A 55,838-nucleotide genomic window follows, 5' to 3' on the forward strand; every position below is an offset into this window, starting at 1 on the left:
TACTGGGGGGTTTTGCTTTTGTGGCGGCGAAACGTCTGCTTTCAAGAAATCGGACTAGCGATGGAAATGGCGACAAATTGTCGCGATGGAGATAGCGGAGATAGCCAGATCATTCGCAATGGAAAAGGGCCGGCAAATGCCGGCCCTTTTCCATTGCGTAATCGCCACTGACCATTGTCAGCGGCGATAGCATCTCAGTTACCGCACCGTGCCGACAATACGCACAAACTTCTGCGTGTCGTCCGCAGTGGTGGATCGGATTTCGACAGTACGCTGGTCACCCGCCAGGCCGAATGCCGGGAATACGGCGGTGCTGCAGGGCGTCAGCGCGCTGGACCCCGAATTGGTGGCACTGACCGTATCGCTGCGAGCGGACCGTGCGACCGGCAATCCCTGAATCAGCACGCGCTCCGGCAGCGGCACCGCGCTCTGCAGGGAGCCAAACGCCAGCGCGCGGTCGACCGTCTCCGCGTTCTGGGTCCAGCTGATCCGCGTGCCGGACTGCGCCGCAGTCTTGCTGCCCCCCGTGGTGACAAAGTCCAGGCTGCCTGCATCGATGCTGTTCCAGGTCTGCCGCGCCAGTACCGATGGCGTTAGCACGCTGCCCGACGAAGTCACGTAGAACGTATCGTCCGCCGCTGCCAGGCTGGTCTTGTAGCTGGTGTCGACGTTACGGTTCCACACCTCGAACTTGTAGCGGCCATGGGCAGGAAGGCTCTCGATGGCGGAGTCCGACAGCGCTGCGGACAGGTAAGTGTTGCCGCCGCTGGACAGCTCACTCCACTTCACTGCCTGGCTGCTATCGATCGCCGTGGCCGCCAAGACCACGGTGCTGCTCGATTGCCCGCTGTTGTTGATGGTCTGGTTGGGCAACACAGGATCGTCTGTGGCGTAGGTCAGCGATCCGGCCAGATTCTGAATCACCAGGTTGTTGAAGCTGCCGCAAACGCGCGAGCGGGACAGGATGACGCCCGCGTTCGGCAATCCCGGACCCGTGACCCGTACCAGTTGCACATTCACGCCCAAACCCCGGGCGGGGTTGAGCAGCAAGCGCAGCGAACTCTCATAACGCGATACGATGCCCTGCGCGGATTGCGGATTCAACTCGGTGACCTTGCTGATTCGCCGCGTGACCGCTGCTTCGTACTTGCGTTGGTTGCCCGTCAACTGCCAGCCGCCTGGCGCGCGATTGGTGACAACGCGAGTCAGGTGATCGGTGGATTTGTCGGTACGAACGAAGGGCAGGCGCACCAGTGCGGTTGCTTGGTTCTGGGTGTTGGTCGAGTTGAACAGGACAACCGGCGCCTCGAATCTTGCGCCCTTCATGTCGCTCGCAGCCAGCAGCGCGAACAGGTCGTCGCGAGCGGTGTAGCTGTTGTTCAGGTAATCGCTCGAGAATGCCGTGCTGCAAGCGCCAAGCACGCTGGCGCCATCTGCGCGCGCGGCGGGATCCAGCGCAAAACAGGCCTGAAGGGCAGCACGGATGCCTTCGAACGTTGCCGCGTTGGTCTTGACTTCGGGCTTGGGCAACGCGGACGGAGGCGATGCCAGCGAGTCCGGCGTCAGGAGGACTTCGTGCGCGGCATTGTTGTCGGTGATCACGGCGCCAGTGCTGGTCAGCTTTGCACCGCTCGTGGTCAGCGTGACCCGGATGACATCGAGGACGCTATCGGCGCCTTCACCCTGTTTGCTCAGGGGCGTGGAAATCGGGTCAAAGGCAGTCGGGTCCAGTCCTGCATCGCTCGTGACATTGGCCAGTACGGAGCGCAGCAAGCCGACGATCTGCTGTACCTGGGCGCTGCTTGCCTTGCTGCCAAGCACCGATGCCTTCGTCAGGTCCAGGGGGTTGCCACCAACCAGTAGCGCTGCCACGGCGGTCGTCAGCGGCGTCACGTTGACGGTGGCGGAGCCATTGGCCGGCTTGGTCGCCAGCACCGAGACATAGGTCAGCTGGTCGCCCCCGCTACTGCCAGTGGCGACAACCGCAAACGGTGCACGGAAAGCCGAGACATCGAATTCAAAATGGCCATTGCTATCCGCCGCGTTGCTGCCCACGACTTTTCCGTCAGCGTCATAGACGGTCACCAGGGCATTGGCCATGAAGGCGCCGCTGGCTGCTGTGCCTTGCAGCGTCGACTTGGCAGCCTGGCTAGCCGGGGTCGCCGCCGTGCTGCCGTCTCCACCCCCGCCACACGCGCTCAGTACGGCAAGCGTGATCGCTGCAACTGCGGGCGTTAGCAGAATGCGGCGATGCATTCCGGACCTGAATTCCCCTTTAATACGCATTGGATTTCCTTTTCATTATTATTTGTGGATGCAGCGGGTTTTCGAGTCCCTGACCACGCTGCGCACGCAGGTTACAGGAAGAGACGCTGACAGCACCTCCCCCGGCGGTGGGGGTTATTCAACAATTTTGCAAAAAATGACAATTGGCACTTCGTGTCCGGGGTACACCGGCGCTGATGTGAATGAAAAGCCTTGCGCGTGCTAGGATCCAGCGAGATTTCGACGAGCAGCATGCAGGGGAGCCAGGACACAGATGGAAAGCGGCATCACAGAGTACAAAGGGTATGTAGTCCACGTCTTCTGCAAGACGATCAAGGACGGTTTGCACATCGCGTCATGCGCGATCTGGGAGGACGGTGCGGTAGTGCAGGATTCCAGGTCCATCGGCCGCAATCACGCCACGCCGGCGGACGCGAAAACCGCGGCTTACGAGTGGGCCAAGCAGTGGATAGATGGAAATAGCTGAGTGGCGCAAAAAAGCGGCTGCGTGTGCTCGCGAGCGGATATGGAGCAGCAGCCGTCCCATCCCGAAAAGGATGGGCACTAGCACTTTTCAGTTCTTTTTGTATTAGGACTATCCAGATGCCGCCAATCCGCGTATATTCTCTTTCGCGGGGTGGAGCAGTTGGCAGCTCGTCGGGCTCATAACCCGAAGGTCGCAGGTTCAAGTCCTGCCCCCGCAACCAAATTTCGAAAGCCCGTCCGGTTCATGCCGCACGGGCTTTTTGCTTTGTAGTGCTCACATTTGAGCGCTAGGCGAAGTCAGCCGGCGGGTCATCGGGCATGTGCCTCTCCGGTAAGTGACTCAAAGAACCCCGGCTGCCGGCAATGCGCAGGAGGGGGCCAACTCTGCCTGCCGCCAATGGCGATGGCGATGGCGATGGCAATGGCAATGGCAATGGCAATGGCAATGGCAATGGCGACGGCGGGTGCACCTGGTGTCCGGAATGGACAAAGCCGCACGCCATAACGGCGTGCGGCTTTGCATTGCCAACCGTCGTCCCGACCGGCTGGCGCTAAGACTTCAACAGATCACCAGATCACCAGTTTGAGTCACTCTTGGGAGGACCAAGGGACTCTTCCTTGCGCGTTGCTGCCTTCTTCTTGGGCTTGGCATCGGCCGCCGGCGGCGCAGGCGGAATTTCCGCGCGCAACTGCAAGGAGCCTGCGGGGATATCGTCGAGCTTTACCTTGACGTCTTGCAGATGCCCGTACGACAAGGAGGGCGTGACCCGGTCCACCACCACCGTGCAGCACTCCTGCTCGGTACGTCCGAGCGAGCGGCCGGTCTGCGGATCGCGCAGCTCGTTGCCCAGCATGACGACCTGATAGGCCGTGCCGCTGCTCACCGATTGGCCACCCTGGCTCAGCACCACGTTGTGGCCATCGCGCGAAGCCACGCTGACCGGGTAGAGGCGCACCAGGATATCGGCCACCACCTTGGAGACGACGGCGCCTTCCATGGCATCCACGCGCTCGCCTGCCGCGCGTCCGGCGTCACCCTTGGCCGTATTGCTGAACAGGACTTCGCTGGTGGTCACGTTGACGAACTTCTGCGAGACCGACCAGTGCCCTGGCGCGCTGCCTTCGCCATCGGCATTGGCGCGACGGCCAGGCTCGAAAGCGTTGACGCGGCCAAACCAGATCAGGTCCGCGCCGAGCCCCTGGCCGACCTTGGCGAACTGGTCCGCCGACGTCTGGCCGTTCGAGATGCGATCCATTTCGTCACCGAGCTCCGGCGCGAAATCGCGCTCCAGCACGGTAAAGCGGCCGCTCTGGATCAGTGCGTCCATGATGCGCTGGCGCAGTTCGGCGGCGATGCGCACGGCGTCGCCACCGGCACGGCTGTCCACGCGCAGCGGGGCGATGGCGATGCGCAGCTTGCCCTGGTCCGCCGGCGCCTTGTACTTGGCCACGTTGGCTTCGATGGTGGCCTTGATCATGCGCTCGGTCTGGCCGGGCTCGCTGATCTCGATCACCTTGAAGTCGCTGATCGCGCCACGGCTGCTCTGGCTTACCAGCTCGGCGAAACCGGCCGAGCTCAGCGTGAGCGGATCGCGTCCCACCGCCAGGCCCAGCACCGACTTGAACTGCGTCGACGACTGCTCGATGGTCATGCCATTGACCTGCATGACGGCCTGGCGCAGTGCCTGGTCGATAGCTTCGGCTGGTGTATGGCCGAGCCCGGTGGTGGTGACCCGCACCTTCTCGACCTGGCCCACGTCGGGCGCGCCACTGCCGCTTGCCGCCGGCGCGGAAGCGCCCGCGGCCGCTGGCGGCGGCTCAGCGTCGCGGCCTTTGCAACCAGCTACCGACACCGTCAATGCGATGCCGCAGACGGCCAGCGCACGGTGCCATTTCATGGGGAGTGTTCCGCTCTCGTTCACGATGGCAGCAGGCTTAGAACTTGGCCGAGAGTGCCGCGGTGGCATCCTTCGGCACAGGAATTTCGTTGCTCTTCGCGTACGCGGTAGCGGCCTGCAGCGTGCTGCCCAGGCGGGTCACGTGGCCGGGGGCTTCGCTGGCGATGTAGGTGCCGGTCGACAGCTTGTTGGTCAGCGTCATCTTTTCCATCACCGAGGCGCTGGTGAGCTGCGACTGTGCGGCATCCTTGAAGGCGATCAGGCTGGGGCGCAGGCCCACATAGCGCAGCACGCCCAGGCCAAGATGCTTCATGCCTTCCGCGTACGATTGCTTGCCGGCGGCGTCGATCTTGGTGTTCGAGTCTTTCAGCTTGGCCTCGATGGCGGCGGAGGCTTCGCTCTGCAGCTTGTCGGAGTCTTCCAGGTTGCCCTTGGTGGCGCCGTCGGTCAGCGCGTCAGCCGTCGCCTTTGCCTTGGCCGACAGCTCCTTCAGGCCAACGGCGTCCGCCAGGTAGGACTGGGCCACCAGCACTTCGCGGCCAGCTGCCACGTAGGCCTTGGACAACTGATCTTGCGCGCCGCTTGCATCGGCGGTGGCGCCGCTGCTCGACGCGGACGAACCACCGGTCAGGCTGCCCAGCGAGGGCAGGGCATGGGCTTGGCCAGCGGCCAGCAGGGACAGTGCAGCGATCGAGATGACTTTCTTCAACATGTGCGTTCTCCAGGTAAAGCGAAGGGTTAGAGAGGCCGGCCGCACGGTACGGTGACGCGTGCTGGCGCCGGCCTGGGGAGCAATCAGCGGACCTTGGCGTTGTTCAGTTGCGCGGCCAGTTCGCGCGCGGCCGAATCCGCAGCGCGCTTGAGCGCGTTGGTCTGCGCCACGCTGGCGTCCGGGCCGGTGCCGGCGTACTGGACCGGGCCGACCGACGACACCGTGCGCGGGAAACGCGTGGTCACGTCAAGCAGCTTGGCCGTCACCGTCACGTACACGCGGGTCAGGCCAGTGACCGGGTCGCTGTCCTGCATGCCGATGTCGAGCGTGCCGAGCGCCAGGTAGGGGACCTGGGCGGTCTGCAGGCCCAGCACGGCTTCGCGCATGGTGGCGGGCTGCAGGTCGTTGCCGCTCTTGTAGTCGTTTTCCAGCGCGCTGATGCGCAGGTGGCCACCCGAGGAGGGTTCGACATAGGCGGCTTCCACCACCTGGAAGCCCGACTGGGCGAACACGCCGGTGAATACCGAGTTCAGGTTGCCCGACGGCACCAGGCGCCAGCTCACGTCATCGGCCTTGCGGGTACGGCTGCCGCCGGTCTCGACGGAAACGGAGGCATTGGCCGAATAGCTGTTGCGGGTCGACTTCTCATTGACGTTTTCCTTCACGTCCGCGCGCTTGTAGACGCGCGTATCGAAGGACTTGACCGAGTCCTGCTGGCGCGCCACGAACAGGAACGTCAACGGGGATTTCTGCGCGTCCGAGGCCGTCGCCACTGCCGCGCCGCCCTTGACCGCGTTGCGCAGCTTGGCCACGTTGATGTCAACGCGGACCACCACCGAATACTGGCTGGCGTCCTTCTTGTCTTCCTCGCTGATGATGGTCGCGCCCAGCACGAACTTGTCGAGGTTGGCCGCGACCTTGTCGCGGATGCTGTCGAAGTTCTCGGCTTGCGACTCACCGCTCTCGGCGTAGTAACGCTCAATGGCGTTGACCTGGGCAGTCTTGAACGCGCGGTCCTTGTCCTCGGCGCTGGCCTTGCTCGAGAACACCGAGCTGTCGTATTTCACGTTTGCCATGCCCTTGGACGACACCACTTGTGCCGACGCCAGGCTGCACGCGAACAAAAACAGCCAACAGAGCTGACGGATTACTTGCATGACTTGACCACTCCTCTTGTGACATCTACTTGTTTACTGACGTTATCGCCCGACGAGGCCGCGGCCAGCCAGTCGCTGTCCTGGCCGCCCAGCGAACTGGACAGCTTGGTGAACAGGCCACGCAGGGAATCCGCGTAGGCCGGGAAATCGTCGATCTCTGACTGCGTGACGGGGACGGCTTTCACTTCGCCATTCTTGAAATCCGCGTCGAGGTACTGCTTGCCGGACATCGGCTCGCCCAGCTTGACGTGGCTGTACACCGCATAGATGTAGCTGGTGCCGGCCGCCGAGCTGCCGTACTCGACCCGCTTGAAGCCCTTCAGGTCCACCTGGATGGTGTAGTCGGGCTCGGGCAACTTGAGGTTGAAGACCTCGCCGTCGGCGAAGCGCATCGCCATGGCATTGCCAATCGCATAGCCCTTGGTGAACGGCAGGATAGGTACGCCTGCCTTATCCAGCAGGGCTTCCCCGAACATGTCGGCAAGCCAGCCTTCGGCCACGCCAGAACCGGACTTGAGGCCCTCGGGCAACTGGGCCAACGCCTCCGGCGCTACATTGACTTGCGACACCTGCAGGTAGCGGGTGCCCGACGACGGCAGTTTTGCGCCAGACAGGACCTGGGCGTAGCGATCGAACAGGCCCGGCTTGTCGCCGCCGAGCAGCAGGCGCTTGACGCGGTCACGCTTCTCGCGCTCGCTGGGCTGATGATCGAGCACGTCAAGGTAAGTCACATTGATCGGGTAGGCCCGCAGCACCGTCATGGCCTTGAAGTCAAAGACCAGGGCTTGGCCGCGCACGTTGGCCAGCACTTTGTAAAGTCGGCCGAAGCGCTCGGAAGAGATGGTCTCGCTGGTCACCACCAGTGCGGTGGCCAGGGCCTGGTCGCTGTTCTTCAGGCTGGCCATGCCGTCGCTGGACAGCGCGAAATTGGCCGGCGGGCGCGCGGCCAGGGAACGGCTGATGGCCTTGTTCGGTGCGCTGCCGGACGCCGTCAGCTCGGCCTCGACCTGTCGCGTGACCGGGAAGCGAGCCGCAATCTGCTGCGCGTCGCCGGCATAGGCAAAAAAGCCGGCAAAGGCGACGCTGTCGGCGGCGGCTGCCTGGGTTGCCGCGAGGGCGGTAAACAGCAAAACGACAAGTCGGAAAGCTTGCATGGGCAGAATCAAAAATGAAGGGGGTTCAGCGAGAGATTCAAGGTGCCGCGCATTCAAGCCAACGCGCCGGCCTTTGAAAAATGGCGGGTATTCGGAAATTTCTTAGGACTCACGCGCTCGCAAGGCCGCGATTCTACTGTAGAAAAACAGCAAAAATGACTTTAGTGCTTTTTTTTAGAAAAATTGAGAATTGCCTGATTGACTTCCACATGCCTTTAATGGCAGCAGATGCTGGGATTGGCAATTGGACGGCGGTGGAGGGCCGCCTCTCGTCAGTTCGCGGTGCCCGCGTCAGCCTTCGCCCGGCTGGATATTCAGCAAGCCTATGCCGGCTTGCGTGAGGAAGGGCGAAAACAGGCTCATGACCTGCGACGCGCCCCAGTTGATGTGTTCGCGCTTGATGGCATCGATGCCATGGCGGGATCGCAGGTAGTCGATCCAGTAGGTCGAGACGATCCACGTGTTGACGACCAACTGGTCAAGCTGCTCGGGTGTGGCGCGCAGCAATCCGGCCGCTTCCATGGCGCCGAACACACGACGGACATGGTGCTGTCCGTCATCGGCCAGCGCTTCGGTGCGCAGCCTCAGGGTTGGCGCAAGGCTGCGGATGGACGCCGCGTCGCGGTAGAAGAAGCGCCACTCCCACATCAGGTTGAACCAGCCGCTCAGATAGCCAGCGAATCGGCTTGGCGCATCGCCGTGCGCCAGATCGGCGACGGCGGTGCCGCGCAGCGCCCGCTCGAATTCATCGAACAAGGCTTCGAGGATCTGTTCCTTGCGGTGAAAGTGGTAGTAGAGATTCCCTTCCTGGATACCCACGGCGGAAGCGATCTCGGCGGTGGTCACGACGACCGGCCCGCGCTCGTTGAACAGGCTCAGGCAAGCGTCCAGGATGCGCTCGCGTGTTTTGGGGCGCCGGGCTGGCGCGCCTTGGGCCGTCATGGTCGGTAACTCCCGGCAAGTTCCGTTATCTGCATGTCTGCGCGGCGGATAGTTAGGGGTAAGCCCTAGTTCGGGCAATCCTGGTTGATTAATTAGGGTGAACACCCTAGTCTAGTCTGAAGACAGCACGGATGCACCGTGAGAATTCGACGCAGCGAGCGCCGGCCCGGTTCGGTCAACAGGAGACAATCGATGCTATCAGGCAATGCGGACCACCCGCACCCCCAGGTTCACGCAGGCGCGGCGGCAGGGCGCCAGGATGCCCATGCAGCAAGCGAGGCAGCCGCGCAGCACGTCGACGTGCTGGTGGTCGGGGCGGGGCTTTCCGGTATCTGCGCTGGCTACCACCTGCAAACCAGTTGCCCGGGCAAGACCTACGCCATCCTGGAAGGGCGCGACGCAATCGGCGGCACGTGGGATCTGTTTCGCTACCCCGGCGTGCGGTCGGACTCCGATATGTACACGCTCGGCTTCAGCTTCCGCCCATGGCGCAGCGAAAAATCGATTGCCGATGGTGACTCGATCCTTGAATACATTCGTGGCACGGCGAAGGAATTCGGCATTGAGCGGCACATCCGATTCGGCCATCGCGTCTCGCGCGCCTCGTGGTCGTCCGAGACCGCGCGGTGGACGGTCGATGCCACGGTTGGCCCGCAAGGCACGCCTGCCCGCTTCACCTGCAGCTTCCTCTACTTGTGCAGCGGCTACTACGATTATGCGGACGGCTATATGCCCGGATGGCCGGGCATGGAACGCTTCAGCGGCCGCGTGGTGCACCCGCAGCACCGGCCACGGCCGTCACGCTGTTGCCGGCGATGGCCGAGCGGGCGGCCCACGTGACCATGCTGCAGCGTTCGCCAACCTACATCGTGGCACGTCCGTCCAGCGATGCGGTCTCCGCGTGGTTGCAGCGGCGGCTGCCGGCGTCCATGGCGCATCGCGTCACGCGCTGGAAGAATGTGCTGCTGGGCATGTACTTCTACAATCTCTCGCGCAAGAAGCCGGAGCTGGTCAAGAGCAACATCCTCAAGGGCGTGCGCGCGCAACTCGGCCCGGATTACGATATCGACAAGCATTTCACGCCGTCATACAAGCCATGGGACCAGCGGCTCTGCCTTGTGCCGGACTCGGATCTGTTCAAGTCCATCCGCTCAGGCAAGGCTTCGGTCGTCACCGACCAGATCGAGTCGTTCACCGAGACCGGCCTGCTGCTGCGCTCCGGCGAGCGGCTCGATGCGGACGTCATCGTGACGGCCACCGGGCTGCAGTTGAAGGTGGCGGGTGGGATGAAGATCGAGGTGGACGGCACGCCGATGAACCCGGCGCAGGCATTCATGTACAAGGGCATGATGTATAGCGACATGCCGAACCTGGCGGTTGCCATGGGCTATGTCAATGCCTCCTGGACACTGAAGGCTGAGCTTTCCTCGACCTACGTGTGCCGCCTGATCAACCATATGGACGCGAAGGGCCATGCCTGGTGCGCGCCGCGCCGCACGGATCCGGCATCCGATGAGGCGCCTTCGCTCTCGCTGAGTTCCGGCTATGTCCAGCGGGCCAGCAACATCTTGCCCAAGCAGGGGTCCAAGCGGCCATGGAAGGTCCACCAGAATTACCTGTTCGACCTGATGGCCCTGAAGTTCGGCAAGGTGGAAGACAGCGAGATGGCGTTCGGCCGTGCGGGCACGGCTGCCCCGGCCAATGGCTAGCGGATAATGCTTGAACGTCAGGGTTCAATTTCAAGGTTGAAGGACCATACGCAATGACTATATTGATTGCCTGCATCGCCGTGGGCGCCGTCGTTCTGCTTGGGTTGGCGGCATTCACCGCCCTGATTGCGCGCAAGGTGGAAAAGGCGCTCCCGCCCGGGGGGAAGTTCATCGAGATCGATGGGGCGCGGCTCCATTACATCGACAAGGGCGAGGGGCCGGTCATCGTGATGGTGCACGGGCTCGGCGGGCAGACCGGCAATTTTTCCTACGCCTTGCTGGGCAAGCTGACCAGCCAGTTCCGGGTGATCCTGGTCGACCGGCCCGGCTCGGGCCATTCGACCAGGCCATCGACGATGTCGGCGCGCCTGAGCGTGCAGAGCACGGTGGTGGCCAAGTTCATCCGTGCGCTCGGCCTGCAGAATCCGCTGTTGGTCGGACACTCGCTGGGTGGCGCGGTTGCCCTGGGCGTTGCGCTCGATCATCCCGATGCGGTCGGCGGGCTGGCGCTGATCGCGCCGCTGACGCATCCGGTGCAAGGCGTGCCGCCAATGTTCCGCGCGCTGTCGATTTCCTCGGCCACGATGCGCCGCCTGATCGCTTGGACGTGGGCGATTCCCCGCTCTATCCTGCGTGGCAAGGCCATGGTCGAACTGGTCTTCAGCCCGGACCGGCCGCCGCAGGATTTCGGCACGGCGGGGGGCGGGCTGCTCAGCCTCAGGCCGCGCAGCTTCTTTGCCACATCGACCGATTTGGCCAGCGTGGAGGAGGACCTGCCCGCCATGGCGCAGCGCTATGCATCGCTGGCCTTGCCGATCAGCATCCTCTACGGGACCGCGGATGCCGTGCTTGACTGGCAAGCCCACGGCAAGGCGATGAAGGACAAGCTGCCGGCGCTGGAGCTCGAACTTGTCCCTGGCGGCCATATGCTGCCGATCACGATTCCCGACCAGACCGCGGCCTGGCTCACGGCGGCTGCCGCGCGGCTCTGACGCGGTGCGCGCCAGCCGCCGCGCTGTGGGCTAGGCGTCAATGGTGAAGCCGATCTCCTTGATGAACTCGCCCCAGCGCCGGTAGTCCGCCTTGACCTGCGCGGCGAAGACGGGTGGCGTGATGGCTTGCGGCGGCAACACGCCGACCGCGGCCAGCCGCTTGTGATAGCCCGGATCGGTGAGCACCTTCTGGATTGCCGCCGAGACCGCGCCAACCACATCGGTCGGCATGGCCTTGGGGCCAAACAGCGCGAAGTAGCCGCTCAATTGCTCCATGCCCGGAAACCCCAGTTCGCGGAAAGCGGGGACGCCTGGCGCCATGTCCGAGCGTTCCGGCGTGGTGATGGCCAGGGCCTTGGTCTTGCCGGACTGATAGAGCGGCACCGCCGTGGTCAGCCCGTCGATCATCAGCGGCACCACGCCGCCCACCAGGTCTTGCGTGGCAGGCGCCGAGCCCTTGTACAGCACCGGCTCGAGCCGGCTTCCAGACAGCTTGTTCAGCAGCAGCGGGCCAAAGTGCGACGACGTGCCCGGGCCATACGAGGCCGAATGGAGCGGCGACTTCGCGCTCCTGGAGTACGCGATCATCTCAGCCAGCGTGGAGAAGGGCGCGTTCTTGGTGGCGACCAGCAAGACGGGCGCCCTTGCGGCTTCGGCCAGCGCGGTCAGGTCAGTTAGCGGGTCGTAGGGCACCTTGTTGATATGGGCGCCCGAGGTGGCCGAGGAGCCAAGCGTCATCAGCAGCGTGTGACCGTCCGGCTTGGCGCGGATCACGTCGAGCGTCGCGGGAATCGTCGCGCCGCCCGGCTTGTTCTCGACCACGACCGATTGGCCAAGTTGCTTGCCGAGGAAGTCCGCGAACAGCCGCGCGACCACATCGGTGCCGCCGCCCGCGGGGTAGGCTACGACCAGGCGCAGCGGGCGGCTTGGCCAGCTATCGGCACGGGCAGGGGCTGAGCCGAGCGCGGCGGCGGCAACCGCGGCGGTAAGGAAATGACGACGATCCATGCGTTTGTCTCCTGGCGATGATGAGCACTCAGGTGCTCTTTAATACGCAAGGAAGATACTCATGGAAGAGGGGCTGGTGATGGAATCGGGCGATACCCTTCCCATGACGGCATGCATGGGCGCATTCGTGCGAGTCAGCCGCTGGCCGAATCGCGCGGAATCGATCATGCTACGATCCTGCCTCTGAATCAAAGCGAGCTAACGATGTCGACTGCCTTCCTGATACTCAATCCGGCCCCGTCCGAAGATGGCGAGCAAATCGGCTTTTCCATTGTGGCGAACGGTGTGGACAGCAGCGGCTTTGTGTCGCGCTCGGCGCTGGACGAACTGGCCCAGGGCCAGATTGGCAGCCATCTGGATATTTTCGAGCGCAATCTCGACCGCATCCAGGAAGCAGCCTTGCAGAAGTGGTCTGCGGACCCGTCTCTGGACCCCGTCATGCTGGGGGACCACGATTTCTGAGAGGGGGATGTGGCCAACAGTTCGCGCTACGCCTGCGAGAACGTGCGTACCAGCTTGGTCTTCAAGGGCCAGGGGCGCGCCGCGAGAATCCAGATGCACAGCAGCGGCCCGATGAACGGCAGCAGCGCCAGGTAGGCGTAGTGCGCACTAAAATGTGCCGCCTTGAAAACCTTCCTGAATGGGAAGAACCACAAGGCTTCGAATAATAGAAATCCGAGTAGATACAGCGTCATGGTCAGCTTCCTGTGCGGCTCGACTGGCGAGGCGTATGCCCCGCGCAGCCGCATTGTAGAGCCCATTCGCTTGCTCACAATCCCGCCACTTTGGGGGAATCTTGCCGGTGCGGCGTCCATACGCGGGTCGCAATTCCGTGTGCCGCCCAGTCCTCCGTGCCCCCTTTGAGGCGGCTTGACCGGTTTAGCGCAGCGCGCGCTGCGCCACGGCGACCAAAGCCACGCCTATGCATCCCATCGCCAGCAGCGCGAACAGATTGCTCACCGCAATCAGCTGCGCCTGCTGGTCGATCAGCGCGGACCAGCGCACCAGCGTGGCGGCGTCGAAACCCTCGGGCAGGTCGAACGGCGTAATCCGCGCAACCAGCTGCGTGCGTGCCATGGCCTCGCCATACTGGAGCCATAGGCTTGCCACGCCCGTGCCGCCGGCGGTTGCGATCTGGCGCACGATGTTCTTGAACTGATAGGCGTGGGCAAAATCCTCGACGCTGAATTCGGCATAGGTCAGCCCCGCCACCAGCGCCAGGATAAAGGGCGTGGTCAGGCTCTGCAGGGTCAGGGCCGGCAGCAGGACGGCCATGGAGACGCCCGGCATCATCCGCTCGCTCAGCAGCCAGGCCGCGCCGGCAAACATGACGTACCCCAGGGCGATGTAGCGGCGCTGCCCCGTCAGCCGGGTGCCGGCATACGTAAAGGCGCACAGGCCCGTGAAGCCGATCAGCCCCGTGATGGTGAGTACCTTGCCGGTGGTCTGGAAGGTAAAGCCCAGCCCGGACTGCAGCGTGGTGGGTACCACATAGCCCCATAACCCATTGAGGAAGTAATACAAGGTATAGAAGCCCAGCCCGACCAGGTAGCGGCGGCCCAGCAGCAGCTTGGGGTTGAGCCAGGGATCGGGGTGGCGATGCTGGTGGACGAAGACGCTAGCGACAAGCACCAGCCCGACGATGGGGGTGATCGCCACCGACGGCGAGTTCGCCAGCTCATAGAAGCGCAGGTCGCCCAGGCCGTGCAGCAGCACCAGCGCCCCCGTGCCCAGCAAGATCACGGTCACCCAATCCATGCCGCCAACGTCCACCTCCCACGGTGCCAGCGAGGCCGCGAGCCGGCGTGGGTAGGAGACCAGCACCAGCAGTATTGCCGCGCCCGACATCGCGGCCTGCACCACGAAGATCATCCGCCAGCTCGCGTCTTCCACCAGCACCGCGGTGATCCATGGCGCCAGCGCCGCCAGGCCCATGCCGCCGACATTGAAGCCGAGGAAGGGGCCGGCGCTCCTCGCGGGCGGCAGCCAACTGGATAATGATGCGCGACGCGGTGAACAGGCCGCCCGCGCCGAAACCCTGCAGCGCGCGCGCCAGGCTCAGCTCAAGCGGCGTATTGCAGATGGCGCAAAACGCGGCGCCCACGGTGGCGATGACCAGGCCGAGCAGCGTAAATCCACGATAGCTGATGTCCCGCGCGATGCGCCGCAGCACCAGGTTGGCGACGGTGGCAGCGGCCGCATAGGATGTGAGGCTCCAGAGAAAATCCTCCGGCGAGGCGTGAATGCCGCCCCTGATATGGGTGCCCGCGACGCCCATCATGGAGGACGCCACGAAGTCCACGCCGGTGGTGCATCCCAGGGTAAAGGCGAAGAGATACACCTGCGCAGCCGACAGGTCGGGGTGCTTGCCCAGCATCGCGCTGCCAGTTGCCATGACGGTCCCATCCATCGCGTAGAAGCAATTCGCAGTCCGGCTCCGCCGGGGCGACGACCCGCTTTCCCAGTATCGGCGAAATGATCCGGGCGCCCAAGCGGAACCGATTGGGGGATGACAGGGGGGGCGTGGCTCCGGCCACAAATGGCCCGACGCTACTGGGCGTCCCGGTCAAGGGCACTGCGGCGCGATCGGTATTGGTGCGTTTCCCCGCACAGTTTTACTGCCGTTCAATTGACAACTGCGTTTGCCGGGAACATCATCCCTCGGGGAAAATAGACGCGCCTCCGTGTCGCGATGTCGCCCGTTCGTCGGCGAAAAGCGCATGGAAGGTAGCCATTCCGACGAGGAAACGGGGTCATGATTATTTCGCTACGCCGAATTGCGAGCGCGCTTGCGCTCGGTCTGCTGTTGTCTGCCTGCGTCACGGGCCCGCAAACTTCGGCGGTGCCGCAGCCGGCCCCGCCGTCGTCCAATGGGGCGATCAAGGCGTTATCCGCCCAGATTTTTGTCTACGCTTATCCGCTGGTCTTGATGGATGTCACGCGTGAGGTCATGACCGCCCGTGTGCCGGCCAATAGTTTCTCGCATAAGCGTAGCTTCCCGGACGCCACCTTCACCGACGTGGTCAGCCCGAATGCCGATACGCTCTATTCGACGGCATGGCTGGATTTGTCCGCCGGACCGGTGATCCTCTCGCTGCCCGACACGCGCGGGCGTTATTACCTGATGCCGCTGATGGATGCCTGGACCAATGTCTTCGCGTCGCCGGGCAAGCGCACCACGGGCACCAGGAAAGCGGTCTACGCCGTAACCGGCCCGATGTGGAACGGCGTGTTGCCGCCCGGCGTCACGGAAATCCGCTCGCCCACGGAGATGGTGTGGCTGATTGGCCGCACCCAGACCAATGGCAAGCAGGACTATGCGGCGGTTCGCCGCTTGCAGGACCAGTATCGCCTGGCGCCGCTCTCCGCCTTGCAGCGTGGCGGCAAGGTGCGGGCCAAGCCAGACCTGGCGATGCTGCCCGAAGCGGTTCCGGTGGATGTGGAAACGCCGCCTGTTGAGCAGGTCGCGGCGATGGACGCGCAGGCGTTCTTTTCCCGCTTCGCCGAACTGCTGCCGGCCAATCCTCCAGCGGCGGCCGATGCGGCCATGGTGGAAGCGATCAAGAAGTTCGGGATCGTTCCGGGCATGCCCTTCTCCGTGACCGCGCTGGAGCCATCGACAGCCCGCGCGGTGCAGGAGGGGGCCACCACCGCCCTGGCGGGCATCGTGGCGATGGCCAGGCGCGGCGGCGGTGAAGGGGACGGCAAATGGACCGTGCACCGGGATCTCGGCAGCTATGGCACGGCCTATGGCAAGCGCGCGCTGGTGGCCTGGGTTGGGCTTGGTGCCAACCTGCCTGCGGACGCGCTGTATCCCAGCACGCGGGTCGACGCCGCCGGCAAGCCGCTGAACGGGGCAAACCGCTACGTCATGCATTTCGACAAGGGCCAGATGCCGCCGAGCGCGGCCTTCTGGTCACTGACGCTCTACAACGACAAGCAGGCGTTTGTTGCCAATCCGCTCAACCGCTATGCCATCGGGGACCGCGACCGGCTGCGGTACAACCGTGACGGCTCGCTCGATATCTATATCCAGAATGCGCGCCCGGAGGGCAAACGGGTCGCCAACTGGCTGCCGGCGCCGCCTGATGGCTTCAACCTGATGATGCGGGTGTATTGGCCCCGGCGGGCGATGCTGGAGGGCACGTGGAGCGCGCCGCCGGTGGTGCGGGCGGACTGACTGCGGGCCCCAAGCCGCGCGCTGAGATGAAAAAATACCCGCCGAGGCGGGTTTTTTGAGCAACGCAAGACAGACAACGAGTAGTTCTATTCTAGGCATTTTGGTGTCCCGGCTTTCTACCGCCGGGCTCACGACTGTGCCCTGCGCCCGCCTCATGGGCGCTCTCTTGCCCTAGAGGGTCTTCGTGTAGAACGCCGTCAGCTTGCCCATGGCGGCATCCACGTACTTGGGAACCCAGTAGGTCTCGATGTGCGTGGCACCGTCGATCTTGAACAATTCCTTGTTCTGCGTGCCGGTGGCCTTGGCGAATGCATCCTCAGTCATGTACAGGCTGTCGGCCTTGCTACCCGCGATCATCAGCAGCGGCTGGTTGATCAGGTCGATTTGGTCGGTGGCATCCCAGCGCATCAGGTCCAGCAAACTGCTCACCGTGTAGGCGCCGCCGGAGTTGGGGTAGGCGCCGGAGTTGGGGTGGCCATGGGTGCGTTCGTAATAGACGGTTCCCTCGCGGTACATCTCGAACGGCATCGCGGCGATTTGCGCATCCGTCGCCGCGGCGCCGCCTCCGATATAGGGGACTTTGCCACCGGCCGCTTCCTGCGCACGCGCCTCGGAAGCCTGCCGCAAGCGATCCTGGATGGTGTTCCGTTGCGAGTCTTCGAAGCCATTGCGGCGAACGCGCCCGGAATTGAACATGCTCAGCGTTGCCACCGATTTGAAACGCTTATCGACTTTCGCTGCCGCCAACGAGTATCCACCGCCACCGCAAATGCCCAGGAGGGCCAACCGCTCGGCATCGACACCCGCGTAGCGGGTGATGAAGTCAGCCGCGGATGTCCTCGGTACGGTATGCGGGGTTGTCCACGTTGCGCGGTTTCCCGCCGCTTCCGCCCTGATACGCCGCGTCCATCGCGATCGTGATGTAGCCCTGCTCGGCCAGGCGCTGGGCATACAGGCCTGCGACCTGCTCCTTCACGCCGCCATTCGGGTGGGCCACGACGACGGCAGGATATTTCTTCTTCGGGTCGTAGTTCGCCGGGGTATAGACATTGGCGGCAATGTCCAGGCCGTTCAGCTTGTACTTGACCGGATGGATGTTGACCTTGCCCAGTTCGTTCTTTGTGATCGCGCCACCATAGGTCAAGGTGAACGGGTTCTTTCGGTAGTCCTCGGCGAAGGCTGCGCCGCCGGAGGCGCCGACGATGGCGGCCATGAGGGTGGCCTTCAATACTATGCGTTTCATGGGATGGTTCCTTGCAAGTGTGGTGAATTTCGCGGGGCGCTTCAGCGCTTGGGCGGTGCTTCGACGCCCGTGGCATCCAGCGCGCGGCGAATGAGTGCGATGCCGCCTTGCCGGGTGCTGCTGCTGGTGTACAGGTCAACGACCCCTTGCGGGCCATTGGGATGCCACTGCACCCCCAGGCCGATGGGGTACTCCTCGAATGGCCCCAGGCGCCGGCGGGGGGCGGATGCGGCTTTGTCCGTCACGGCGCGCTGGCCGTCTGAGCGCGGGCGGACAGCAGCCACGGGGCAATGCCCAGCGTGGCGGCCGCGCCCAGCAGGCGGCGACGGCTCTGGTCGGCGGGATGGGGTGTCATGGCAAGTTCTTTCATGGTTGGGTTATCAGTCCAGCTTTTTGTCAGCCAGAAACTTCGACACCAGGTTGGCGATCTGGACGTTGTTCAAGTCCGACATCAGGAAGTGCGTGTTGCCGTGGATGCCCGCCTCGGGCAGATGCAACAGTTGCGCGTCGCCACCGTGCTTGTTGATGGCGGCGGCCCAGAGCCGGGCCATGGCCAGGCGCACGCGCCAGTTGTCCTGTCCGCGCTCGGCTGTCGGTTGGACCGGGAAGTTGTCGCCGTAGTAGATGACGATGGGGACGCGCGTGAGCTTCTGGAAATCCGCCAGCGGCACCGCCTCGGGCAACAAGGTGCCGGCAGCACTCGGCATCGCCGGGGGCAGTTCGCCTTGCGGGAAAATGAACCCGCTGCCAGGTTCGAGCGCGACGATTCCCTTGACGTTCTTGCTTTGGAAGCCTTCACGGCCGTCCGGCGTGGTTTCCCAACTGCGCGCCGACTGGTACGCGCCGTGCAACATGACGATGGGCAGTGGCCTGGGGTTCTGCGGGACTTGATAGAAGGCGTAGAGGTGATCGCCGTGGAACGTCTGTCCAGCGGCGGTCGGGTTGTTATTGTTGTAGCTACCGGGCGTGCTCACCACCTTTCCGCCGACAGCGAAACTCCCCTGGGATTGGATTAGCAGAGGGCCGGAGGCGTTGCCAGGGCCGTTGGGATCGGTGGCGCAGCCGGTGAGCAGGGTTGTCATGGCTATGGCAGTGGTCAACAGGATTCGGGTGGCCTTCATGCTCAGCCTCCCGAGGCTGCGGCAAGGGCCTGCGTGAGCGCCTCGCTTGCACGCTTGGCGGCACCCGCATCGCCGCGCTCGGCCAGCACCTGCGTCAGTTGCCGCAACTGCGCGGCGCTCAAGCCCACCCGCATGCTGGCTCGCATGTGCGAGCGCAACTGGGCCTCCACGCCCGGCGTGGCAGCGAGCGCCCCCACGGTAGCCAGCTCGCGGCTCTGCCAATCGAGGTTGTCGCGCTCGAAGATGTCACCGAACAAATGAGCCTGCAGGAATTGGTTGATGACCGGCGTGAAGTCCGTCACTGCGTTCTTGACCGGCGCGCCTGAAATCTTCGTCTGGTTGGCAGTGCCGACCGCAAGCAGTTCATCGCCTGTAGGTACGGGCCGGCTGGGTTCGCGCCCCGGCGCGTCCTGGATGCCGCGCTGCTTGCGTGCGTCCACCACCTGAAGCAACTCACCCAGCGCGTTCAGGCTCTTTGGGAAGCCGGCGTAGGCATAGAGCTGCACCAGGATTTCCTTGGCCTCGCTGATGGTCATGCCGGCGTCCAGCCCCTGGTTCAGCGCGGCATTGAGCCTGGGCATGTCGCTCGCGGCCATGAAGGATGCGATCAGGGGAATGGCCTGCTGCTTGGCGGACAAGGTGTCCGAGGCCGGCAGCGCGGCCAAGGCGAGTGCGAGCGCGACGGCGCCGCGCCTAGCGAGCGTTGTATTGCTCATCGCTCACCAGTTCCTTCCAGTCCGCGCTCTTGCCGTCCTTCACGTAGGCAATGGCCAGGTGGCGCATGCCGTTGGTCTGTGCCGCGCCGTGCCAGTGCTTGACGCCGGCCTCGATCCAGATCACGTCGCCCGCCTTGATCTCGCGCCTTGGGCCCCCGTCCTCCTGCACCCAGCCCTGGCCGTCGGTGACGACGAGCAACTGGCCGACCGGATGCGTGTGCCACGCGGTGCGCGCGCCGGGCGCGAAATCGACCATGCCCACGCTGCCGTGCTGGCTGCTGCCGCCCGCCGCCTTGATGTCCACCGCCACGTGGCCGTTGAAATTCTGCGCAGCGCCCAACGTCGTGGGCGTCGTGCCCGCGGGGGTGATCTGGATGCCTTGGGCGTGTGCCGCCGATGCACCCATCATCACGATCGAGGCGCCTGCCGCGATGAGGTTGTTTCTCATGGGGATTCCTTGCTGTGACCTGCGCAGATCCCACTTGCCGCATGAGCATGCGGATGGTCTGCGCCCAATTTGTCTCAGTGAAGGAAATCGTAGAGGGCGTGACTGTTTTGATTAAGTCCTAAATCCAGCATTCGGTTTTGAACTGGATTCAGTAATGTGAAGAATCGACGGCCGGATGCGGCCTACGAAGCCGAGCGATGCTTCGATTTCGCTGTCTTGCGCGGCGGGTCTCGATACCGTAGCGCCTCGACGCTGATGCCCAGCGCCCCGGACGATTGTCGGCGGCTCGGATAGTACAGGTGGTAGCCGGTATAGGGCTGGCACCAATCGTCCAGCACGCGGACCAGACGTTCCTCGGCGATGTGCTCCGCCACCGCATCCTCGGGCACGAAGGCCAGTCCCTGCCCAGCTAGCGCTGCGCGCACGATGGGCGAAATACCGTTGTAGATCCACTGCCCGGTCACGCGCACCTTGAGTTCGCGCTTGCCCTTGCGGAAATCCCAGGCCATGAGTCCGCCGTGGGTGGGTAGGCGCAGGTTGATGCAGTTGTGCTCGGCCAGGTCGTGGGGTTTCTTCGGCTGGGTTCTGCCCGCGAAGTAGGCGGGCGAACCGACCACTGCGATGCGCATGTCGGAACTGATGCGAACCGCGATCATGTCCTTGGCGATCTCGTCGCCCAGACGCACACCCACGTCATAGCGTTCGGAGACGATATCCGTTCGGTTGTAGTCCACCGTTACCTCTACGGTGATGTCGGGATAGTCCGGCAAAACCTTGGACAGCTTGGGCCATATCAGGTACGTGGCGGGGAATTCCGCCGCCGTGATGCGGACCAGCCCCGATGGCTTCTTGCGCAACTCGCTCACCGCCGCCAGTTCGGTGTCGATGTCCTCGAAGTGCGGCGCAACATTGGACAGAAGCCGCTCGCCGGCTTCTGTCACGGATACGCTGCGCGTGGTCCGCGTCAGCAGGCGGACGTCCAAGCGTGCTTCGAGCGCGCGAATGGCATGGCTGAGCGCGGACGGAGACACGCCCAGTTGCGCAGCCGCGCGCGTGAAGCTCCCTTGCTGGGCCACCTGGATGAACGCTAGCAAGTCGTTGTAGCTGTCACGTGGCATTGTTGAATCCAATTCACAAGTTTTTGAAGAATTTAGCATCTAATCAGATGCCTAGATAGTGACTACATTGGAATCATCCGCAGCCGATTGAATAGGAACACACCATGCAACAAGTCACTTTAAACAATGGCGTCGTAATGCCGATCCTCGGCTACGGTGTCTTCCAGATTTCCGACCCGAAGGAATGCGAGCGCTGCGTGGCCGAGGCCGTCAGCACAGGATACCGTCTGATCGACACCGCGGCTTCCTACCTCAATGAAGAAGCGGTCGGCCGGGGTATCAAAAATGCCGGCGTGCCGCGTGCCGACCTTTTCGTGACCACGAAGTTGTGGGTGCAGGACACCGGGTACGAACGGACCCAGCAAGCCATCGACAGATCACTGCGCCGTCTGCAACTGGACTATCTGGACCTCTATCTCATCCACCAGCCGTTCGGTGATGTGCATGGGTCGTGGCGCGCGATGGAGGATGCCCTGAGGGCGGGCAAGGTGAGCGCGATCGGCGTCAGCAACTTCCACCCCGACAGGCTGATGGACATCATCGGCTTCAACCACGTCGTTCCGGCGGTGAACCAGGTCGAGGTCAATCCCTTCCACCAGCAGGAGGAAAGCGTGGCCTTCATGCGCGAGAACGGCGTGCAGGCTGAGGCCTGGGCGCCCTTTGCCGAGGGCCGCAACAACCTGTTCCAGAACGAAGCGCTGGTAGACATCGGTCGCAAGCACGGCCGATCGGTCGGCCAGGTCGTGCTGCGCTGGGTGGTGCAGCGCGGCATCGTAGCCCTCGCCAAGTCGGTGCGCAAGGAACGGATGCCGCCGAACCAGCTGGCGCCGGATCAGCAAGTAAAACACCGCGGTGTTGGCTGTGCGCGCGTCGGCCACGGTGCTGAAGTCGCTCACATAGCGTTTGTTGCCGAGATTGCGCGCATCCAGGAACACCGTCACGCCGCGCTGGAATTCGTAGCTGGCCTGCAGGCCGAACAGCATGTAGCCAGGCGTGCGCAGCGTGTTGGCGTAGTCGACATAGGCGCCGCCCGGCACCCAATCGATGGTCCCGGCAACGCGCAGCCCCGCCGCGCGGCTGTAGGCAACGGTGGTACGCAGCACGTGCTCGGGCACGCCGGCGATGCGGTTGTTGCGGTACTGCGGGTCGTTGTCGAAGCGGAAGTCGCTGTAGTTCCAGAGTTGCGACAGCGTGAGCTTGTCGCCCGAGCCAAACAGGTTCTGCAGCAAGTCGCCCGAGACGCCCAGTTCCACGCCTTGCAGCGTGGTGCGGTTGGCGTTGAAGGTGGCGGCCGGGATATTCGGGTTGGTGGTGAATTGCAGCAGTTGGTCCCGCACCAGCGAACGGTAGGCCGTCACGTCCCAGGAAAAACGCTCGCGCTTGCCCCGCGTGCCGAGCTCAAGCGTCCAGCCGCGCTGCGCGCTCAGCGGCACAAAGCGGGTGGTGGTGGCCATGGTCTGGCTCAGGTCGGAAAAGTCGGGTACGTCCGCGCTGCGCGTGATGTCGGCAAATGCCTGCACGGCGGGCACCGGCTCCCACAGCACGCCGAATTTCGGGTTCACGCCGCTGTAGGTGGCGCTGTCGGACTTGGCCGTGGGATTCGCCGGCAGGCCGCCGTAGTCCTGGTAGCGGCGGACATTGCGGTAGGCCTTGGCACCGGCCATCAGCGCGACGGTAGGGGTCACGTAAAGACGGTCTTCGAGATAGGCCTCGTAGTTGTACGCATCCTGAGCGGCGTTGAGCGTCTGCGCGCCGCGGTTGCCGGCGTTGTTGACGTACTGGCGCGCATCGTTGTTGCCGCCGAAGAAGCGCGCCCCGGCGATGAACTGGTTGCGCAGGCCGCCGATGGTCTGCGTGCCGGTGTAGCGCGGCGCGAAGCCGTAGGTCCAGTAGTCCTGGTCGATGACCTGGAAGATCGGGTGATACAGGCTCTTGTGGATGACCCAGGTGCTGAAATCGAGTTGGCCGCTGTCGAGCCTGACGCTGGTGACATTGGCCAAGCGTTCGGTGCGTGTGTTGCGCGCCTGGTCGCCGGACAGCGCGGCTGGCGCGGCCTTCTTCGGATTGTTCAGCGCATCGGTGAGCGACAGCGCGCCGGGCAATTGCTGATCGACGATATAGGCGCCCACGTAGAAACGGGTCTCCACCGCCGGGCTGAATCGATAGCCGAAGTTGGCGTTGAACTGCTCGTACTGGCCGCGCTCGTGCGCGCGGAATCCGTCCGAGTGGTTGACGCTCAGGTTGGCGAGCAGGTCGAAGGCGCCGATCTGGCGCGAGACCTGGCCACTGGCACGCGCCGTGCCGAAGCTGCCGCCATCGACGCGCACCTGGTTGGGCGCATCGGCGGTGAGCGCGGTCGGCGTGGTGAAGTTGATCGCGCCGCCCAGCGTGGTGCTGCCATAGGCCAGCCCATTGCCGCCCTTGTAGATTTCTGCCGCGCTCAGGCCAAGCGGGTCGATCTGGTAGTAGTCGCCGCTGCCGTCGGCAAAGTTGGTGGGAATGCCGTCCTGCAGGATCTCCAGGCCGCGCGCGTGATAGCCGCGCGCAACGCCCGAGCCGCGGATCGACAGGCGCAGTTCCTGGCCGTAGCGCTCCTGCACGTACACGCCGGGCGCATCCTTGAGCACGTCGCGCAGGTTGCTGGCATAGGTGTCGCTGTAGGATGCGGCGTCGACAAAGCCAACCGAGCCGGCTGTCTGGTCCAGCGCCTGTTGTTGCTGCTGCAAGTTCGGCGCGGTGAGCGAGCCGGGGGCCTTGGCCGTCACGGTCGCGGTAGGCAATGTGACTGATGCATCATGCGTGGCGGGCGCGCCAGCCTGTGCGAGCGCGGCGGTGGTGAGCGTGGTGAGGGCGGCGGCGGGCAGGGCAGCGGCGCGCTGCTTCCAGTGTCTGGCTTGTTTCATGATTTTCCTCGTGGCGCCTGGCCTGCGTTGGGCCGCGCCTTTTAACCGTGTTTGGATAGCCGCGTACGATACGGAGGGGGGCTTGGTGTGCGCTATGTGACACAGTGCCGCAACCTGCGTCCCGGGCAGTCTGTCCGTCGCGGTGCGGCGTTTTGCCGCTTTGCGCGCAAGGGAAAGCAAGACGGCCAACGGGCCGGCATGCGGTGCATGCCGGCCCGTTGGCTTGGCAGGGCTCGGTGGGGTTTGGCCGGACCCGGCAGGGTGCGGATCAGGCCGCCTGGCTAGCGCAATCGGCGCAACCCGCCGCGTGCGCGGCGCCATGGTGCGCCGCGCGTCCGCCCAGGCCAGCGCTGCGCGTGGTGCGTTGCCACGTGGTCGCGCTGTCCTTGCCGATCTGCTCGCGCAGGCTACGCGCGGCGGCGACCATATTGGCAAGCGCGGCTTCGGTTTCCGGCCACGCGCGCGTCTTCAGCCCACAGTCCGGATTGACCCACAGCCGTTGCGGCGGAATCACCTCGCAGGCGCGCTGCAGCAGGTGCGTGATGGCTTCCACGCTAGGCACGCGCGGCGAGTGGATGTCGTACACGCCCGGCCCGATCTCGTTGGGGTAGTCGAACTCGCCGAAGCCTTCCAGCAGTTCCATGGCGGAGCGCGACGTCTCGATGGTGATCACGTCGGCGTCCAGTGCGGCAATGGCGGGCAGGATGTCGTTGAACTCGGCGTAGCACATGTGGGTGTGGATCTGCGTTTCATCGGCCACCGAGGCGGCCGAGATCTTGAACGCATGTACGGCCCAGTCCAGGTAAGCGGCCCCCCAGTCGCCCTTGCGCAGCGGCAAGCCTTCGCGCAGCGCCGGCTCGTCGATCTGGATGATGCGGATGCCGGCCTGCTCCAGGTCCGAGACCTCGTCGCGGATCGCCAGCGCGAGTTGCAGCGTGGTGGTAGCGCGGGGCTGGTCATCGCGCACGAAGGACCACTGCAGCATGGTGACGGGGCCGGTGAGCATGCCCTTCATCGGACGGTCCGTCAGCGATTGCGCATAGCGCGTGGTTTCCACCGTCATCGGCTCGGGGCGGTACACGTCGCCGTAGATCACCGGCGGCTTGACGCAGCGCGAACCATAGCTTTGCACCCAGCCGTTCTCGGTGAAGGTGTAGCCGCACAGCTGCTCGCCGAAGTACTCGACCATGTCGTTGCGCTCGGCTTCGCCGTGCACCAGCACGTCCAGCCCGAGCGCTTCTTGCTTGCGCACGGCGGTCTCGATCTCGCCCCGGATACGTTGCAGGTAATCCAGCGCGCCGATGTCGCCGCGGCGGTAGGCCGCACGCGTCTGCCGGATCGCCGGCGTCTGCGGGAAGGAGCCAATGGTGGTGGTTGGCAGCGCCGGCAGCTGCAGCGCCTCGCGCTGGCGTTCGATGCGGATCGGGAACGGGCTCTTGCGTTCCGCCATGGCGGCGCTGAGCGCAGCTACGCGTGCCTGGACCTGCTGGTTGACCACGCGGCGCGAACCGCGGCGCGAAGCCAGGGCAGTGTCGGCCGCAGCCAGCCCGGCGGCCACCGCCGTCTCGCCTTCATTCAGGGCGCGGGCGAGCACGCTGACTTCGGCCAGCTTCTCGGTGGCAAAAGCCAGCCAGGTCTTGATTTCGGCATCGAGCTTGCGCTCGGCCTCTAGCGAGACCGGCACGTGCAGCAGCGAGCAGGACGGCGCGACCCACAGGCGCTCGCCCAGTTCCGCATGCAGCGGTGCCAGCATGGACAGCGCGCGGCGCAGGTCGGTGCGCCAGATGTTGCGGCCGTCGATCACACCGGCGGACAGCACCGCGCCGGCCGGCAGCACCTTGCGCCAGGCGTCGAGCTGCTGCGGTGCGCGCACCAGGTCGATGTGGAAGCCTTGCACGGGCAGGGCCGCGGCGCGCGCGGCGTGGTCGGCGGCGCTGTCGAAGTAGGTTGCCAGCAGCAGCTTCACGCCGGACCTGGCCAGTTCGGCATAGGCGGCGTCATAGGCGTCGAGCCATGCCGGCTCCAGGTCCAGGCACAGCGCGGGCTCGTCGATCTGCACCCATTCGATGCCGCGCGCACGCAGGCGGGACAGGATGCGGCCATAGGCGGCGGCCAGGCCCGGCAGCAGGCTCAGGCGGTCAAAGCCGTCCACGTGGGTCTTGGACAGGCACAGGTAGGTGAGCGGCCCGATCAGCACCGGCTTGGCGTTGAGGCCCAGCGCCAGCGCTTCTTCCACTTCGTCGAAGAACCAGTCCACGCCGCCGTCGAAACGGGTGTCGGGGCCGAGCTCCGGGACCAGGTAGTGGTAGTTGGTATCGAACCACTTGGTCATTTCCATGGCTGGCTGGGCCTTGTTGCCACGGGCCAGCTCGAAGTACTGCGCCAGGGTCAGCTGCTTCGGGTCGAAGCCGAAACGCGCGGGCAGGGCGCCGAGCAAGGCGCTCAGGCCCAGCACCTGATCGTAGTAGGCAAAGTCGCCCACCGCCACGCTGTCCAGCCCGGCTTGCGCTTGCAACTGCCAGTGGTGCTGGCGCAGCCCGGCTGCAACCTGGCGCAGGCTGGCCTCGTCCGTTTCGCCGCGCCAGAACGCTTCCTGGGCGAATTTCAGTTCGCGCTGGGCGCCGATGCGCGGAAATCCAGCGATATGAGTGCGTGCCATGCAGTGCTCCGTATTTGGAATGTGACGATGGCGCTCAGTGTGGAATCCAGCGTAAAATGAATCAAGCGATAAGATTTAATCAACGTATGAATAAATTTCATATCATGCCATCCAGGTGCCATTTTTCATATTCCAGGAGCGAGCCGTGATCGAAGTCAGGCACCTGCGCTCGCTGGTGGCGATTGCCGAGTCCGGCAAGCTCGCCACGGCCGCGGAGCGCGTGCACGTCAGCCAGTCGGCGCTGTCTCATCAAATCAAGGGCATCGAGGCGCACTACGGCTTGCCGCTGTTTGACCGCACCCGCCAGGGCCTGCGCTTCACGCCGGCCGGCGACCGCTTGCTGGCGCTGGCGCGCGAGACGCTGGCGGCCATCAGCACGGCCGAGCGCGACCTGGCCCGGCTCAAGGGCGACACGCGCGGTGAGCTGCGCATCGTGCTGGAGTGCCATACCTGCTTTGACTGGCTGATGCCCGTGATGGACGAGTTCCGCCGGCGCTGGCCGGAGGTGGAGGTGGACCTGGTGGCGGGCTTCCACGCCGACCCCCTGGCGCTGCTGGCCGAGGGCCGCACGGACATGGTGATCGGCTCGATGCCGCCGGCCAAGCGCGGCCTGGCGGTGGCGCCGCTGTTCCGCTTCGAGATCCTCGCGGTGATTGCCAACGAGCACCGGCTGCGCAACAAGCGCCGGATCGAGGCGGCCGACCTGGATGGCGAAACGCTCATCACCTATCCGGTGCCGGAGCAGCGCATCGACCTGATCCGCGAAGTGCTGGAGCCGGCCGGCATCAAGCTGCAGCGGCGCACCGCCGAGCTGACGGTGGCTGTGCTGCAACTGGTGGCCAGCCGCCGTGGCGTGGCCGCGCTGCCCAACTGGGGCGTGAAGAACTACGTCGACCACGATTACGTGCTGGCCAAGCGCATCGGTGCCAAGGGTTTGTGGAGCGAGCTCTATGCCACCACGCCGGCGCCGCTCGCGCAGCGGCCTTATGTGCGCGACTTTGTCTCGATCGTGCGCGATACCTGCGCGGCCGAGCTGGACGGGATCGAGCTGCTGCCCGAGGGCGAATAAGGGGGTGGCCCTACTGCACGAGCTGCCCGCTGCGCTCGGCCACGCCGATACGGGCTTCGGTGCCCGCGTTGAATTGCAGGAAATCCGCTTCGATGCCGTCGCTGAAGATCACGCCGGTTTCCGGCATCAGCGAGCGCAGCACGATCTGCTCGCCGCGCGGCACGTTGCCGTAGACCAGCGTGGCCTGGCTGGCGCGGCTCGGAAAAGGCTCGCGCACCGCAAACACCAGCCGGTCGGTATCCCACGGCAACGGTTGATACGCGGCCTCGCCGCCGCCGGGCTGCGCAATGGCGCGCGCGCCGGTCACGATGCTCTTGAGCCAGGCGGTGGACCCAAGTCCCGTGGAAACAATGACGCCGCTCGACGACTGCACCTCGCTTTGCGCGCCGAGCCGGATCTCGTAGCGCGCCGAGGTGTGGCTGCGCGGCCCGATGAAGAAGTCGTTGACCGCGTACAGAACCTGCTGGTCCGATAGTTCGGCGCGCGCCATGGTGACCGGGCGGGCGGGTCGGCGGTCCTGCGTGGCCTCGGCCAGCACGCGGGCCAGGTCGCCCACCTTGAAAGGCAGCAGCACGCCGTCGTGGCGCGCCGGATCCGGGTTCACGCCGAGCAGCGGCTGGCCGTTGAGGTACTTCATGGTGTTGGCGACCAGGCCGTCCTGGCCCAGCGCCACCACGATGTCTTCCGGGCCGAACAGGAAGTTGGGCAGGAACTGGCGGTCCACGACCTGCCTGCGCAGGTAGCGTGAAAGCACGGCGACCGCCTGTTCGCGCGCGGCAAGGTACGTATCGTGCTCGCGCTGGTAGTCGGTGATGTCCGCGCCCAGGTGCTCCAGGTAGAAACGTGCCTGCGCCAGCGAGTGGTAGCGCGCGAGCAGCTCTTCCAGCCGTGTCTTACGCGTCACCAGTATTACCTTGCGATCGGCGGTTGCACCCATTTTTCTGGTTCCTTCTTCTTGCAACTGCTTAATGCGGCTTAATGCGGCTTGTAGCCTCTTAAAGCTGCGTTGAACGTCGGTTATCTCGCGCGGCTGCTGGCAGGCGGTACAAGCAGCGACTGAAGCAGTTCCGGCGACATATTCAACTGCCCGATCTTCTCGGCCTTGTCGGCAATGCCGCCGAAGGCCTGCGCGATCAACTGGCCCGGCGCCATGCCGGATGCGGCCAGCGCCTGCACGATGCGCGCGTCGGCGCCCTGCAGCGCCTGCATGACGGCGCCCAGGCGGTGCGCCTCGGCCTCGGCGGTGGTGCGCGTGTTGTCGGCCTCCAAGCCCACGAATTCCTTGCGGCGTGCCTCCAGCGTGATCTGTGCCTCCATGGTGCTGGCCGCCAGCTCGGCCTGCTTCTTCTGCACCGCGGCTTCGGCTTCCATCTGGGTTTCGCGGATGGTGCGCTGCTTGAGCTCCACCGCGACTTCGGTGTCGAGCTCGCTTTCCTTGATGGCGCGCTCGTTTTCCACCGCGGCGTTGCGGCGGGCGTAGATCGCATCGTCGGCTGCCTTCAGGATCTGCTCGCGGACCTCGGCTTCCAGGGCCCGCGCGGTTTCGGCGCGGGGCTTCACGGCCACCATCGAGAACGACAGGACTTCCAGGCCGAGTGCCAGCACATCCGGATGCGCCTTGAGCGCGCTTTCGACCTGGCGCGCCATGCGGTCGGAGGCCTGCAGCGCGGAGCGCAGGGTTTCGGCGCTCACGGCCTGTTGCACCAGCACCTCCACCACGCCCTCGACGCGGGTGCGCAGGTTCTGCGGATCCTCGGAGATATAGTTGCGGCCGTCCGGCTTGAGCGCGAAATTGAGCATGGCGGCGGTCTTGCGCGGCTCGGTGATGCGGTAGGAGAGGTTGCCTTGCACGGTGACGGACTGGAAGTCGGTCGTGATCAGCTCGAAGATATACGGCAGGATCTGGCTGCCTACCGGCACCGCCACCAGGGAGGTGGTGGGCGCGTAGTAGTAGAACGACTGGCCGCTGCCTTCGCGGATGATCTTGCCGCTCTTCATCTGCATCAGATTTCCGTTGGTGGTTTGTGCTTGCCCGTGTCGGGTGGCAGGAATTAAGTGTGTCTGTACCACTAATATAAGTGTGGCTGAGACACTTGTCAATTTATAATCCGGCATGCACTGCCCGAACAGCCCGCTTCCAGGAATTCCCGCCCCATGACGAAACTCGCCATCACCCCATTCCCGCGCCCGCTGACCACCGTCGACGTGGTCATCCTGACCATCCGCGCCGGGGTGCTGCAAGCCCTGCTCGTGCAGCGCCCGCAACAGGCCGGCGAGCCGTTTCCCGGGCAATGGGCGCTGCCCGGCGGCTTTGTCGATATCGAACGGGACCAGGATCTGCGGGGCTGCGCGTTGCGCAAGCTGGCGGAGAAGACCGGGGTGAACAGCCCATATCTGGAGCAGGTAGGCAGTTGGGGCAGCGCCACGCGCGATCCGCGCGGATGGTCCACCACCCATGTCTATGTCGCCTTGCTGGCGGATGACACGCTGGCCCCGCAGAAGGGCGGCAATGCCGCCGACCTGCGCTGGGCGCCGGTGCAGGGCGATGGTGCGGGGATGCCGCTAGCTTTTGATCACGCCACGCTCTTGAGCGCGGCGCTCGGGCGGGTGCGGGGCAAGACCGAGTACACGTCGCTGCCCGCGCATCTGCTGCCTTGCGCCTTCACGCTAGGCGAACTGCAGCATGTCTACGAGATCGTGCTGGGCCGGCCTCTGGAGAAAAAGGCTTTCCGCACCCGCATGCTCGCCGCGGAGTTGCTGGAAGACCTTGGCGCGCAAAAGGAAACCGGGCGCCGCCCAGCCTCCTTGTACCGGTTGCGCGAGCAGGCCGGCCTGGTGTACTTCACGCGCAGCTTCGAGCAGCGCTGAATCAGGTGGGCGCGCTCACCGCGTTTAGCGTCGATCGGGAAGTGCAGCAGCGACGACAGCGGCGGGAGACGACGGGGCATGGCACATCCTTGGCAACGGCCTAGGCCAATTCCAGCGAAGATTCGGCCACCTCCGGCCGTGCCTCGGCACGTGCCGGCTGCGCGGCGCGCTCGCCCGGCGCCGCGATCTCGAAGACTTCCAGCACGTCCACGCCGTTTTCCAGGCGCCTGACGAACAAGTCCAGCCGGTCCGCATCTTCCGCGCCGACCGATAGCGTGAGCTGGTAGGGCGCGGCCGCTGGCCCGAAGCACAGGTCGATCAGGTGCAGGCCGGTGCGGCGGGCGTTGGCGAGCGTCCATTCGACGGCGCCGAAGAGGTCGGTGCGGTCCAGCCGCAGTGCGAGGTGCAAGGTTGACATGGTGTTGGCGGCAAGGTGATTGGGGGTTTGCTTTGTGGCCGGGAAGGCATGCGACAAATTTACCAGCGCCACCCCAGAATGGGCTTCTTTATTGCCTCCGTTTTTGACAAGATTGGAGATCAATTATCTAGTGATGTTAGAGTTGAAGGTGATTCCTTCCTAATCATCGGCAGAAGACATGGCAACCTCCCCAAAACTGGATGAAACTGACCGCCGCATCCTGCGCGCCCTGCGGCGCGACGGCAGGCTCTCCAACCTCAAGCTGGCCGAGCAGGTTGGCTTATCGCCCACGCCGTGCTGGAACCGCGTGCGCGCATTGGAAGAAAGCGGTGTGATCGAAGGCTATGCGGCCCTGCTGAACCAGAAGGCGCTCGGCTTGCCCGACACGGTGCTGATCGAGGTCACGCTGGACCGGCACGACGACGACATGCTGGATCGATTCGGCGAAGCGCTGGCCGAACTGCCGGAAGTGATGGAGGCGTACCTGCTCACCGGCGAGTACGACTACCTGATCAAGGTGGCGGTGGCGGGCACGCAAGGGTACGAGGAATTCCTGCGCCACAAGCTCTACAAGCTGCCAGGCTTGCGGCACAGCCATTCCACGTTCGTGCTGCGCTGCATGAAGCGGGAGCCATCAGTGGCGCCTTGAACGGCCCGATGGTGCTTCAGGTGTCCGGGCGGTCCCAGGTGTCCGTTGACATCAGATCCGCGAGCGGGCGGCCCTGGCGCCAGCCTTCCAGCTCCAGCATCGGCGCCGGGTAGAAGGCCTGCACGGGGCCGAGGCAAAGTATGGCGATAGGCTGGCCGCCCGGCGGCAACCGCAACAGCGCAGCCAGCGCATCGGGCGCGAACATCGAGACCCAGCCTAGCCCGAGATTCTCCACGCGCGCGGCCAGCCAGAGGTTTTCAATGGCGCAGGCCGCCGAGCACAGCGCCATCTCGCGCGGCATGGTGCGCCGGCCAAACACGGTGCCGTCATCCGGCGCCATCGCCACCACCAGCAGCTCGGCGCACTCGCGCACGCCCTCCACCTTCAGCCGCAGGAACTCGCCATCGCGCTCGCCCAGCGCCACGGCGGTCTTCTGCCGTTCGGCCTCGACCAGCGCGGCGATCTCGTCCCGCAAGGCGGGATCGGCGACGCGGATAAAGCGCCACGGCTGCATCAGCCCCACCGAAGGCGCGCTGTGGGCGGCGCTCAGCAGGCGCATCAGGACAGCCTCATCGACCGACGTGCCCGCGATGAAGTGCCGCATGTCGCGGCGCGATGCAATGAGACGGTAGAAGCTCTCTTGTTCCCCGGGCGAGAAAACGGCGGAGTGGCTTTCGGTCAAGGGTGCGGGCATTGCGGGGCGATAGGGGCAAAAGCCGGCATTGTATGCCTGCGCGAAGCGGCGGATCGCAAGGTGGGCTTGCCAGGGCACGGTCAGGACGTGGTGCTGAGTCTTTCCGCTCGGGCAATGCCATATAGAAGTTCGGCAACAGTCACCGCCGTAATCGCGTATTCATGTTGTGAGTGCAAGTCGAGCCAACGTACGACCGCTGGCTCAGGCTGGCCTCGCATGAATTCGGACACCATATTGGTATCAAGTACGATCATTCGGGTAGATCCGCAGCCCGCGGTAGTTCTTCGCGCGGAGGAAGCTCGAGCCTTGGATCGGACAGGCTTGCAAAGCGCTGGCGCAGTCGACTTCCAAATGCGCTGGCGCCAGGGGGTTTGTTCAGCGCACGTCGAAGAATGGCGCGAACTTCCTCTTCCATCGAGTGACCGTGCTGCGCGGCCTCCATGCGCAAACGCGCCTTGAGTTCCTCATCAACATTCCGGATGGTCAGTGTCGCCATATCAATCTCCTGTGCTAGCAATGCATGCAACGCTAGCACAAGGCTGCGACTTTGTTCATTACGCCGGATCCAGGCGCGCCTCCAAGGCCCGGCGGGCAACCCCTTCGCCGGCGGTTACCTCGAATCCCCGCGCGGCGTCCGGCGCCGCGGCGCGCAGCGAGAACGACAGCAGGCCATTGGTGCCGTGGCAGTCGCGCTGCCACAGTGCGTGGCCGGGGTCGCCGGGCAGGGCGGGGCAGAAGACTTCGGCCACTTCCGGGCGTGTGCGCAGCCAGTGCGCGACCACCAGCGCGCCGCGCTCGTGCTGGGACAGGCGCGCGCCGAGGGAGCGCATGCCGCGCTGGACCAGGTAGGCGTCGTCCGGGCTGACGGTGATGCCGAAGGCATCGGCCACCGAGGCGAGTGGGGCCCAGGCGGCCTCAAGGGTACAGACCGTGCCCATCATCACGTCCGAATGGCCGGACAGGTATTTGGTCGCGGCCATCAGGGAGATATCGGCGCCGAGCGCAAGGGGCTGGTACAGCAGGCCGGAGCCCCAGGTGTTGTCCGCCGCCACCAGCGCGCCGTGCCGGTGGGCGATCTCGGCGATGGCCGGCAGGTCGCACATTTCATAGGCTAGCGAGCCGGGCGCCTCCACGTACACCAGCCGGGTTTCGCGCCGTAGCCTGGCTTGCAGGTCGTGGCCATCGGCCGCGTAAAAGCTGGCTGCGATGCCGTGCTGCGCGAGAAAGCCTTCGGCCAGCTTGCGCACCGGCTCGTACACGCAGTCGGGCAGCAGCACGTGCTCGCCGGGGCGCAGGTAGGCCAGCAGCGTCATCGCGGCGGCTGCCAGCCCGCTGGGGAACAGGCGCGTGCGGTAGCCGCCTTCCAACTCGGTGACCATGTCTTCGAGCGCAAACGCCGTGGGATTGCCGCGCGCGCCGTAAGTGAACAGCCGTTCGCTGCCTCGCCGCGAGCGCATCTCGCGCATCTGCGCCACCGAGTCGAACAGCACGGTGCTCGCACGTACCACGGGCGGGTTGACGGGTTGCCCGCCATCCACGGCGCTGGTGCGGCCGGCGTGCGCGAGGTGGGTAAGGATGCTGTGCTTCATGGCTTGGCCTGGTGGGCGCCGCGCCCAAGGGCGCGGCTGGTGTGACAACGGTTGCAACAACTGGCGGCAGCAGGCAGCAGCAAGAGCCATGCCGCTTGTACCCGCTGCGCCTGGATCAGTCCACGCGGGCGCCGGAGAGCTTGACGATCTGCGACCAGCGCGCGATGTCGCCCTTGAGTTGCGCGGCGAACGCGTCCGGCTTGCTGCCCACCACGTCGCTGCCGCCTTCGTTGATCAGCTTCACCACCTCGGGCATCTGCAGCACCTGCAGGATGGCGCGGTTCAGGTAGGCGACGCGCTCGGGCGAGGTGCCGGCTGGCGCGAACACGCCATACCAGTCCTCGAAGCGCGCATTGCGATAGCCCAGTTCCTCCAGCGTCGGCACCTTGGCAAAGACGCCCAGGCGGCGCGGGCTGGTAACCGCCAGCGCGCGCATGCGCCCGGCCTGGATGAAGCCGGCCACCGAGGAGGTCGAGGTGATCAGCACATTCACCTGCCCGCCCAGCAGGTCGTTGATGGCCGGGCCTGCGCCCTTGTAGGGCACGTGCTGCAGGGCGATGCCGCTGTCCTTGTCCAGCACCACCCCGACCAGGTGAGAGAGCGTGCCATTGCCGGGCGTGGCAAAGGTGATCTTTTGCGGCTGGGCCTTGGCCTGCGTGGCCAGTTCGGCAAAGGTCTGCCACGGCGCGTTGGCCGCCACCACGATCGCCAGCGGCGCCGCATTGATTTGCGTGACCGGCATGAAGTTCTTGATCGGGTCGAAGCCAGGCGCGCTGTACAGCGTCGGGTTCACGGCCATGACCGACACCTGCGAGGTCAGCAGGGTGTAGCCGTCCGGCTTGGCCTCGGCCACGAAGCGCGTGCCGATATTGCCGCCGGCGCCGCCGCGGTTGTCGGTGACGGCGGTCTGCCCCAGCACTTCGCCGAGCCGCGTGGTGACGATGCGCGTGACGGCGTCGTTGCCCCCGCCGGCGGGAAATGGCGAGACGAAGCGCAGCGGCTGCGAAGGAAAGCCGCCAACTGGCGCAAGCGGCTGTGCGCTGGCGGGGGCGCCGGCCATGGCGAGGGTGGCGGTGACGACGGTGGCAAAGGTGCTGGTCAGGACTTGCTTGATGCGTGACATGAAAAACCCCTGTGTATGTAGAGAGATGTCAGAGCGAAGGGGGGCTGGGCAGGCTATTCGTTGCTGCCTCTTGCCCCTGTGTTCCCGGAATGCCGGGGCGTCCCCTTGGCGCTGCACCGTCGAGCCGGATGGGAATCGATGCCTCGCGACTCGCCTTGCCAGCCATGCGTACTGTTGCCCGCCGTGCCGGGCGGGAGGTGGCTGCGTGACGGGCTCGGTCGCTGATGGCGGGTCATGTTGGAAGCATGTTGTGCGGATCAGGCGAAGCGGAAGGTGGCCAGTTCCTGGGCGTCGAGCTGGCCGATCAGGTTGGTTTCCCAGGCCAGGTAGCGGCGCGCGGCTTCCTTGTTGCCGTCGTGACGGTCGTGGACGAAGAACAGGAAATCGATGCAGCGCGCATCGGGCAGGCCGCTCGCCGCCTCGCCATCCCCCATATCGCTTGCCAGCGCATGGCCCGCCGCCTGCCAGGCGCCTACGCCACCGGCGAGCAGCCTGACGTCGCTGTAGCCAAGCGCGGCGAGCTCGCCGGCGGCCAGCGTGGCCGTGCCCGGCTGGTCGGCCTCGCCGATGAGCACCAGTGGCGTATCGCGCGGCACGCCGGCGAGGTCGCGGGCGAACACCGGACGGATCGACCAGCGGCTGCCTGGCACGTGGCCGGCGCGATAGGCCATGCTGGCGCGCACGTCGAGCGCCAGCAGTTGCCGTTCGGCCAGGCCAGCCGCCAGCGCGGCGGCGTCGATGCCTGGCAATGCGCAGACGGGCGCCTCGGGGCCGGCGGGTGCGGCCAGGCCGCAGGCAAGCGCTGCCGCAAGGCCGCCTTCGAGCACCACGGCGTCATGGCCCATCTGGCGCAGCCAGCTCGCCACCACCGTGGCGCGCACGCCATCGGCATCGAGCAGCACAAGGCGCGCGCGCCGCACGCCTACGTATTGGTCGGTGGCCTGCATCAACTGGCCGCCGGGCGTGCTCTGGGCGCCGGGCACGGAGCCAGAAGCGTATTCCTCCGGTGTGCGCACGTCGCACAGGAAGGTGGTGCGCGAGCGGTCGTTCAGCCATGCGCCCGCCTCGGCGGCATCGACGTGCGGCACCGCGAAGCGCAGCGCCATGGCCTGCGCGGCGTCCCGGGCGGCGTCGAGCCCGGCGGGCGCGGCGCTGTCCGGATAGCGCCGCGTGCCGCCGTGCTCCAGCTTGTAATCGTTGAGGTACCAGCCCTGGGTGCCGTTCTCCAGCGCAAACACAGGGTTGGGCACGCCGAAGTTGATCAGCGTCTGCGCGCCGATGATGCTGCGGGTGCGCCCGGCGCAGTTGATCACGATGGGCGTGGCCGGGTCCGGCACCAGGTCGCGCAGCCGGTAAGCCAGCTCGCCGTTGGGCAGCAGATGGCGCCGGGGATATTCATCTTGCGGAATTCCGCCACGGGCCGGCCGTCGAGCACCACCGGGGCTTGATCGCCGGCCTGCATGGCCGCCAGCTCCGCGGCCGAGACACGCGGCGTGCCGTAATGGTGCTCGGCCAGTTCGCCGAAGGTCTTGGAGGGCACGTTGACGCCGGCAAACACCGCGTAGCCGGCGGCCTGCCAGCCCGGCACGCCGCCGTCCAGCACGTAGAGGCGGGTGTGGCCGAGGGCGGCCAAGGCCTGCGCGGCGCGCGCCGCCACGCCGTCGCCGTCGTCCGCCAGCACGATGCGCGCCGCGGCGTTGGGCGCCAGGCGGCCGATATCCAGTTCCAGCCGGCTAAAGGGGAGCGGCACAGCGTAGAAGGGATGGCCTTCGCCGTACTGGCCATGCTCGCGGATATCGAACAGGGCGATCTCGTCCTGGTCGTGCAGCCAGCCCTTCAGGGTGACGGGGTCGACCCGGGTATAGGGCTGGCGGGTGTTGGGCGTATCTAGGAGGGCGGGCATGCGTTTGTTCAGGCAAAAAGGGGGCCATACCTCCTGGCCGCACGCGGGCGGGAGGCAACGGGAAATGCGTTGGTCAGGGGCTTTGGCAGAAGCCGGGAGGTGCGGGCACTGACAGCGCTGCAACATCCCGGTGCTATTTAGCGGCGCGTCTTGACGCCCACGCTCATGGCCTGGCTGCGGCCGGTTTCGAGGTCGTAGGCGGTGCGGCCGGTCAGGGTTTCCAGCGCGCGGCCGTACATGTGCAGGTGGCGGATCACGGATTCGCCGCGGATCTCCACCGAGTGGATGTCGTCGGGCAGCAGCGCAATGCCCGAGCCCGGGCCCACTTCCACTGTATGCGAGTGCGCCAGCGTGCCTACGCCTGGCTTGCTGCCATCGTCGGTGCGCAGGTAGACGTCGTTGTACTCGGTGCCCACCACGCCGGCCACGCAGGCCCAGGTGGTGTGGTCGTGCGGGGGGATGCGCTTGCCGGGGCGCATCACGTTGAGGTACAGCGCGAAGGTCTGGTCGGGGTCTTCGGCGATCAGGTAGCGGGCCTGGCGCTCGCCTTCCTCGGGCGGGGCGAACTCGCTCTCTGCCCACAGTTGCGGCTTGGCCGCGAGCTGCTCCACCTGGCCCAGCACGCTGGCCAGCGATTCGCGGGTGACGCCGCCGCTAGCCACGATTTCCTTGATGGATTGAATCGTCTCACCGACGGCGGCCTGGCGTTGTTGTGCGATCGACATGTCTCTAGAATCCTTGCTGAGTCTTGATAGTTCTTGGTTTGCGGGGTGGTACATCACCTTGCATGGTTTCACTGTAATGAAGCCCGGCACCTGAAACCACTTAATCACTCATGAAAATACTTAAGCAAGTCTAATGAATGCGTAATCTCGATCTGGACCTCTTGCGCACCCTGGTGGCCATCGCCGACCACGGTACCTTTGGCGCCGCGGCCCAGCGGCTGCACCGCACCCAATCCGCCGTCACCCAGCAGATGCAGCGGCTGGAGGAGCAGGTGGCGCTGGTGCTGTTCGAGCGGCAGGGGCGCGGCAAGCAGCTCACGCGGCATGGCAACAAGCTGGTGGAATACGCGCGGCAATTGCTGAACCTGAACGACGAGGCGCTGCGCGTGCTGCGCGAGGGCGACCTGACGGGGTCGCTGCGGATCGGGGCGCCGCACGATGTGGCCGACACGATCCTGCCGCCGTTGCTGTCGCATATCGCGCGTGCGTCGCCCGCCTTGCGCCTGGAGATCCACGTGGGGCGCAGCCCCTTCCTGATGGAATCGCTGCGTGATGGAATCGCTGCGGCGGGGGAGATCGACCTGACCGTTTCCACCCGGGAAGACAACAGCCTGGACGGCCTGGTCTTGCGCACCTCACCCACGATCTGGGTTTGCGCGGCGGATTTTGCTTATGAGCATGGCAGCATGGTGCCACTGATCCTGGCCGACGAGCCCAGCCTGTTTCGCAAGCTGGCGCTGGATGCGCTAAAGGAGGCCGGCGTGCCCTGGCGTACGGCGTATTTCGCGCCGAGCCTGATCGGCATCAAGGCGGCGATCCGCGCCGGGTTGGGGATCACGGCGCGCAGCATCGACCTGCTGGGCGCCGACATGCGGGTGCTGGGGGATAAGGACGGGCTGCCCCGCCTGCCGGATGTGACGTACTACTTATGGGCGCGGCCCAATGCGGCCAACCCCGTCGCGCGGCAGGTGTTCTCCATGCTCAAGACCACCTTGCAGCGCGGCATCGCTGCCGTGTGAAGGTGGCTTGAGCGAGGGAGCGCCGCAGGCCCTCAGGCTGCCGGCGCGAGCCGGAAGGCACCCACCGCTTCGGCCAGCTGGCGCGCCTGCGCTTCGAGCGACCCGGCCGCGGCGGCGGCCTGCTCCACCAGCGCCGCGTTCTGCTGGGTGACTTCTTCCATCTGCGTCACCGCCTGGCTTACCTGCACGATGCCCGCGCTTTGCTCCAGCGACGCCGACGAGATGTCTTCCATGATCCGCGCCAGGCGGCCCACGGCGTCCACCGTCTCGCTCATGGTCTGGCCGGCCTGGGCGACGAGCACATTGCCCGCGCCAACCTTGCTGGCCGAGTCGTCGATCAGCGACTTGATCTCCCGTGCCGCGTTGGCGCTGCGCTGCGCCAGCGCGCGCACCTCGCCCGCCACTACGGCAAAGCCGCGGCCGGCCTCGCCCGCGCGCGCCGCTTCCACGGCGGCGTTGAGCGCCAGGATATTGGTCTGGAAGGCAATGCCGTCGATCACGCCGATGATGTCGGCGATCCGTCGCGAACTGCTGCTGATGTCGCCCATGGTCTGCACCACGCCGCGCACGTCGTCACCGCCGCGCGTGGCCAGGCGCGCCGCTTCGGCGGCCAGCGCGCTAGCCTGGCGCGCGCTTTCCGTGTTGTTGCTCACCGTGGAGGTGAGTTCCTCCATGCTGGCGGCGGTTTGCTCGAGCGACGCGGATTGCTGCTCGGTGCGCGAGGACAGGTCGGTATTGCCGGCGGCGATCTCGCGCGCGCCGATGTTGACCGAGTCCGAACTGGATCGTACCTGGCTGACCGTGCGCGTCAGCGCCACCTGCATGCGCGCCACGGCGGCGAGCACGCGGCCCACCTCGTTGTTGCCGGCGGCCGCGGCGGGATGGCTCAGGTCGCCCTGCGCCACGCGGTCGAGGTGCTCGGCGGCCGTGGCCAGAGGCGCCACGATAGCCGCGCGCAGCCCAAGGTGCACCGCCACGATCAGGCCCAGCGCGGCGGTGATACCAACCACCACGAGCCTTACCACCCACTGGTAGCGCGAGCTGCTGGTTTCGGTTTCCTGCCGCGCCAGCTGGCTCGCCTGTTCCTGGAAGCGCTCGAGGCCCACCGAATACTCGGCCCCGGAGGCGGTGATTTCCTTGTCATTGATCGCCGCGTAGGCGGCGGGGTCTCCCGCGCGCAAGGCGGCCAGGGCTCGCTCGACCGTGCCGCCATGCCGGCGCGCGGCATCCACAACCTGGCGGCGCTGGGCGTCGTCCTGGCCTTCCTGCACGGGCGCGGCCTCGAAGCGCTGCAACGCCTCGGCCGAGCGCTTGAGCGATTTGCCGGCGGCATCGAGCGCGCCGGCGTTGACTTCGGCGCCGCCCTCGCGAGCCGAGGCATAGGCGCGCGCGAGCGCCGAGCGCGCCCGGGTCATGTCCTTGTACGCATCGTTGAGCAGCAGGGCACTGGCGGAGAGTTGCCCCACGCGCCCGGTCGCCTGATCCGCGGCGCGCAGCGCGAGCACGCCAACACCCGCGCCGAACACGATCATGCATGCAAAGGTTACCAGGACTGCCAGCAGGGCAGTGCGCACGCTCAGGTTTTTCATCATGGTCTGGAACAGGGGGGATTGAGATCACTGGGCTAACGGACGGCTTTGCCGGGACTTGACCGAAGCTGGCGCGCGGCCGCATGAAAGTTTGCGCAAAATCAATCGAGGGGCCTGAATTCGCCCTACAGGTGCCGTCTTGCGCACACTTGACGGCGCGGCCTCAAGTTGTTGTTGCACTGCACCGATAGACAGGTTTTCCGCCCAGCGCGCCATTTCAGCTTTTCACCATCCGGGCCTCTTTCACATGCTTGCCAGCCTTACGATCCGCGCCCGCCTTATCGCCACGGTCTCCCTGCTATTCCTGCTTGCCCTTGGCGTTGGCGTGGCCGGCTTGCTTGGCTTGCGCGCCGCCAACGACGCCCATGAATCGACTTACTCGAACCAGCTTGCCTCGGCCCTGGCACTGGGCGAGGCGGACCTGAGCCTGACCCGGGCACGCACCGCGCTGGACCGCGCCATCGTTGGCCCGCTGGAGCTGGCACTGAAGCAATTCGACCGCATCGCGGCCGGCGATCTCAGCCATCCCGTGCAGGTCACCCGCCGTGATGAAATGGGCCGCTTGCTTGAGGGTCTAGCGCGCATGCAGGCCAGCCTTGCGCTCACCGTGGGGCGGGTGCGCCAGGGCTCGGGTGCCATCACGGCGGCCACCCTGCAGATCGCCGCCGGCAATGCGGACCTGTCCAGCCGCACGGAGGCGCAGGCGGCTTCGCTCGAGGAAACGGCGTCCAGCAGGAGCAGATGACTTCCACGGTGCGCCAGAACGCGGACAACGCGCGCCAGGCCAGCCAGCTTGCCGTCAGCGCGGTCGAGGTGGCCAGCCAGGGCGGCGCGGTGGTGAGCGATGTGCTGGCCAGCATGGGCGATATCAGCACGGCGGCCAGGACCGTGGCGGAGATCATCGGCGTGGTCGACGGCATTGCCTTCCAGACCAATATCCTGGCGCTCAACGCCGCCGTGGAAGCCGCCCGCGCCGGGGAGCAGGGGCGCGGGTTCGCGGTGGTTGCTGGCGAGGTGCGCGGCCTTGCCCAGCGCAGCGCCAGGGCGGCTCGCGAGATCAAGTCCATGATCGAGACGTCGCTGGCGCATGTGGCCTTGGGCAGCGGCCAGGCCGGGCGCGCGGCCACCACCATGGAGGAGGTGGTCGCGGCGATCCGCCGGGTGACCGACATCATGAGCGAGATCGCGGCGGCTTCGGTCGAGCAGAGCAGCGGTATCGAGCAGGTCAATCAAGCGGTGGCGTCGATGGACCAGTCCACCCAGCAGAACGCGGCGCTGGTCGAGCAGGCCGCCGCGGCCGCCGCATCGCTGGAGGACCCGGCGCGCCAGCTCAACCAGGCCATCGCGGCGTTGCGCATCTAGACGGGCCCGGGGGGCGGCGCGTGACAGGAAATGAGGGGAAGCCGCACGCGCACTTTGTGCGTTAGGCCCCATTAGACTAGGGTATACGTTGTGACGAGAGTGGCGGAATAGTGCCATCGTTGCCAGCAGGCGCCCGGCATAGGCCGATGCGCCGGGAAAAGCCCCGGTTTCCTCGCAAACGGACCCGAATCGTGCGTCGACGTATCTGGCCCAGGCTACTGGTATTGGCGCTGCTCGGGGGGGCCGGTAACCCCCTTTGCGCCGTCGTTGCCGAAGAACTGGCCACCTCGCGGCTGCAGGCGCGCTACTTCGCCGGGCAGGCGAAAGACGTCGCCTTCGCGATCAAGGACGGCCCGAGCGAGCGCATCCGCTTTCCCGAGGACGGCCCCTACGACCTGCGCTTCGGCTATAGCCTGATGCCGCAATTCACCGAGCTGCTGGAGGCACGGGGCTTTCGGCGCGAGCGCCAGGCGCAGTGGTCCGACCGCATGCTGGCGCTGACCGATTCCGGCCTGTTCGCGCCGTACCACGAGAAGACCCAGGCCGGCCTGGACCTGCTCGACTGCAATGACATGCCGTTTACCGCCAGGAGCGCGCCGCCCCGCACCTACGGCAGTTTCCACGCCATTCCGACCTTGCTGGTCGGCGCGTTGCTCTTCATCGAGAACCGCGACCTGCTCGATCCTGAATATCCCACGCGCAACCCCGCGCTGGACGTGCGCCGCTTCACGCGTGCCGCGGTGGACCAGGGCGTGCACTTTTTCAACGACAAGCACGATGCCGCCGGCGGCAGCACGCTCGCCACCCAGATCGAGAAATATCGCCACTCGCGCGCGGGCCGCACCGGCTCGCCCAAGGAGAAGCTGCGCCAGATGGCCAGCGCATCGATGCGCGCCTACCTGGACGGCCCGAATACCATCGCCGCCCGGGAACGCATCCTGCTCGATTACCTCAACACCGTGCCGCTCTCGGCCCGGGCCGGCGTGGGCGAGGTCAACGGGCTGGGCGACGGCCTGTGGGCCTGGTACGGGCAGGACTTCGACGAGGCCAACCGCTTGCTGGCCAGCGCCGCCGGGCCGGGACCCGGCGCGGGCCAGGGCCAGGGCGAACTCGGCCAGCGGCAGGCTCGCGTGTTCAAGGAGGCCCTATCGTTGATCATCGCGCAGCGTGGGCCATCGCACTTCTTGCGGCGCGATACCGCCACGCTGGCGGAGCTGACTGACAGCTATATCCGCTTGCTGTCCGCCGCCGGCACCATCCCGCCCTGGCTGCGCGACGCGTCGCTGGCCCAGACCCTGGTGCTGGCTCCCCCGGCCATGGATCGGCCGGAGGTGTCTTTCATCTCCCGCAAAGCCATCAGCGGGGTGCGCACAGACCTGCTGCGCTATCTCGACCTTGACAGCAGCTACGCGCTGGACCGGCTCGACCTGACGGCCCACAGCACCATCAATACCGGCTTGCAGCGCGTGGTCACCGAGGCGCTGTTGCGGGCGGGCACGCGTGATGGCGCGCATGGCTTCGGGATGTATGGCCATAACCTGCTGCGCGAGGGCGACGATCCGGCCAAGCTGGCGATCAGCTTCACGCTCTACGAGAAGGTTGACGGCGCCAACCTGCTGCGCGTGCAGGCCGACAACCTGGACCTGCCGTTCGACCTGAACCGCGGCGCGCGGCTGAACCTGGGCTCCACCGCCAAGCTGCGCACGCTGGTGACCTACCTGGAGATCATCTCCGAGCTCCACGAGAAATACGCCGGCATGTCCGCTGCCGAACTGCGCGAGGTCAAGCCGGCCAAGCTGGACGCTTTGACCCAGTGGGTGGTGGGCTACCTGCTCGCGGCACCGGACAAGGGCCGCCGCGCCATCCTGGAAGCCGCCATGCTGCGCCGCTATTCCGGCGGCGCGGGAGAGGCGTTCTTTACTGGCGGCGGGCTACAGACGTTCACCAACTTCGAGCGCTGGGAAAACTTGAAGATCATGCCGGTGCGCGAAGCGTTCGAGCACTCGGTGAACCTGGTCTTTATCCGCCTGATGCGAGACATCGTGCGCTACGAAACCTATCGCCTGCATCCGGATGCCGATGACTGGCTGAACAATCCGGCCGCGCCGCAACGCCGCGCCTACCTGGTGCGGTTTGCCGACAAGGAGGGCAGCGACTACCTGCACGCCTTCTACGGGAAATATCGCGGCATGACCCAGCAGGAGGCCGCCAGGCGCGTGCTCCAGAACCGGCGCTTCTCACCCGTGGGGCTGGCGGTGACGCTGCGCAGCATCGATCCCGATATCGACCCGGCACAGTTCAACAAGGTCATGCTCGCTACGCTGCCCAAGGCGGGGCTGACCGATGAGAAGCTGGCCAAGCTGTACAGCAAATACGGGCCAACCAGCTTTTCGCTGAACGACCGGGGCTACCTGGCGCGGGTGCACCCGCTTGAGCTGTGGCTGCTGAATTACCTGCGCCAGCGCCCCGACGCCAGCCTGGATGAAGTCTTGCGCGACAGCACCGCGCAGCGCCAGGAGGTGTACGCCTGGCTGTTCAAGACCCACCACCCCGGGGGGCAGACGCGCCGCATCCGCAGCCAGCTGGAGCGCCAGGCCTTTGGCGAGATCGCGCGCCGGTGGCAGCGCCTGGGCTATCCGTTCAGTGCCATCACGGCGTCCTATGCCTCGGCGATTGGCGCGGCGGGGGACCGGCCGGCGGCGTTGGCCGAACTGGTGGGCATCGTGCAGGGCAACGGCGTGCGCCAGCAGGCCACGGCACTGCGCAGCATGGAATTTGCGGCGGGCACACCGTATGCGACTGATTTTTGGCCTGGGAAAAGAAGACCACGCGCTTGTTGAGCGAGGATATCGCCGAGGTGGTGCGCACCGCGCTGATCGGGGTGGTGGATTCGGGCACGGCGGGATCGTTGAAATCGGCGCTGGGTGGCAGCGGCATCGTGGCTGGCGGCAAGACCGGCACGGGCGATCATCGCTATGAAGTCTACGGGCCAGGCGGCAGGCTGATTTCCTCACGCGTGGTCAGCCGCTCGGCCACGTTCGTGTTCTTCCTGGGCGACCGTTACTTCGGCAACGTCACGGCTTATGTGCAAGAGCCCTATGCCGCGCGCTACGCCTTTACCAGTGCGCTGTCCGTGCAGTTGCTGAAATCGCTGGCGCCGACCATCCTGCCACTGGCGCGCGACGGCGGCGTGCGTTCACCGCTGGCATGCAAGCACTGACCGGCAGCGCTGCGGGGGCGAGCCTAGTCCCAGCCATGTCGTCGGGCGCAATACTCGTCTTCGGAGGTGCGGGCGTACCGTTCGTACTCGGCGATGACCTGCAAGGTGGCGGACTGGAGCAGGGAGCCTGCGGTGAGCAGGGCCGCGAGATCGCGCAGGCCCTGCAGGCAGGTCACGGTGGGGGGTAAGGCTTGGTCCTGCATGATGCGTTGCTGGCTCGATGATGGGCGGGATGTGCCTCCCGACAATTCGATTGTAGGTAGCGCCGGCCGGGCTAAATGCAAACCAATGTGTCCGCGCGTACCTTCAGGGGCTGGAATCGCAAATCAGTTGTTTCGGAGCCACGGAATATAGCGCGCGAGCAGCGCTGCCATCACAAGGGCACCCCCAATCCACAGCACGATGATGACGGCCGCCGCCACGCGGCTGCTTGGGCGTTGCGCGGCCGCAACGGCGGCGGCCCGGTACTCGCGCATCAGGTCCGGCGGGATCATGCGGATGGCCAGCATGACCCCAAGCGGCACCAGCACGATGTCGTCCAGGTAGCCGAGCACCGGGATGAAGTCGGGGATCAGGTCGATCGGCGACAGCGCGTAGCCCGCCACCAGCAGGCCCATGGCTTTTGCGTACCACGGCGTGCGCGGGTCGTGCGCGGCCAGCCACAGGGCGTGGACATCGCGCAATACCTCGCGCGCCCATCCGCGCCCGCTGGCGGCCAGCCGCGCGCCGTGGGCCCGCACATCGTCCACCACCGGCACGAACGCCAGCACCAGCAGCAACGCCGCGAGCGCCAGCGTGGCGCTGAATCCCAGTTGCTTGAAGCCCAGCGCGCCGACCACGCCGCCCAGGAAGAACAGCGCCACCAGGATGGCCAGCGTGCGCAGCCGGGGCCGGTTGGCCAGCACCGCCGGCCTGGCCTCGTCTGACCTGGCGAGGTTCCAGTAGAACAGCTTGCCGAGTTCGATGCCGATGTCGGTCACCATGCCGGTAATGTGGGTGGTGCGGATCTCGGCGCGGGAAATCTTGGTGATCATGGCGTTTTGCAGGCCCATGATGAAGCACAGCACCATCACCGTGGCGGGAATGAACAGCCATTGGTGATTGCCGAGGTTGCCGCCGAGCAGGCCAAAGCAAAGCAGCAGGAAGGCCTCCAGCATCAGGGGCAGGGCATACTCGCTGTTCAGGTGTTCACGCCTTGCCCAGTTGATGAGGACGGCGGAAGTGGCTGCGCCAGCCAGGAAGGACAGCAACGCGCCGAGCCCCTGCAGGATCATCCCGACCTGCCCCAGCGCAAGGTGGTCCGCCATGGCCGAGACGATGCCCGTCATGTGGGAGGTGTACTGCTGCACGGCGAGAAAGCCGCCGGCGTTGGTGGCGCCGGCCACGAAGCTGAGAAAACCGGCGAGTTGCCGGTTGGCGTGCGGGCTGCGTACCCGTCCGGTGAGGTTGCGCAGGTAGGTGATGGGCATGGCTGCCGTCCGGAGTGCTTGCGGCTTAGTCGGTCAGCAGGGCGCAGATCACGCGCAGTGCCACCGACTCATCCGCGCCGCTGGCCTGGATGCGCAAGCGCAGCCCGGCGCGCGCCGACAGGTGCATGACCTCGGACACATTCTTGGCGTCCGCCGTGCAGCCATTGCTGCTTAGCTGGATATCGCACTCGAACTGGCTGGCCGTGCTGGTCAGCCGTGCGGCCCTGCGGCCCTGCAGCCCGTGAGGGCTGGACATCTCAATCGTTGCTTCTACCACTTCACTCTCGGTAAAACTTCGATAAAGCCTGGATGCCAGGCACGCGCGAAACCGGACAACTGCCACGGCATTGCCTGCCAACATGTATCGAATGGTAATCCAATTGCCATGCCGGGCACACGGATGCTTCTTGCTGCCCAATTTTGTTCGCCTCGCTGGCAGAATATGGCTTCGCCCGGCCATACCCGATGCCTGTACCGTTCGTCACGCCGCCATGTCCTTTCCGGAGTCATCGCCCCACCATGCAAGCACGCCCCCAATCCGTTGCCGTCCCGGTCCGTCCGCTCTCCCTCCTGCTGGCGCGCTCGCCCTGGCAGGTACCCAGGCCGTAGCGCAGACCATCCCGGTGCCCGCCGTATCGCCCGCGGTGGACCGTGCCTACGCCACCCTCGAAGCCGCGCCGCTGGTCAAGAAGGTGCTAGCCGACGTGAAGGCGGACGACGCGCGCTCGCTGGGCGATCTCAGGGCGCTGACCGAGATCCCCGCGCCGCCGTTCAAGGAGAAGGCCCGGGCTGAGTATTTCCTCTCCCGGCTCAAGGCGCTTGGCCTTGCCGATGCGCACATCGATGCCGAGGGCAATGCCATCGGCATCCGCAAGGGCAGCGGGAATGGGCCCAAGCTGCTGATCTCGGCGCACCTGGACACGGTCTTTCCCGAAGGCACCGATGTCACGGTCAAGGCGCGTGACGGCCGGCTCTACGCGCCGGGCATTTCCGACGACACGCGCGGGCTGACGGTCCTGTTGTCATGGCTCAAGGTGCTCAACGACAACCAGGTGCGCACCGTGGGCGACCTGGTGTTCGTTGGCAATGTGGGCGAGGAAGAGCTGGGCAACCTGCGCGGCATGAAGGCCGTGTTCCGCGATCACCCGGACCTCGATGGCATGGTCGGGCTGGAGCCGGGCGTGGGCGACCGGGTGCTGTCGCTCGGCACCGGCAGCCATCGTTACGCGGTGACGTTCCGCGGCCCGGGCGGTCATAGCTTCGGCGCCTTTGGCCTGCCCAGCGCCATCCACGCCATGGGACGGGCCATCGCCAAGGTGAGCGACGTGCGCCCGCCCGAGGATCCCAAGACCACGTTCACGGTGGGCACGGTGGGTGGCGGCACGTCCGTCAACGCGATTGCGGGCGACGCGCGCATGGCCGTGGATATCCGCTCCAACGCCACGCCGTCGCTGCTGGAAACCGAAAAGCAGATCATGGCGGCCATCGAGGCCGGGGTTGCCGAGGAAAACCGCCGCTGGCATCCGGCCGATGCCGCCAGCCAGATCACCTACCAGGTCAAGCAGATCGGCGACCGTCCGGCTGGCCATACACCGCCGGACGCCATCATCGTGCAGGCGGCGGTGCGCGCTATCAAGGGCTATGGCAAGGGCACGCCCAGCCTGCGCGGCGGCAGCACCGACGCCAACGTGCCGATGTCGCTCGGCATTCCCGCCATCATCATCGGCAGCGGCGGCAAGACCGGCGGCTTCCATGCCCGCGATGAGTGGTACGACCCGACCAACGCCTGGGAAGGCGCGCAGGTCGGGCTGACCACGGTGCTCGGGCTGGTGGGCGTGCAGGGCGTGAGCCAGCCGTTGCTGGAAAAGCGCGCCGCCGCCAGGTAGGAAAAGCCCGCCGCCTCCATCAACGCCGGGAATGCCGCTCCCCGTGCTCCGCGGGCTGCCGCTCAACCGCCCGCGGCGCGGCGATCCATTTCGCCACTGCCACGGCATCCAGCGGGCGCGAGAACAGATAGCCTTGCCCCATATGGCATCCCTGCGACAGCAGGAAGCGCCGCTGGGCTTCGTTCTCCACGCCTTCCGCGATCACCGCGAGCTTCAGACTGTCGCCAATGCGGATGACGGCGCTGGCCAGCTCCCGGGCGGCGGCATCGCTTTCCAGGTCAATCACAAAGCTCTTGTCCAGCTTGAGCTGGTGCACGGGCAATTGCCTGAGATAACCCAGGCTTGAATATCCTGTGCCGAAGTCGTCCATGGACAAGCGCACGCCCTGCGCGTGGATGGCGGCAACGGTGGCGGCGAGGCCCGCGTCGTCTTCCATCAGCAGCCCTTCGGTCATTTCCAGCACCAGCGCCTGGGCGGGCAACCCATGCCGGGCCAGGGTCTCGGCCACTTGCGCCGGCAGCCCCGGGTCGCGGAAACTGGCGGGTGAGATATTGACGGAGATCGTGGGTACGGACAGTCCTTCCCGGCGCCAGGCAGCCAGCTGCGCGCACGATTGCTCCAGCACCCAGCGATCCAGCGCGCCGATCAGGCCGCTGTCTTCGGCCAGCGGCACGAAGCGGTCTGGCGGCACCATCCCAAAATGCGGGTGGTGCCAGCGGACCAGCACTTCGAGCCCGTAGAGGCGTCCATCGCGCAGGAACACCTGGGGCTGGAAATTGAGGTGAAGCTCTTCGGCGAGCAGGGCGTCGCGCAGCGCCGACTCCAGCGCAAGGCGTTCCTGGGCGGCCCAGTTCATCTCGATGCTGAAGAAGCGGAACAGGTTGCGCCCCGCCGCCTTGGCGTCGTACATGGCCATCTCGGCGCAGTGCAGCAGGTAGTCCAGCGCATCGCCGTCGGCGGGGAACATGCTGATGCCGATGCTGGCCGAGGGCGCAATGCTGGCGTGGTCGATGCGCAGCGGCTGGCGCAGCGCGGCCTGGATGCGCTTGCCCGCCGCAATGGTCTGGGTGCGGTCGCTGTCGGGCAGCACCAGCGCAAACTCGTCGCCCGACAGCCGCGCCACCAGCGCGGTGTCCCCGGCGTGCGCGACAAGGCGCTGCGCGACCTCGCGCAGCAGCTTGTCGCCGCCGACGTGGCCGAGCGAGTCGTTGATATGCTTGAAGCGGTCCAGGTCGACGAACAGCACGCTGAGCGTGGTGCCCGCCGAGCGCGCCGCGAGCAACAGGGTGCCGGCCTGCGTCTGCAACAGGCTGCGGTTGGGCAGGCCGGTCAGTGAGTCGTAGTGGTCGAGCTGCAGGATCCGCTCCGCCGCTTCCTCGCGCGCGAACGCGAGCATGCATAGCGATGCGCATACCTCGGCCAGTTGCTGGTGGAAGGCGTCGGGCCGGCGCGCGGTGCGGTAGTAGAAGGCCAGCGTGGCGAGCACGCGGCCATCGCTCGCCTTGATCGGGTAGGACCAGCATGCTGCCAAGCCAAGGGGCAGGGCAAGGTCGCGGAAATCCGCCCATAGCGGATCGTTGGCGATATCGCTGACGATCACCGGCTCGCCCAGCCACGCCGCCGTGCCGCACGAGCCCACGGACGGCCCGATGATCAGGCTCTCCAGCGCCGCCGAATATTCCGGCGGCAGCCCGGGCGCGGCCAGCGGGTGCATGCGGCCATCTGCGTCCACGCGCAGCACGGACGCGATCACGGCAGGGGCAACGCGTTGCACCTCCTCGCAGATCAGTTCCATCACGGCGGGCAGCGGCTGCTCCATCACCATGGCTTGCAGCGCCTTGCGCTGCAGCGTCTCGTAGGTCTGGATCGGTGAATTCGCCGGCCAGGATGTCGCGCGGCGTCTTCCCCGTCATCTCCCAGGGCTTGTAGCCCAGCATGCGCGTGAGCCCGGCGTTCGCGTACACGATGTGCCAGTCGGCATCGACTACCAGCACGGCGCTGTCGATCTCGTCCGCGATGACGGAGAGCAGCGGGTGATCGTCGCGGCTGGCATCGTAGTTGCTGGCCCCCTTCACCAGCAGCGTGCGCAGGGTGACGTCGCCCAGGCGGGTGCTGGACTCCGCGACATGGCCAAAGCGAAGCCCGCCATCAGGCCTCAGGATCCGGACGGCGGGCAAGTGCTGGGCGCGCTCGGTGTCGGTATCCGGCAGCTTTTGCACGAGCGCCTCCACGCCCATGCCAAAGACTTGCGTACGGGATGCGCCATAGAGTGCCTCCGCAGCAGCGTTCAGGAAGATCACCTTGTCGTCCGCGTTCAGGACGAAGACGGCATCGGTGGCTTGCTCGAGCGAATTGCGGAACAACTGATGGGGGTCGGCTATGCTGAGCGCTTTGTCTCTGTCTGGCATGAGTGAGGTAAACGTCGCTAACGACCGGGAATGCCTGCCTTGCCCGGTAGGGCTTGCGGGACATTGACTCGGCTCTGATGCAGGTATCGGCATCCAGGACCGGATCCTGAAGTACTTTTTTTTTGCGCGAGGCGTCTCCCGGCGCAGGCTTCGCGATCCGCCGCCTTGGCATAATTGCGCCCTGTCTTGGCGGGGCGATTCACGCGCCGTCCCCACTGCACCGATCGAACCGGGACTCTTCATGATCATCTGCGCCGGCGTTGGCCCCGGGCACCTCGACTTCCTGACCCAAGGCGTGGCGGACCTGATCCGTGGCGCCGATATCGTGGCCGGCTTCGACGCGGTCATCGACGTCATCCGCCCGCTGGTGCCGCCGGCGGCCCAGGTGGTTACGATGGGATACCAGGACCAGGTGGAGCGGCTCGGCTGGGTTGCCGCCGAGCACCATCGCGGCCGGCGCTGCGTGGTGCTGTTCATGGGCGACATGCATTTCAGCGGTTTCCAGTACCTGGAGCGGGTCGAGCGGGCCTGCGGCCACCCGGTGGACTCCGTGCCCGGCATCTCTTCCGCCCAGGTGCTGGCCGCGCGCGGCAAGGTTTGCTTTGACGAGACTACCTTCCTGACCTTTCACCGGCGCGGCGACCTGGAGCCGTTCAAGCGCCATCTGGTGCATGTGCTGGCGGACCAGCGCAACGCCATCGTGATTCCGCATCCGTGGAGCTTCATGCCCAGCGACATCGCCGCCTGGCTGGTGGCGCAAGGCGTGCCGCCCGAGCACCCGGTCGAGGTCTGGGAGAACCTGACCCTGGCCGATGCGGGCTGGCGTGGCACGCTGGCCAACTGCACGCTGGCGTTCACCGATATGAGCATCATGCTGATCCGCGCGCTGGCGCCGATGCCCAGCCAGATCGAGCCGCCGCCGCTTGTTTATACCGGCCCGCAGGCCGTGCGGGGCAGGGACGGGGCGGGGCAGGGACGGCATTGATCTGCCGCAACGGGCCTGCATTGCCCGCTTGCGCTGCCCTGCACACGGAGTAGAGTCCATTTTCGGATATTCGTAAAAACGTCTGCAGCCGTGCGCTGAGGTCTCCGGATCGGAGGGAAAACATCATGGATTTCAAGACCGTACTGGTCGAACTCGGTGCCGACCCCGGCTGTGCGGATCGCGTCAACCTGGCTGCGGAACTGGCGCAGCGCTCGTGCGGCCATGTGATCGGGGTGACGGCCACCGGCATGCGGCTGGAGCCGTTCCGCGGCGCGGGCGACGAGGCAGGATACTACGCGGAACTGGCCCGGCGCCAGTTGCTGGCGCAGGGCGCCGAAGCCGGCGCCGCATTCCATCGGGTCATGCGGGAGGCGGCGCCCGGCGTGGGCTTCACCCACCGGGTCATCGAGGATGATATGGGCTGGGCGCTGGTACAGCAAGGGCGGGTTGCGGACCTGGTTGTCGTGGCGCGCTTGCCTGGAGCGGAATCCATCCCCGTGCTGGTGGCACAGACTCCGGAGTATGTATTGCTCAACACTGGCCGGCCGGTGCTGCTGGTGCCACCGGGCGTGCGGCATCTGCCCTGCGAGCACGTCGCCATCGCGTGGGACGGTGGGCGCGAAGCCGCCCGGGCCGTGGCGGATGCGATGCCCCTGCTGCGCCAGGCCAGGCGCGTCACCGTGGTGTCGGCCTCCAGCACGCATGACCGCGCAGCCACCCATGGCATGCCCGATGTGCCGGGCGCGCACGCCGGCCTGCGAGATCACCTGGCGCGCCAGGGCGTCACCAGCGTCATGCACGCTGTGCAGGGCAGCAGCCGGGTCGGCCAGCTTCTGCTGGAGGCGGTGCGGCACCTGCGGGCCGATTTGTTGGTGGCGGGCGGGTATGGGCACGCCCGGCTGCGTGAACTGGTTACCGGCGGCACCACGCGCACCCTGATGCGCCATGCCGACATTCCGGTGTTGATGTCGCATTGAAAGGCTGTTCTGGCTGGTATCAATATATGTTTTAATATAATATTCGATCGTATATTGATTAGCAGGCCGGAGTCTCGCCCGGCCTTTGCCGAACCCATGCAAGCGGCTTCGCCCTCCCTGAGTCTAGACACGATGCGCGCCGCCGCGGGCGATGCCACCGCCATGTTGCGCGCGCTCGCCAATGAAGACAGGCTGCTGCTGCTTTGCCAGCTCGGCCAGGGCGAGATGTCGGTGGGTGAGCTTGAAGCCCTGCTCGGTATCCACCAACCCACCTTGTCGCAACAACTCGGTGTGCTGCGCGCGGAAGGGCTGGTCAACACGCGGCGCGACGGCAAGCGGATCTTTTATGCGGTTGCCGATGCGCGGGTGCTGGCCGTGCTCGAAACGCTTTACGCCTTGTATTGCCCCACTGAATGAAGGAGTCACCGGCAATGCTCATCGACTGGACACACTTCACGCCTTGGTCCGCGCTGGCCGGCGGCGTGCTGATTGGCCTGGCGGCCGCCGCGCTCGTGCTGCTCAACGGGCGCATCGCGGGCATCAGTGGCATCGTTGGTGGCTTGCTGCGGCCAACGCGCGCGGAAGCCGGCTGGCGTATTGCCTTTGTGCTTGGCCTGCTGGCGGCGCCGTTGCTGTGGCGCCTGTACGGCCCGCTGCCGGAGATCCGGGTCCATGCCGGCGCGGGCCTGCTGGCCGTGGCCGGCCTGCTGGTGGGGTTGGGAACCCGCTATGGTGCCGGCTGCACCAGCGGGCATGGCGTCTGCGGGCTGTCGCGGCTGTCGCCACGCTCGCTGGCGGCCACCGCGGCCTTTATGGCGGCCGGTTTTGCGACGGTCTTCGTCGCACGGCACCTGCTTGGCGCATGAGGGGCGACATGAACCGGTTTTCTTCCTTGCTGATCTCGCTCGCATCTGGCCTGGTGTTCGGCCTCGGGCTGATCCTGGCCGGCATGGCCAATCCGGGCAAGGTGCTCGGATTCCTCGATCTTGCCGGGCCATGGGATCCCTCGCTGGCGCTGGTGATGGGTGGCGCGATCGCGGTGGGCGTGGTGGCGTTCGGATTTGCCCGGCGGCGTGCTGTCTCGCTCTCGGGTTTGCCGATGCAACTGCCGGCGTCGCGCCAGGTTGACCGGCGCCTGCTCGGTGGTAGCCTGTTGTTCGGCGTCGGCTGGGGCCTGGCCGGGATCTGCCCGGGGCCCGCACTGGTACTGCTGGGCGCGGGCGCATGGCAAGGCGCGGTCTTTGTGCTGGCCATGCTGGCCGGCATGGCCCCGTTCGAGTGGCTAGAATGGCCGCGACGCGGCCGCGCTTTACCCGCCCACGCGGTCACCGGAAAACGGGAGCAATCGATCGATGCAAGCTGAAGAGGTCCTCGACGAGGCCGAGGTAGAAACGCCTGCCAGGGCGCAGGCGGCGCGGCGCAGCACCTGGGTGAGCGTGGCCGTGAATATCCTGCTGACCTGCATGCAGTTGCTGGCAGGCGTGGTGGCCGGCTCCCAGGCGTTGATCGCGGACGCCATTCACTCGCTCTCGGACCTGGTCTCGGACTTTGTGGTGCTGTTTGCCAGCCACCATAGCCGCAAGGGCGCGGACGCCGACCACCAATACGGCCACCAGCGTTTCGAGACCGCCGCCTCGCTGGCGATCGGCCTGCTGCTGCTCGCGGTCGGCGTCGGCATGCTGTGGTCGGCGGTGCAAAAGCTGGAGCATCCCGATCTGATCCAGCCGGTCAAGGGTGTCGCGCTGTGGGTGGCAGTGGGCGCGCTGGTGGCAAAGGAATCGTTGTTCCGCTACATGCTCGCCGTGGCCGAGCGCGTGCGCTCCAGCATGCTGGTTGCCAACGCCTGGCACGCGCGCTCGGATGCGGCATCGTCGCTGGTGGTTGCCATGGGGATCGGCGGCAACCTGCTTGGCTACCATATGCTCGACCCGGTGGCCGCCCTGGTGGTCGGCCTGATGGTAACCAGGATGGGCTGGAAATTCTCCTGGGATGCCCTGCATGACCTGATGGATCGCGCCGTGGAAGCGCAAAGCATCGAGGCGATCCGGCAGGCCATGCTGGCCACCCCCGGCGTGCAGGGCCTGCATGACCTGAAGACCCGCAAGATGGGCGACGCGATCCTGGTCGATGTGCACCTGGAGATCGATGGCGCGCTGACGGTCGAGGCGGGGCACCGCATTGCGGTGGAAGCGCGCCTTGCCGCCATGCAGATTCAGGACGTGCTGAATGTGATGACCCATGTCGACCCGGTACGCGTGCCGCGGCGTCAGGCCGAGGATCCAATGCGTGCAGGCGCGGCATGACCGCAAACGTCATGTGCCGATGCCCGGTATGATTGCCAACCTGGCTTGAAACGGCTATCCGGCGGCAAAAATCGGTCCAGCCGCTTTGCCGCGCCGCGCAGACTCGCATCCCCGTACCCTCCGCCCCATGGACCACACGCAGACCCAGTCATCGTCGATGAGGTTTTTGCCTTATCTCGTTGCGGCCACCTTCTTCATGGAGTACCTCGATACCACGGTGCTGGCCACTGCCTTGCCGGGGGGGCAGATGGCGCACTCGTTCGGGGTCGGGCCGAACGACCTGAGCCTTGGCATGACGGCCTACATGCTGGCGCTGGCGGTGTTTATCCCGATCAGCGGCTGGATTGCCGATCGCTTCGGCTCCAGGACGGTGTTCAGTGGGGCGATCGTCGTCTTCACGGTGGCCTCGGTCCTGTGCGGGGCATCCAACGGACTTGTCGAGTTCACCGCGGCGCGCGTGCTGCAGGGCATTGGTGGCGCCATGATGGTGCCGGTCGGGCGGCTGATCGTCGTGCGCAACACCGACAAGAGCCAGCTGATCAAGGCCATTTCCACCATCACCTGGCCCGCCATCGTGGCGCCCGTGGTCGGGCCGCCGATCGGTGGCTTCATCACCACCTACGCGTCCTGGCGCTGGATCTTCCTGCTCAACGTGCCGTTCGGCATCGCCGCGCTGATCGCCACCTTCATGATGATCCGCAACGAGCGTGCGAGTGACCCGAAGCCGCTCGATATCGTCGGCTTCCTGCTCAGCGGCACGACGCTCACGTTCGTGCTGTACGGCACGGAACTGGCCAGCCAGCAAGGCTCCAGCCTGGCCACGGCCGGCGCCTTTGTGGCCGCCGGCCTCGCCCTGGGCGTGCTCGCCGTG

Annotated in this window: 47 protein-coding genes, 1 tRNA gene and 8 pseudogenes (1 of these 56 running past the window's edge); 22 read left to right on the forward strand and 34 right to left on the reverse strand. The window is 65.9% G+C overall.

The genetic code is table 11. The features are described from left to right. Positions 1-198: 198 nt before the first annotated feature. On the reverse strand, positions 199-2,256 hold the full coding sequence (locus tag OR16_RS02075; protein ID WP_006156311.1) for a hypothetical protein: 2,058 nt from the start codon (positions 2,254-2,256) through the stop codon (positions 199-201). A 283-nt stretch (positions 2,257-2,539) separates the two neighbouring features. On the opposite strand from OR16_RS02075, the gene OR16_RS02080 reads away from it, so the two are divergent. Together OR16_RS02080 and OR16_RS02085 are read left to right on the forward strand one after the other, a co-directional pair. Continuing rightward, complete coding sequence (locus OR16_RS02080) at positions 2,540-2,752, forward strand: hypothetical protein (protein ID WP_006156312.1); 213 nt, start codon at positions 2,540-2,542, stop codon at positions 2,750-2,752. Positions 2,753-2,896: 144 nt separating this feature from the next. Continuing rightward, positions 2,897-2,972: transfer RNA gene (locus OR16_RS02085), tRNA-Met, on the forward strand. A gap of 354 nt (positions 2,973-3,326) precedes the next feature. Here OR16_RS02085 and OR16_RS02090 read toward each other — a convergent pair. The 5 genes from OR16_RS02090 to OR16_RS02110 all read right to left on the reverse strand — a co-directional run bounded on the left by OR16_RS02090 (position 3,327) and on the right by OR16_RS02110 (position 8,614). Next, positions 3,327-4,649: a CsgG/HfaB family protein gene (locus OR16_RS02090; protein ID WP_006156313.1), complete on the reverse strand. Its 1,323-nt coding sequence runs from the start codon at positions 4,647-4,649 to the stop codon at positions 3,327-3,329. Between the two features lie 37 nt (positions 4,650-4,686). Further along, positions 4,687-5,361: a hypothetical protein gene (locus tag OR16_RS02095; RefSeq protein WP_006156314.1), complete on the reverse strand. Its 675-nt coding sequence runs from the start codon at positions 5,359-5,361 to the stop codon at positions 4,687-4,689. 83 nt (positions 5,362-5,444) lie between these two features. Next, the gene (locus OR16_RS02100) at positions 5,445-6,518 is read right to left on the reverse strand and encodes a hypothetical protein (RefSeq protein WP_006156315.1); all 1,074 of its coding nucleotides are present in this window, start codon (positions 6,516-6,518) and stop codon (positions 5,445-5,447) included. Next, positions 6,509-7,672: a hypothetical protein gene (locus OR16_RS02105; RefSeq protein WP_006156316.1), complete on the reverse strand. Its 1,164-nt coding sequence runs from the start codon at positions 7,670-7,672 to the stop codon at positions 6,509-6,511. The genes OR16_RS02100 and OR16_RS02105 overlap by 10 nt, the downstream gene beginning before the upstream one ends. A 291-nt stretch (positions 7,673-7,963) precedes the next feature. After that, the gene (locus OR16_RS02110) at positions 7,964-8,614 is read right to left on the reverse strand and encodes a TetR/AcrR family transcriptional regulator (RefSeq protein ID WP_006156317.1); all 651 of its coding nucleotides are present in this window, start codon (positions 8,612-8,614) and stop codon (positions 7,964-7,966) included. A 192-nt stretch (positions 8,615-8,806) separates the two neighbouring features. Here OR16_RS02110 and OR16_RS02115 point away from each other — a divergent pair. Both OR16_RS02115 and OR16_RS02120 read left to right on the forward strand, forming a co-directional pair. Continuing rightward, positions 8,807-10,323: pseudogene (locus OR16_RS02115) on the forward strand (flavin-containing monooxygenase). Positions 10,324-10,376: 53 nt separating this feature from the next. After that, complete coding sequence (locus OR16_RS02120; protein ID WP_043418095.1) at positions 10,377-11,315, forward strand: alpha/beta fold hydrolase; 939 nt, start codon at positions 10,377-10,379, stop codon at positions 11,313-11,315. 30 nt (positions 11,316-11,345) lie between these two features. On the opposite strand, the gene OR16_RS02125 is transcribed toward OR16_RS02120, so the two are convergent. Next, entirely contained in the window at positions 11,346-12,323 is a 978-nt protein-coding gene (locus OR16_RS02125; protein WP_006156319.1) for a tripartite tricarboxylate transporter substrate binding protein, read from the reverse strand. Positions 12,324-12,527: 204 nt separating this feature from the next. Here OR16_RS02125 and OR16_RS02130 point away from each other — a divergent pair, with 204 nt between their 5' ends. Then, positions 12,528-12,785 (forward strand): hypothetical protein, encoded by a 258-nt coding sequence (locus OR16_RS02130; RefSeq protein ID WP_141639816.1) that lies wholly within the window; start codon positions 12,528-12,530, stop codon positions 12,783-12,785. A gap of 26 nt (positions 12,786-12,811) precedes the next feature. Here the strand turns inward: OR16_RS02130 and OR16_RS02135 are convergent, their stop codons facing one another. After that, positions 12,812-13,018 (reverse strand): hypothetical protein, encoded by a 207-nt coding sequence (locus OR16_RS02135; protein ID WP_006156321.1) that lies wholly within the window; start codon positions 13,016-13,018, stop codon positions 12,812-12,814. Positions 13,019-13,202: 184 nt separating this feature from the next. After that, positions 13,203-14,733, reverse strand: a pseudogene (locus tag OR16_RS02140) (MFS transporter). A 345-nt stretch (positions 14,734-15,078) separates the two neighbouring features. On the opposite strand from OR16_RS02140, the gene OR16_RS02145 reads away from it, so the two are divergent. Next, a complete protein-coding gene (locus OR16_RS02145) occupies positions 15,079-16,503 on the forward strand; it encodes a DUF1254 domain-containing protein (protein WP_006156322.1) in 1,425 nt (474 codons plus the stop codon). Between the two features lie 171 nt (positions 16,504-16,674). Here the strand turns inward: OR16_RS02145 and OR16_RS02150 are convergent. The 7 genes and pseudogenes from OR16_RS02150 to OR16_RS02175 form a co-directional block, all read right to left on the reverse strand. Continuing rightward, positions 16,675-17,716, reverse strand: a pseudogene (locus tag OR16_RS02150) (alpha/beta hydrolase). A gap of 71 nt (positions 17,717-17,787) precedes the next feature. Then, on the reverse strand, positions 17,788-17,991 hold the full coding sequence (locus OR16_RS44385; RefSeq protein WP_006156325.1) for a hypothetical protein: 204 nt from the start codon (positions 17,989-17,991) through the stop codon (positions 17,788-17,790). Continuing rightward, positions 17,988-18,116, reverse strand: coding sequence for a hypothetical protein (locus tag OR16_RS47165; RefSeq protein WP_272942817.1), 129 nt, complete (start codon positions 18,114-18,116; stop codon positions 17,988-17,990). Before OR16_RS47165 ends, OR16_RS44385 begins: the two co-directional genes overlap by 4 nt. Positions 18,117-18,126: 10 nt before the next feature. Next, complete coding sequence (locus OR16_RS02160) at positions 18,127-18,867, reverse strand: alpha/beta hydrolase (RefSeq protein WP_006156326.1); 741 nt, start codon at positions 18,865-18,867, stop codon at positions 18,127-18,129. A 2-nt stretch (positions 18,868-18,869) separates the two neighbouring features. Then, positions 18,870-19,583 carry a carboxymuconolactone decarboxylase family protein gene (locus tag OR16_RS45160; RefSeq protein WP_006156327.1) on the reverse strand — a complete coding sequence of 238 codons (714 nt, stop codon included), beginning with the start codon at positions 19,581-19,583 and terminating at the stop codon, positions 18,870-18,872. Further along, the gene (locus OR16_RS45165; protein WP_006156328.1) at positions 19,561-20,031 is read right to left on the reverse strand and encodes a (R)-mandelonitrile lyase; all 471 of its coding nucleotides are present in this window, start codon (positions 20,029-20,031) and stop codon (positions 19,561-19,563) included. Before OR16_RS45165 ends, OR16_RS45160 begins: the two co-directional genes overlap by 23 nt. 182 nt (positions 20,032-20,213) lie before the next feature. Continuing rightward, entirely contained in the window at positions 20,214-21,149 is a 936-nt protein-coding gene (locus OR16_RS02175; RefSeq protein ID WP_006156329.1) for a LysR family transcriptional regulator, read from the reverse strand. Between the two features lie 104 nt (positions 21,150-21,253). On the opposite strand from OR16_RS02175, the pseudogene OR16_RS40710 reads away from it, so the two are divergent. After that, positions 21,254-21,967: pseudogene (locus OR16_RS40710) on the forward strand (aldo/keto reductase); the annotation flags it as partial. A gap of 21 nt (positions 21,968-21,988) precedes the next feature. Here the strand turns inward: OR16_RS40710 and OR16_RS02180 are convergent. Both OR16_RS02180 and metE read right to left on the reverse strand, forming a co-directional pair. Then, a pseudogene (locus OR16_RS02180) lies at positions 21,989-24,052 on the reverse strand (TonB-dependent receptor family protein); the annotation flags it as partial. Positions 24,053-24,320: 268 nt separating this feature from the next. After that, positions 24,321-26,711, reverse strand: a complete 2,391-nt coding sequence (gene metE, locus OR16_RS02185) for a 5-methyltetrahydropteroyltriglutamate--homocysteine S-methyltransferase (RefSeq protein ID WP_006156331.1) — start codon at positions 26,709-26,711, stop codon at positions 24,321-24,323. A 145-nt stretch (positions 26,712-26,856) separates the two neighbouring features. On the opposite strand from metE, the gene OR16_RS02190 reads away from it, so the two are divergent. Continuing rightward, positions 26,857-27,780, forward strand: a complete 924-nt coding sequence (locus OR16_RS02190) for a LysR family transcriptional regulator (protein WP_006156332.1) — start codon at positions 26,857-26,859, stop codon at positions 27,778-27,780. 10 nt (positions 27,781-27,790) lie between these two features. Here the strand turns inward: OR16_RS02190 and OR16_RS02195 are convergent, their stop codons facing one another. Next, on the reverse strand, positions 27,791-28,717 hold the full coding sequence (locus OR16_RS02195; protein WP_006156333.1) for a hypothetical protein: 927 nt from the start codon (positions 28,715-28,717) through the stop codon (positions 27,791-27,793). An 80-nt stretch (positions 28,718-28,797) separates the two neighbouring features. Next, a complete protein-coding gene (locus OR16_RS02200) occupies positions 28,798-29,784 on the reverse strand; it encodes an SPFH domain-containing protein (RefSeq protein ID WP_006156334.1) in 987 nt (328 codons plus the stop codon). Between the two features lie 150 nt (positions 29,785-29,934). On the opposite strand from OR16_RS02200, the gene OR16_RS02205 reads away from it, so the two are divergent. Continuing rightward, positions 29,935-30,648: an NUDIX hydrolase gene (locus OR16_RS02205; RefSeq protein WP_006156335.1), complete on the forward strand. Its 714-nt coding sequence runs from the start codon at positions 29,935-29,937 to the stop codon at positions 30,646-30,648. Positions 30,649-30,748: 100 nt separating this feature from the next. Here the strand turns inward: OR16_RS02205 and OR16_RS02210 are convergent, their stop codons facing one another. Continuing rightward, positions 30,749-31,066, reverse strand: a complete 318-nt coding sequence (locus OR16_RS02210; protein WP_043418110.1) for a hypothetical protein — start codon at positions 31,064-31,066, stop codon at positions 30,749-30,751. A gap of 178 nt (positions 31,067-31,244) precedes the next feature. Between OR16_RS02210 and OR16_RS02215 the strand changes: the two genes are divergently transcribed. Further along, entirely contained in the window at positions 31,245-31,715 is a 471-nt protein-coding gene (locus OR16_RS02215) for an Lrp/AsnC family transcriptional regulator (protein ID WP_006156337.1), read from the forward strand. A gap of 16 nt (positions 31,716-31,731) precedes the next feature. Here OR16_RS02215 and bluB read toward each other — a convergent pair whose 3' ends face one another. The 7 genes and pseudogenes from bluB to OR16_RS02240 all read right to left on the reverse strand — a co-directional run bounded on the left by bluB (position 31,732) and on the right by OR16_RS02240 (position 37,749). Next, positions 31,732-32,409 (reverse strand): 5,6-dimethylbenzimidazole synthase, encoded by a 678-nt coding sequence (bluB, locus tag OR16_RS02220; protein WP_050982864.1) that lies wholly within the window; start codon positions 32,407-32,409, stop codon positions 31,732-31,734. Between the two features lie 80 nt (positions 32,410-32,489). After that, positions 32,490-32,663 (reverse strand): PIN domain-containing protein, encoded by a 174-nt coding sequence (locus tag OR16_RS40715; RefSeq protein ID WP_081488637.1) that lies wholly within the window; start codon positions 32,661-32,663, stop codon positions 32,490-32,492. Continuing rightward, the gene (locus OR16_RS40720) at positions 32,660-32,905 is read right to left on the reverse strand and encodes a FitA-like ribbon-helix-helix domain-containing protein (RefSeq protein ID WP_006156339.1); all 246 of its coding nucleotides are present in this window, start codon (positions 32,903-32,905) and stop codon (positions 32,660-32,662) included. Before OR16_RS40720 ends, OR16_RS40715 begins: the two co-directional genes overlap by 4 nt. Before the next feature lie 58 nt (positions 32,906-32,963). Next, positions 32,964-33,998, reverse strand: coding sequence for a trans-sulfuration enzyme family protein (locus OR16_RS02225; protein ID WP_006156340.1), 1,035 nt, complete (start codon positions 33,996-33,998; stop codon positions 32,964-32,966). Positions 33,999-34,113: 115 nt separating this feature from the next. Further along, positions 34,114-35,121 (reverse strand): Bug family tripartite tricarboxylate transporter substrate binding protein, encoded by a 1,008-nt coding sequence (locus OR16_RS02230; protein ID WP_006156341.1) that lies wholly within the window; start codon positions 35,119-35,121, stop codon positions 34,114-34,116. A gap of 257 nt (positions 35,122-35,378) precedes the next feature. Next, positions 35,379-37,024: pseudogene (locus OR16_RS02235) on the reverse strand (rhodanese-like domain-containing protein). Positions 37,025-37,161: 137 nt separating this feature from the next. Beyond that, positions 37,162-37,749 (reverse strand): cysteine dioxygenase family protein, encoded by a 588-nt coding sequence (locus OR16_RS02240; RefSeq protein ID WP_006156342.1) that lies wholly within the window; start codon positions 37,747-37,749, stop codon positions 37,162-37,164. Positions 37,750-37,886: 137 nt separating this feature from the next. Between OR16_RS02240 and OR16_RS02245 the strand changes: the two genes are divergently transcribed. After that, entirely contained in the window at positions 37,887-38,768 is an 882-nt protein-coding gene (locus OR16_RS02245; RefSeq protein WP_006156343.1) for a LysR substrate-binding domain-containing protein, read from the forward strand. Positions 38,769-38,800: 32 nt separating this feature from the next. Here OR16_RS02245 and OR16_RS02250 read toward each other — a convergent pair whose 3' ends face one another. Then, positions 38,801-40,357 (reverse strand): methyl-accepting chemotaxis protein, encoded by a 1,557-nt coding sequence (locus OR16_RS02250; RefSeq protein WP_006156344.1) that lies wholly within the window; start codon positions 40,355-40,357, stop codon positions 38,801-38,803. 247 nt (positions 40,358-40,604) lie between these two features. On the opposite strand from OR16_RS02250, the pseudogene OR16_RS47170 reads away from it, so the two are divergent. The 3 genes and pseudogenes from OR16_RS47170 to OR16_RS45180 all read left to right on the forward strand — a co-directional run bounded on the left by OR16_RS47170 (position 40,605) and on the right by OR16_RS45180 (position 44,939). Continuing rightward, positions 40,605-41,719 (forward strand): annotated as a pseudogene (locus OR16_RS47170) (methyl-accepting chemotaxis protein). Positions 41,720-41,910: 191 nt separating this feature from the next. Beyond that, positions 41,911-44,559: a transglycosylase domain-containing protein gene (locus OR16_RS02260; RefSeq protein ID WP_237716895.1), complete on the forward strand. Its 2,649-nt coding sequence runs from the start codon at positions 41,911-41,913 to the stop codon at positions 44,557-44,559. Next, complete coding sequence (locus tag OR16_RS45180; RefSeq protein ID WP_237716896.1) at positions 44,556-44,939, forward strand: hypothetical protein; 384 nt, start codon at positions 44,556-44,558, stop codon at positions 44,937-44,939. Before OR16_RS02260 ends, OR16_RS45180 begins: the two co-directional genes overlap by 4 nt. 23 nt (positions 44,940-44,962) lie before the next feature. Here the strand turns inward: OR16_RS45180 and OR16_RS02265 are convergent, their stop codons facing one another. The 3 genes from OR16_RS02265 to OR16_RS48030 form a co-directional block, all read right to left on the reverse strand. Continuing rightward, on the reverse strand, positions 44,963-45,142 hold the full coding sequence (locus tag OR16_RS02265) for a hypothetical protein (RefSeq protein WP_043418098.1): 180 nt from the start codon (positions 45,140-45,142) through the stop codon (positions 44,963-44,965). A 123-nt stretch (positions 45,143-45,265) separates the two neighbouring features. Next, the gene (locus OR16_RS02270; protein ID WP_006156345.1) at positions 45,266-46,408 is read right to left on the reverse strand and encodes a DUF1275 family protein; all 1,143 of its coding nucleotides are present in this window, start codon (positions 46,406-46,408) and stop codon (positions 45,266-45,268) included. Between the two features lie 25 nt (positions 46,409-46,433). After that, the gene (locus tag OR16_RS48030; RefSeq protein WP_423739627.1) at positions 46,434-46,868 is read right to left on the reverse strand and encodes an HPr family phosphocarrier protein; all 435 of its coding nucleotides are present in this window, start codon (positions 46,866-46,868) and stop codon (positions 46,434-46,436) included. Between the two features lie 31 nt (positions 46,869-46,899). Between OR16_RS48030 and OR16_RS02280 the strand changes: the two genes are divergently transcribed. Then, positions 46,900-48,294, forward strand: coding sequence for a M20/M25/M40 family metallo-hydrolase (locus tag OR16_RS02280; RefSeq protein ID WP_050982860.1), 1,395 nt, complete (start codon positions 46,900-46,902; stop codon positions 48,292-48,294). A 19-nt stretch (positions 48,295-48,313) separates the two neighbouring features. Here OR16_RS02280 and OR16_RS02285 read toward each other — a convergent pair whose 3' ends face one another. Both OR16_RS02285 and OR16_RS48035 read right to left on the reverse strand, forming a co-directional pair. Further along, the gene (locus OR16_RS02285) at positions 48,314-50,119 is read right to left on the reverse strand and encodes a putative bifunctional diguanylate cyclase/phosphodiesterase (RefSeq protein WP_006156348.1); all 1,806 of its coding nucleotides are present in this window, start codon (positions 50,117-50,119) and stop codon (positions 48,314-48,316) included. Positions 50,120-50,204: 85 nt separating this feature from the next. Next, positions 50,205-51,059, reverse strand: a pseudogene (locus tag OR16_RS48035) (PAS domain S-box protein); the annotation flags it as partial. Between OR16_RS48035 and OR16_RS02295 the strand changes: the two are divergent. The 7 genes from OR16_RS02295 to OR16_RS02325 all read left to right on the forward strand — a co-directional run. Continuing rightward, a complete protein-coding gene (locus OR16_RS02295) occupies positions 50,944-51,687 on the forward strand; it encodes a cobalt-precorrin-7 (C(5))-methyltransferase (RefSeq protein ID WP_006156350.1) in 744 nt (247 codons plus the stop codon). The pseudogene OR16_RS48035 and the gene OR16_RS02295 sit on opposite strands and share 116 nt — an antisense overlap. 125 nt (positions 51,688-51,812) lie before the next feature. Further along, positions 51,813-52,664 (forward strand): universal stress protein, encoded by an 852-nt coding sequence (locus tag OR16_RS02300; RefSeq protein ID WP_006156351.1) that lies wholly within the window; start codon positions 51,813-51,815, stop codon positions 52,662-52,664. A gap of 132 nt (positions 52,665-52,796) precedes the next feature. Continuing rightward, the gene (locus OR16_RS02305; protein WP_006156352.1) at positions 52,797-53,081 is read left to right on the forward strand and encodes an ArsR/SmtB family transcription factor; all 285 of its coding nucleotides are present in this window, start codon (positions 52,797-52,799) and stop codon (positions 53,079-53,081) included. 14 nt (positions 53,082-53,095) lie between these two features. Beyond that, the gene (locus OR16_RS02310; protein WP_006156353.1) at positions 53,096-53,530 is read left to right on the forward strand and encodes a YeeE/YedE family protein; all 435 of its coding nucleotides are present in this window, start codon (positions 53,096-53,098) and stop codon (positions 53,528-53,530) included. Positions 53,531-53,538: 8 nt separating this feature from the next. Further along, entirely contained in the window at positions 53,539-54,027 is a 489-nt protein-coding gene (locus OR16_RS02315; protein WP_006156354.1) for a YeeE/YedE family protein, read from the forward strand. Further along, complete coding sequence (locus OR16_RS02320) at positions 54,017-54,967, forward strand: cation diffusion facilitator family transporter (RefSeq protein ID WP_006156355.1); 951 nt, start codon at positions 54,017-54,019, stop codon at positions 54,965-54,967. The genes OR16_RS02315 and OR16_RS02320 overlap by 11 nt, the downstream gene beginning before the upstream one ends. Before the next feature lie 157 nt (positions 54,968-55,124). Further along, positions 55,125-55,838: the 5' portion of an MFS transporter gene (locus OR16_RS02325; protein ID WP_006156356.1), read on the forward strand. 681 nt of this gene lie beyond the right edge of the window; only the first 714 of its 1,395 coding nucleotides appear in the window; the start codon lies at positions 55,125-55,127; its stop codon lies off the right edge, out of view.

The sequence above is a fragment of the Cupriavidus basilensis OR16 genome (assembly GCF_000243095.1).
GTDB classification, from domain to species: Bacteria; Pseudomonadota; Gammaproteobacteria; order Burkholderiales; family Burkholderiaceae; genus Cupriavidus; species Cupriavidus basilensis_D.

What these genes read in the sequence shown, in the direction of transcription:
- OR16_RS02285 (WP_006156348.1), bottom strand. Translation starts at nt 50,119, where the DNA reads ATGGTGATGGAGCAGCCGCTGCCCGCCGTGATGGAACTGATCTGCGAG.
- OR16_RS02195 (WP_006156333.1), bottom strand. Translation starts at nt 28,717, where the DNA reads ATGGGTGCAACCGCCGATCGCAAGGTAATACTGGTGACGCGTAAGACA.
- OR16_RS02090 (WP_006156313.1), bottom strand. Translation starts at nt 4,649, where the DNA reads ATGAAATGGCACCGTGCGCTGGCCGTCTGCGGCATCGCATTGACGGTG.
- metE (WP_006156331.1), bottom strand. Translation starts at nt 26,711, where the DNA reads ATGGCACGCACTCATATCGCTGGATTTCCGCGCATCGGCGCCCAGCGC.
- OR16_RS02270 (WP_006156345.1), bottom strand. Translation starts at nt 46,408, where the DNA reads ATGCCCATCACCTACCTGCGCAACCTCACCGGACGGGTACGCAGCCCG.
- OR16_RS02265 (WP_043418098.1), bottom strand. Translation starts at nt 45,142, where the DNA reads ATGCAGGACCAAGCCTTACCCCCCACCGTGACCTGCCTGCAGGGCCTG.
- OR16_RS02125 (WP_006156319.1), bottom strand. Translation starts at nt 12,323, where the DNA reads ATGGATCGTCGTCATTTCCTTACCGCCGCGGTTGCCGCCGCCGCGCTC.
- OR16_RS02305 (WP_006156352.1), top strand. Translation starts at nt 52,797, where the DNA reads ATGCGCGCCGCCGCGGGCGATGCCACCGCCATGTTGCGCGCGCTCGCC.
- OR16_RS02310 (WP_006156353.1), top strand. Translation starts at nt 53,096, where the DNA reads ATGCTCATCGACTGGACACACTTCACGCCTTGGTCCGCGCTGGCCGGC.
- OR16_RS02280 (WP_050982860.1), top strand. Translation starts at nt 46,900, where the DNA reads ATGTCCTTTCCGGAGTCATCGCCCCACCATGCAAGCACGCCCCCAATC.
- OR16_RS48030 (WP_423739627.1), bottom strand. Translation starts at nt 46,868, where the DNA reads ATGGCCGGGCGAAGCCATATTCTGCCAGCGAGGCGAACAAAATTGGGC.
- bluB (WP_050982864.1), bottom strand. Translation starts at nt 32,409, where the DNA reads ATGCCCGCACCCTTGACCGAAAGCCACTCCGCCGTTTTCTCGCCCGGG.
- OR16_RS02230 (WP_006156341.1), bottom strand. Translation starts at nt 35,121, where the DNA reads ATGTCACGCATCAAGCAAGTCCTGACCAGCACCTTTGCCACCGTCGTC.
- OR16_RS40715 (WP_081488637.1), bottom strand. Translation starts at nt 32,663, where the DNA reads ATGATCGTACTTGATACCAATATGGTGTCCGAATTCATGCGAGGCCAG.
- OR16_RS02095 (WP_006156314.1), bottom strand. Translation starts at nt 5,361, where the DNA reads ATGTTGAAGAAAGTCATCTCGATCGCTGCACTGTCCCTGCTGGCCGCT.
- OR16_RS02135 (WP_006156321.1), bottom strand. Translation starts at nt 13,018, where the DNA reads ATGACGCTGTATCTACTCGGATTTCTATTATTCGAAGCCTTGTGGTTC.
- OR16_RS02080 (WP_006156312.1), top strand. Translation starts at nt 2,540, where the DNA reads ATGGAAAGCGGCATCACAGAGTACAAAGGGTATGTAGTCCACGTCTTC.
- OR16_RS02200 (WP_006156334.1), bottom strand. Translation starts at nt 29,784, where the DNA reads ATGCAGATGAAGAGCGGCAAGATCATCCGCGAAGGCAGCGGCCAGTCG.
- OR16_RS02320 (WP_006156355.1), top strand. Translation starts at nt 54,017, where the DNA reads ATGCAAGCTGAAGAGGTCCTCGACGAGGCCGAGGTAGAAACGCCTGCC.
- OR16_RS02245 (WP_006156343.1), top strand. Translation starts at nt 37,887, where the DNA reads ATGCGTAATCTCGATCTGGACCTCTTGCGCACCCTGGTGGCCATCGCC.
- OR16_RS02315 (WP_006156354.1), top strand. Translation starts at nt 53,539, where the DNA reads ATGAACCGGTTTTCTTCCTTGCTGATCTCGCTCGCATCTGGCCTGGTG.
- OR16_RS02300 (WP_006156351.1), top strand. Translation starts at nt 51,813, where the DNA reads ATGGATTTCAAGACCGTACTGGTCGAACTCGGTGCCGACCCCGGCTGT.
- OR16_RS45160 (WP_006156327.1), bottom strand. Translation starts at nt 19,583, where the DNA reads ATGAGCAATACAACGCTCGCTAGGCGCGGCGCCGTCGCGCTCGCACTC.
- OR16_RS02295 (WP_006156350.1), top strand. Translation starts at nt 50,944, where the DNA reads ATGATCATCTGCGCCGGCGTTGGCCCCGGGCACCTCGACTTCCTGACC.
- OR16_RS02160 (WP_006156326.1), bottom strand. Translation starts at nt 18,867, where the DNA reads ATGAAGGCCACCCGAATCCTGTTGACCACTGCCATAGCCATGACAACC.
- OR16_RS02120 (WP_043418095.1), top strand. Translation starts at nt 10,377, where the DNA reads ATGACTATATTGATTGCCTGCATCGCCGTGGGCGCCGTCGTTCTGCTT.
- OR16_RS02225 (WP_006156340.1), bottom strand. Translation starts at nt 33,998, where the DNA reads ATGAAGCACAGCATCCTTACCCACCTCGCGCACGCCGGCCGCACCAGC.
- OR16_RS02130 (WP_141639816.1), top strand. Translation starts at nt 12,528, where the DNA reads ATGTCGACTGCCTTCCTGATACTCAATCCGGCCCCGTCCGAAGATGGC.
- OR16_RS02175 (WP_006156329.1), bottom strand. Translation starts at nt 21,149, where the DNA reads ATGCCACGTGACAGCTACAACGACTTGCTAGCGTTCATCCAGGTGGCC.
- OR16_RS02145 (WP_006156322.1), top strand. Translation starts at nt 15,079, where the DNA reads ATGATTATTTCGCTACGCCGAATTGCGAGCGCGCTTGCGCTCGGTCTG.
- OR16_RS40720 (WP_006156339.1), bottom strand. Translation starts at nt 32,905, where the DNA reads ATGGCGACACTGACCATCCGGAATGTTGATGAGGAACTCAAGGCGCGT.
- OR16_RS02105 (WP_006156316.1), bottom strand. Translation starts at nt 7,672, where the DNA reads ATGCAAGCTTTCCGACTTGTCGTTTTGCTGTTTACCGCCCTCGCGGCA.
- OR16_RS02240 (WP_006156342.1), bottom strand. Translation starts at nt 37,749, where the DNA reads ATGTCGATCGCACAACAACGCCAGGCCGCCGTCGGTGAGACGATTCAA.
- OR16_RS02215 (WP_006156337.1), top strand. Translation starts at nt 31,245, where the DNA reads ATGGCAACCTCCCCAAAACTGGATGAAACTGACCGCCGCATCCTGCGC.
- OR16_RS02075 (WP_006156311.1), bottom strand. Translation starts at nt 2,256, where the DNA reads ATGCATCGCCGCATTCTGCTAACGCCCGCAGTTGCAGCGATCACGCTT.
- OR16_RS02210 (WP_043418110.1), bottom strand. Translation starts at nt 31,066, where the DNA reads ATGTCAACCTTGCACCTCGCACTGCGGCTGGACCGCACCGACCTCTTC.
- OR16_RS02250 (WP_006156344.1), bottom strand. Translation starts at nt 40,357, where the DNA reads ATGAAAAACCTGAGCGTGCGCACTGCCCTGCTGGCAGTCCTGGTAACC.
- OR16_RS45165 (WP_006156328.1), bottom strand. Translation starts at nt 20,031, where the DNA reads ATGAGAAACAACCTCATCGCGGCAGGCGCCTCGATCGTGATGATGGGT.
- OR16_RS02110 (WP_006156317.1), bottom strand. Translation starts at nt 8,614, where the DNA reads ATGACGGCCCAAGGCGCGCCAGCCCGGCGCCCCAAAACACGCGAGCGC.
- OR16_RS47165 (WP_272942817.1), bottom strand. Translation starts at nt 18,116, where the DNA reads ATGAAAGAACTTGCCATGACACCCCATCCCGCCGACCAGAGCCGTCGC.
- OR16_RS02205 (WP_006156335.1), top strand. Translation starts at nt 29,935, where the DNA reads ATGACGAAACTCGCCATCACCCCATTCCCGCGCCCGCTGACCACCGTC.
- OR16_RS02100 (WP_006156315.1), bottom strand. Translation starts at nt 6,518, where the DNA reads ATGCAAGTAATCCGTCAGCTCTGTTGGCTGTTTTTGTTCGCGTGCAGC.